The 55,673-nt window shown below is 62.9% G+C and carries 58 protein-coding genes (2 of these 58 only partly in view); 21 read left to right on the top strand and 37 right to left on the bottom strand.

Annotated elements, in window-relative coordinates; translation table 11 throughout:
• The 5 genes from ABT23_RS00580 to modC form a co-directional block, all read left to right on the top strand.
• A protein-coding gene (locus tag ABT23_RS00580; protein WP_296629696.1) for a winged helix-turn-helix domain-containing protein crosses the window boundary here: on the top strand, positions 1–215 show its 3' portion. The gene continues 133 nt to the left of window position 1, outside the view; the window shows 215 of its 348 coding nt (coding positions 134–348); its start codon lies off the left edge, out of view; the stop codon is at positions 213–215.
• A 15-nt stretch (positions 216–230) separates the two neighbouring features.
• A complete protein-coding gene (locus ABT23_RS00575; RefSeq protein ID WP_296629695.1) occupies positions 231–485 on the top strand; it encodes a hypothetical protein in 255 nt (84 codons plus the stop codon).
• 89 nt (positions 486–574) lie between these two features.
• Positions 575–1,327: a molybdate ABC transporter substrate-binding protein gene (gene modA, locus ABT23_RS00570; protein WP_296629692.1), complete on the top strand. Its 753-nt coding sequence runs from the start codon at positions 575–577 to the stop codon at positions 1,325–1,327.
• Between the two features lie 3 nt (positions 1,328–1,330).
• On the top strand, positions 1,331–2,014 hold the full coding sequence (gene modB, locus ABT23_RS00565; RefSeq protein ID WP_296629690.1) for a molybdate ABC transporter permease subunit: 684 nt from the start codon (positions 1,331–1,333) through the stop codon (positions 2,012–2,014).
• Positions 2,011–3,075, top strand: a complete 1,065-nt coding sequence (gene modC / locus ABT23_RS00560; protein WP_296629689.1) for a molybdenum ABC transporter ATP-binding protein — start codon at positions 2,011–2,013, stop codon at positions 3,073–3,075. Before modB ends, modC begins: the two co-directional genes overlap by 4 nt.
• 14 nt (positions 3,076–3,089) lie before the next feature.
• On the opposite strand, the gene ABT23_RS00555 is transcribed toward modC, so the two are convergent.
• From ABT23_RS00555 to ABT23_RS00545, 3 genes are all read right to left on the bottom strand, one after another.
• Positions 3,090–3,452 carry a DUF202 domain-containing protein gene (locus tag ABT23_RS00555; protein ID WP_296629687.1) on the bottom strand — a complete coding sequence of 121 codons (363 nt, stop codon included), beginning with the start codon at positions 3,450–3,452 and terminating at the stop codon, positions 3,090–3,092.
• 2 nt (positions 3,453–3,454) lie between these two features.
• Positions 3,455–4,360, bottom strand: a complete 906-nt coding sequence (locus tag ABT23_RS00550) for a LysR substrate-binding domain-containing protein (RefSeq protein WP_296629686.1) — start codon at positions 4,358–4,360, stop codon at positions 3,455–3,457.
• Positions 4,361–4,495: 135 nt separating this feature from the next.
• The gene (locus tag ABT23_RS00545) at positions 4,496–6,220 is read right to left on the bottom strand and encodes a chloride channel protein (RefSeq protein WP_296629684.1); all 1,725 of its coding nucleotides are present in this window, start codon (positions 6,218–6,220) and stop codon (positions 4,496–4,498) included.
• Between the two features lie 412 nt (positions 6,221–6,632).
• Between ABT23_RS00545 and katG the strand changes: the two genes are divergently transcribed.
• Positions 6,633–8,804 (top strand): catalase/peroxidase HPI, encoded by a 2,172-nt coding sequence (gene katG, locus ABT23_RS00540; RefSeq protein ID WP_296629682.1) that lies wholly within the window; start codon positions 6,633–6,635, stop codon positions 8,802–8,804.
• 138 nt (positions 8,805–8,942) lie between these two features.
• Complete coding sequence (locus tag ABT23_RS00535; protein WP_296629681.1) at positions 8,943–9,509, top strand: ferritin-like domain-containing protein; 567 nt, start codon at positions 8,943–8,945, stop codon at positions 9,507–9,509.
• A gap of 14 nt (positions 9,510–9,523) precedes the next feature.
• On the opposite strand, the gene ABT23_RS00530 is transcribed toward ABT23_RS00535, so the two are convergent.
• Both ABT23_RS00530 and ABT23_RS00525 read right to left on the bottom strand, forming a co-directional pair.
• Positions 9,524–10,324, bottom strand: a complete 801-nt coding sequence (locus ABT23_RS00530; protein WP_296629679.1) for an HPP family protein — start codon at positions 10,322–10,324, stop codon at positions 9,524–9,526.
• A 17-nt stretch (positions 10,325–10,341) separates the two neighbouring features.
• Complete coding sequence (locus ABT23_RS00525; protein ID WP_296629678.1) at positions 10,342–10,689, bottom strand: TusE/DsrC/DsvC family sulfur relay protein; 348 nt, start codon at positions 10,687–10,689, stop codon at positions 10,342–10,344.
• 104 nt (positions 10,690–10,793) lie between these two features.
• On the opposite strand from ABT23_RS00525, the gene ABT23_RS00520 reads away from it, so the two are divergent.
• Together ABT23_RS00520 and ABT23_RS00515 are read left to right on the top strand one after the other, a co-directional pair.
• Positions 10,794–11,648 (top strand): LysR family transcriptional regulator, encoded by an 855-nt coding sequence (locus ABT23_RS00520; RefSeq protein ID WP_296629677.1) that lies wholly within the window; start codon positions 10,794–10,796, stop codon positions 11,646–11,648.
• Positions 11,649–11,667: 19 nt separating this feature from the next.
• Positions 11,668–12,063 carry a hypothetical protein gene (locus ABT23_RS00515; protein WP_296629675.1) on the top strand — a complete coding sequence of 132 codons (396 nt, stop codon included), beginning with the start codon at positions 11,668–11,670 and terminating at the stop codon, positions 12,061–12,063.
• A 20-nt stretch (positions 12,064–12,083) separates the two neighbouring features.
• Here the strand turns inward: ABT23_RS00515 and ABT23_RS00510 are convergent, their stop codons facing one another.
• The 7 genes from ABT23_RS00510 to ABT23_RS00480 form a co-directional block, all read right to left on the bottom strand.
• A complete protein-coding gene (locus ABT23_RS00510) occupies positions 12,084–12,695 on the bottom strand; it encodes a class I SAM-dependent methyltransferase (RefSeq protein ID WP_296629674.1) in 612 nt (203 codons plus the stop codon).
• 10 nt (positions 12,696–12,705) lie between these two features.
• Complete coding sequence (locus ABT23_RS00505; RefSeq protein ID WP_296629672.1) at positions 12,706–13,416, bottom strand: DsbC family protein; 711 nt, start codon at positions 13,414–13,416, stop codon at positions 12,706–12,708.
• Positions 13,417–13,446: 30 nt separating this feature from the next.
• A complete protein-coding gene (locus ABT23_RS00500) occupies positions 13,447–14,607 on the bottom strand; it encodes a UbiH/UbiF family hydroxylase (RefSeq protein ID WP_296629670.1) in 1,161 nt (386 codons plus the stop codon).
• Positions 14,604–15,752: an FAD-dependent monooxygenase gene (locus ABT23_RS00495; protein WP_296629669.1), complete on the bottom strand. Its 1,149-nt coding sequence runs from the start codon at positions 15,750–15,752 to the stop codon at positions 14,604–14,606. Before ABT23_RS00495 ends, ABT23_RS00500 begins: the two co-directional genes overlap by 4 nt.
• Positions 15,737–17,038: an aminopeptidase P N-terminal domain-containing protein gene (locus tag ABT23_RS00490; protein ID WP_296629667.1), complete on the bottom strand. Its 1,302-nt coding sequence runs from the start codon at positions 17,036–17,038 to the stop codon at positions 15,737–15,739. Before ABT23_RS00490 ends, ABT23_RS00495 begins: the two co-directional genes overlap by 16 nt.
• A complete protein-coding gene (murU, locus tag ABT23_RS00485; RefSeq protein ID WP_296629665.1) occupies positions 17,028–17,729 on the bottom strand; it encodes an N-acetylmuramate alpha-1-phosphate uridylyltransferase MurU in 702 nt (233 codons plus the stop codon). The genes ABT23_RS00490 and murU overlap by 11 nt, the downstream gene beginning before the upstream one ends.
• A 311-nt stretch (positions 17,730–18,040) precedes the next feature.
• Positions 18,041–19,048: a phosphotransferase gene (locus ABT23_RS00480; RefSeq protein ID WP_296629664.1), complete on the bottom strand. Its 1,008-nt coding sequence runs from the start codon at positions 19,046–19,048 to the stop codon at positions 18,041–18,043.
• A gap of 58 nt (positions 19,049–19,106) precedes the next feature.
• Between ABT23_RS00480 and ABT23_RS00475 the strand changes: the two genes are divergently transcribed.
• The 6 genes from ABT23_RS00475 to ABT23_RS00450 all read left to right on the top strand — a co-directional run bounded on the left by ABT23_RS00475 (position 19,107) and on the right by ABT23_RS00450 (position 25,868).
• The gene (locus ABT23_RS00475; protein ID WP_296629662.1) at positions 19,107–21,299 is read left to right on the top strand and encodes an LPS-assembly protein LptD; all 2,193 of its coding nucleotides are present in this window, start codon (positions 19,107–19,109) and stop codon (positions 21,297–21,299) included.
• Positions 21,277–22,587 carry a peptidylprolyl isomerase gene (locus tag ABT23_RS00470; RefSeq protein ID WP_296629659.1) on the top strand — a complete coding sequence of 437 codons (1,311 nt, stop codon included), beginning with the start codon at positions 21,277–21,279 and terminating at the stop codon, positions 22,585–22,587. Before ABT23_RS00475 ends, ABT23_RS00470 begins: the two co-directional genes overlap by 23 nt.
• 25 nt (positions 22,588–22,612) lie before the next feature.
• Complete coding sequence (gene pdxA / locus ABT23_RS00465; protein WP_296629658.1) at positions 22,613–23,590, top strand: 4-hydroxythreonine-4-phosphate dehydrogenase PdxA; 978 nt, start codon at positions 22,613–22,615, stop codon at positions 23,588–23,590.
• Between the two features lie 46 nt (positions 23,591–23,636).
• On the top strand, positions 23,637–24,410 hold the full coding sequence (gene rsmA / locus ABT23_RS00460) for a 16S rRNA (adenine(1518)-N(6)/adenine(1519)-N(6))-dimethyltransferase RsmA (RefSeq protein WP_296629656.1): 774 nt from the start codon (positions 23,637–23,639) through the stop codon (positions 24,408–24,410).
• A gap of 154 nt (positions 24,411–24,564) precedes the next feature.
• A complete protein-coding gene (locus tag ABT23_RS00455; RefSeq protein ID WP_296629654.1) occupies positions 24,565–25,242 on the top strand; it encodes an OmpA family protein in 678 nt (225 codons plus the stop codon).
• A gap of 26 nt (positions 25,243–25,268) precedes the next feature.
• Complete coding sequence (locus ABT23_RS00450; RefSeq protein ID WP_296629652.1) at positions 25,269–25,868, top strand: DUF4202 domain-containing protein; 600 nt, start codon at positions 25,269–25,271, stop codon at positions 25,866–25,868.
• A 35-nt stretch (positions 25,869–25,903) separates the two neighbouring features.
• Here ABT23_RS00450 and gloA read toward each other — a convergent pair whose 3' ends face one another.
• From gloA to ABT23_RS00405, 9 genes are all read right to left on the bottom strand, one after another.
• Positions 25,904–26,308, bottom strand: coding sequence for a lactoylglutathione lyase (gloA, locus tag ABT23_RS00445; protein WP_296629650.1), 405 nt, complete (start codon positions 26,306–26,308; stop codon positions 25,904–25,906).
• A gap of 21 nt (positions 26,309–26,329) precedes the next feature.
• Positions 26,330–27,100, bottom strand: a complete 771-nt coding sequence (locus tag ABT23_RS00440; protein WP_296629649.1) for a SprT family zinc-dependent metalloprotease — start codon at positions 27,098–27,100, stop codon at positions 26,330–26,332.
• Entirely contained in the window at positions 27,018–27,740 is a 723-nt protein-coding gene (locus tag ABT23_RS00435; RefSeq protein ID WP_296629646.1) for a lysophospholipid acyltransferase family protein, read from the bottom strand. Before ABT23_RS00435 ends, ABT23_RS00440 begins: the two co-directional genes overlap by 83 nt.
• A complete protein-coding gene (gmhB, locus tag ABT23_RS00430; RefSeq protein ID WP_296629645.1) occupies positions 27,737–28,279 on the bottom strand; it encodes a D-glycero-beta-D-manno-heptose 1,7-bisphosphate 7-phosphatase in 543 nt (180 codons plus the stop codon). Before gmhB ends, ABT23_RS00435 begins: the two co-directional genes overlap by 4 nt.
• Before the next feature lie 10 nt (positions 28,280–28,289).
• The gene (gene glyS / locus ABT23_RS00425) at positions 28,290–30,398 is read right to left on the bottom strand and encodes a glycine--tRNA ligase subunit beta (RefSeq protein ID WP_296629642.1); all 2,109 of its coding nucleotides are present in this window, start codon (positions 30,396–30,398) and stop codon (positions 28,290–28,292) included.
• On the bottom strand, positions 30,395–31,318 hold the full coding sequence (glyQ, locus tag ABT23_RS00420; RefSeq protein ID WP_296629641.1) for a glycine--tRNA ligase subunit alpha: 924 nt from the start codon (positions 31,316–31,318) through the stop codon (positions 30,395–30,397). Before glyQ ends, glyS begins: the two co-directional genes overlap by 4 nt.
• 289 nt (positions 31,319–31,607) lie before the next feature.
• The gene (locus ABT23_RS00415; RefSeq protein ID WP_296629639.1) at positions 31,608–32,264 is read right to left on the bottom strand and encodes a molybdopterin-binding protein; all 657 of its coding nucleotides are present in this window, start codon (positions 32,262–32,264) and stop codon (positions 31,608–31,610) included.
• Positions 32,265–32,370: 106 nt separating this feature from the next.
• Positions 32,371–33,219 (bottom strand): cytochrome b/b6 domain-containing protein, encoded by an 849-nt coding sequence (locus ABT23_RS00410; RefSeq protein ID WP_296629638.1) that lies wholly within the window; start codon positions 33,217–33,219, stop codon positions 32,371–32,373.
• Between the two features lie 86 nt (positions 33,220–33,305).
• Complete coding sequence (locus tag ABT23_RS00405) at positions 33,306–35,264, bottom strand: ATP-binding cassette domain-containing protein (RefSeq protein ID WP_296629636.1); 1,959 nt, start codon at positions 35,262–35,264, stop codon at positions 33,306–33,308.
• Positions 35,265–35,538: 274 nt separating this feature from the next.
• On the opposite strand from ABT23_RS00405, the gene ABT23_RS00400 reads away from it, so the two are divergent.
• Entirely contained in the window at positions 35,539–35,691 is a 153-nt protein-coding gene (locus tag ABT23_RS00400) for a hypothetical protein (RefSeq protein WP_296629633.1), read from the top strand.
• Between the two features lie 23 nt (positions 35,692–35,714).
• A complete protein-coding gene (locus tag ABT23_RS00395) occupies positions 35,715–35,846 on the top strand; it encodes a hypothetical protein (protein ID WP_281166656.1) in 132 nt (43 codons plus the stop codon).
• Between the two features lie 4 nt (positions 35,847–35,850).
• On the opposite strand, the gene ABT23_RS00390 is transcribed toward ABT23_RS00395, so the two are convergent.
• Positions 35,851–37,134 (bottom strand): ATP-binding protein, encoded by a 1,284-nt coding sequence (locus tag ABT23_RS00390; protein WP_296629632.1) that lies wholly within the window; start codon positions 37,132–37,134, stop codon positions 35,851–35,853.
• Positions 37,131–37,844: a response regulator gene (locus ABT23_RS00385; RefSeq protein ID WP_296629630.1), complete on the bottom strand. Its 714-nt coding sequence runs from the start codon at positions 37,842–37,844 to the stop codon at positions 37,131–37,133. The genes ABT23_RS00390 and ABT23_RS00385 overlap by 4 nt, the downstream gene beginning before the upstream one ends.
• A gap of 148 nt (positions 37,845–37,992) precedes the next feature.
• On the opposite strand from ABT23_RS00385, the gene ABT23_RS00380 reads away from it, so the two are divergent.
• Genes ABT23_RS00380 through ABT23_RS00370 form a run of 3 tightly spaced genes read left to right on the top strand, consistent with a single transcriptional unit; the run spans position 37,993 to position 39,334 of the window.
• The gene (locus ABT23_RS00380; RefSeq protein WP_296629629.1) at positions 37,993–38,283 is read left to right on the top strand and encodes a hypothetical protein; all 291 of its coding nucleotides are present in this window, start codon (positions 37,993–37,995) and stop codon (positions 38,281–38,283) included.
• A 45-nt stretch (positions 38,284–38,328) separates the two neighbouring features.
• Positions 38,329–38,916, top strand: coding sequence for a glycine zipper 2TM domain-containing protein (locus ABT23_RS00375; RefSeq protein WP_296629627.1), 588 nt, complete (start codon positions 38,329–38,331; stop codon positions 38,914–38,916).
• A gap of 43 nt (positions 38,917–38,959) precedes the next feature.
• Entirely contained in the window at positions 38,960–39,334 is a 375-nt protein-coding gene (locus tag ABT23_RS00370) for a hypothetical protein (protein ID WP_296629625.1), read from the top strand.
• Positions 39,335–39,392: 58 nt separating this feature from the next.
• Here the strand turns inward: ABT23_RS00370 and ABT23_RS00365 are convergent, their stop codons facing one another.
• The 6 genes from ABT23_RS00365 to ilvA form a co-directional block, all read right to left on the bottom strand.
• Positions 39,393–41,273, bottom strand: coding sequence for a potassium transporter Kup (locus ABT23_RS00365; RefSeq protein WP_296629623.1), 1,881 nt, complete (start codon positions 41,271–41,273; stop codon positions 39,393–39,395).
• A gap of 35 nt (positions 41,274–41,308) precedes the next feature.
• Positions 41,309–42,055, bottom strand: a complete 747-nt coding sequence (locus ABT23_RS00360; protein WP_296629621.1) for a ferredoxin--NADP reductase — start codon at positions 42,053–42,055, stop codon at positions 41,309–41,311.
• 126 nt (positions 42,056–42,181) lie between these two features.
• Positions 42,182–43,414: a multifunctional CCA addition/repair protein gene (locus ABT23_RS00355; RefSeq protein ID WP_296629618.1), complete on the bottom strand. Its 1,233-nt coding sequence runs from the start codon at positions 43,412–43,414 to the stop codon at positions 42,182–42,184.
• Positions 43,415–43,430: 16 nt separating this feature from the next.
• The gene (locus ABT23_RS00350; protein ID WP_296629616.1) at positions 43,431–44,468 is read right to left on the bottom strand and encodes a complex I NDUFA9 subunit family protein; all 1,038 of its coding nucleotides are present in this window, start codon (positions 44,466–44,468) and stop codon (positions 43,431–43,433) included.
• 97 nt (positions 44,469–44,565) lie between these two features.
• Positions 44,566–46,509, bottom strand: coding sequence for a transglycosylase SLT domain-containing protein (locus ABT23_RS00345; RefSeq protein WP_296629614.1), 1,944 nt, complete (start codon positions 46,507–46,509; stop codon positions 44,566–44,568).
• 82 nt (positions 46,510–46,591) lie between these two features.
• Complete coding sequence (ilvA, locus tag ABT23_RS00340) at positions 46,592–48,109, bottom strand: threonine ammonia-lyase, biosynthetic (protein WP_296629612.1); 1,518 nt, start codon at positions 48,107–48,109, stop codon at positions 46,592–46,594.
• Positions 48,110–48,189: 80 nt separating this feature from the next.
• Between ilvA and rpiA the strand changes: the two genes are divergently transcribed.
• On the top strand, positions 48,190–48,846 hold the full coding sequence (rpiA, locus tag ABT23_RS00335; protein ID WP_296629610.1) for a ribose-5-phosphate isomerase RpiA: 657 nt from the start codon (positions 48,190–48,192) through the stop codon (positions 48,844–48,846).
• A gap of 3 nt (positions 48,847–48,849) precedes the next feature.
• On the opposite strand, the gene ABT23_RS00330 is transcribed toward rpiA, so the two are convergent.
• The 8 genes from ABT23_RS00330 to ccsA all read right to left on the bottom strand — a co-directional run.
• Entirely contained in the window at positions 48,850–49,047 is a 198-nt protein-coding gene (locus tag ABT23_RS00330; RefSeq protein ID WP_296629608.1) for a DNA gyrase inhibitor YacG, read from the bottom strand.
• Positions 49,044–49,799 carry a cell division protein ZapD gene (gene zapD / locus ABT23_RS00325; protein ID WP_296629606.1) on the bottom strand — a complete coding sequence of 252 codons (756 nt, stop codon included), beginning with the start codon at positions 49,797–49,799 and terminating at the stop codon, positions 49,044–49,046. Before zapD ends, ABT23_RS00330 begins: the two co-directional genes overlap by 4 nt.
• Before the next feature lie 52 nt (positions 49,800–49,851).
• On the bottom strand, positions 49,852–50,460 hold the full coding sequence (gene coaE / locus ABT23_RS00320; RefSeq protein ID WP_296629605.1) for a dephospho-CoA kinase: 609 nt from the start codon (positions 50,458–50,460) through the stop codon (positions 49,852–49,854).
• Positions 50,460–51,311, bottom strand: coding sequence for an A24 family peptidase (locus ABT23_RS00315; RefSeq protein WP_296629603.1), 852 nt, complete (start codon positions 51,309–51,311; stop codon positions 50,460–50,462). The genes coaE and ABT23_RS00315 overlap by 1 nt, the downstream gene beginning before the upstream one ends.
• On the bottom strand, positions 51,311–52,531 hold the full coding sequence (locus tag ABT23_RS00310; RefSeq protein ID WP_296629601.1) for a type II secretion system F family protein: 1,221 nt from the start codon (positions 52,529–52,531) through the stop codon (positions 51,311–51,313). The genes ABT23_RS00315 and ABT23_RS00310 overlap by 1 nt, the downstream gene beginning before the upstream one ends.
• Positions 52,532–52,543: 12 nt before the next feature.
• Positions 52,544–54,259 (bottom strand): type IV-A pilus assembly ATPase PilB, encoded by a 1,716-nt coding sequence (pilB, locus tag ABT23_RS00305; protein ID WP_296629600.1) that lies wholly within the window; start codon positions 54,257–54,259, stop codon positions 52,544–52,546.
• Between the two features lie 99 nt (positions 54,260–54,358).
• Entirely contained in the window at positions 54,359–55,657 is a 1,299-nt protein-coding gene (locus ABT23_RS00300) for an HlyC/CorC family transporter (RefSeq protein ID WP_296629598.1), read from the bottom strand.
• A gap of 11 nt (positions 55,658–55,668) precedes the next feature.
• A protein-coding gene (gene ccsA / locus ABT23_RS00295) for a cytochrome c biogenesis protein CcsA (protein ID WP_296629596.1) crosses the window boundary here: on the bottom strand, positions 55,669–55,673 show its final stretch. The gene runs 751 nt beyond the window's last position; 5 of the gene's 756 nt are visible here — the last part of the coding sequence; the start codon falls outside the window, past its right edge — the gene reads right to left on this strand; its stop codon occupies positions 55,669–55,671.

Below are 55,673 nucleotides of genomic sequence, written 5' to 3'. Positions count from 1 at the left end.
ACAAACGCGCCTGGCATCTGGTCGACACCATGAACCGCTGTTTCGCCCATCCGCTCGTGGAAGCCAGCAAGGGCGGCGCGCACGGAGGCGGGGCGCAGCTTACGCCGCTGGCCGATGACGTGATCGTCCTGTACCGCCACCTGGAAACCCGCGCCCGCAAGGCCACCGAGGCGGACATGGCCAAACTCGCCCGGCATCTGCGCACGGACGGCTAAGTCGGCGGCACGCCCATGCTGACACTCGACAAACTCAATATCTATCGACGCTTCGATGGCGACCTGGACGGCTGGGTACGAACCGCGAACGGCCACGACGCCTCGGGCATCACGGACGACGACTGGCATCTGATCGAAGCCCTTCGGCAAGCACTTGACCTGATCGCCGCAGGCCAGGCGTCGCAAGTGTTCACGGCCTCGTTCGAATCGCGCCTCCGCGACACGACAGCAGACGAAGCCACGCGACAGGCGCTGCGCGCGTTGCGGTAAGCCTCGCCGGAAATGCATCGCTTGTTCTCTCCCCATTCGATATGACATACTGGATATATCGAAACGTGCATCTTACCCAGGGGACCTTCATGACACGCGTATTCAAGAAACTGGCATCCGTCCTTGTGTTGTCCGCATTCGCCAGCCTGCCCGCCGCAGCAGACACGGCGCATATTGCCGTTGCCGCCAATTTCGCCATGCCGATGAAGGTGCTGGCCGCCCGGTTCGAACAGGCGACCGGCCACACGCTCACCCTGTCGTCCGGTTCGACCGGCAAGTTCTACGCACAAATCAAGAACGGCGCCCCGTTCGACGTATTGCTGGCCGCCGACGACGACACGCCGGCGCGGCTGCAACGCGAAGGCGATGCCGTCGCCACCCGCAACTACGCCATCGGCAAGCTCGCCCTATGGAGCGCCAACGCCAACCTGATCGATGGCACCGATGCCGTGTTGAAGCAGAACCGTTTCGGCAGGCTTGCCGTCGCCAACCCGAAGCTCGCGCCTTACGGCGCCGCCGCAAAGGAGGCCCTGGGCAAACTCGGACTCTTCGATGCGGTCGCAGGCAAACTCGTGGTGGGCGAGAACATCGGCCAAACCTATCAGTTTGCCGCCAGCGGCAATGCCGACCTCGGCTTTGTGGCCCTGTCCCAGATCATGCAGGACGGCAAGCTGACTCAGGGCTCGATGTGGCTCGTCCCCAGCCAGCTGTATTCGCCGATCCGTCAGGATGCTGCCCTGCTGAAGCATGGTGCCGACAATGCGGCTGCGCGTGCGCTGCTTGATTTCCTGGGAACGCCGGGCGCGCAGGCTATCATCCGCAGTTATGGCTACGACCTGTAATTCATGTCCCTGACCGAGGCCGATACGTCAGCCATCCTGCTGACGCTGAAGCTGGCCGCGATCACGACTGCGCTGCTGATGCTGATCGCCACGCCGCTGGCCTGGTGGCTGACCCACACCCACGCGCGCCTGCGCGCGGCCGTCACCGCGCTGGTGTCGCTGCCGCTGGTATTGCCGCCGACCGTGCTGGGGTTTTATCTGCTGGTACTGCTGGGACCGAAAGGCGCAGTCGGACACGTGATGCAGCAACTCGGTTTGTCGACCCTGCCGTTCACGTTTGCCGGGCTGGTAGTCGGATCGGTGGTGTTCTCGCTGCCCTTCGCGGTACAACCGATCGCCAATGCGTTTGCAGCCATCGGCACGCGCCCGCTCGAAGTGGCCGCCACCTTGCGCGCCTCGCCATGGGACCGCTTCGCCAGCGTGGCCATTCCGCTCGCCCGGCCCGGCTTCATCACCGCCGCCGTGCTCGCATTCGCCCACACCGTGGGCGAGTTCGGCGTGGTGCTGATGCTGGGCGGCAATATTCCGGACCAGACGCGAGTCCTGTCAGTAGCGATCTACGACCATGTCGAGGCGCTCGAGTACGCCGACGCGCACCTGCTGTCGGCCGGGCTGGTCGCGTTTTCCTTCCTCGTGCTGCTGATGCTGGGCCGCTACAGCGGGCATTGGCAGCGGACCCCGACATGAGCCGGATCGAGGGGCGGTTCCGCGTCACGCTCGGCGAATTTTCGCTCGATGCGGATTTCAGCGTACCGTCGCACGGCGTCACCGCCCTGTTCGGCCAGTCCGGTTCGGGCAAGACGACGCTGCTACGGCTGATCGCAGGGCTCGCGCGTGCGCCCGGACGGCTCGTCGTCGACGGCGAGGTCTGGCAGGACGACTCGGTCTTCGTTCCCACCCATCGCCGCGCGCTCGGCTATGTCTTCCAGGAGGCCAGCCTGTTTCCGCACCTGTCGGTACGCGCCAACCTGGAATATGGCTGGAAGCGCGTGCCGTCCGGAGAACGCACCATCCAGTGGGATGAAGTGGTTGACTGGCTGGAACTGGCGCCACTGATCGCGTTGCAGCCGCATCAGCTATCGGGCGGCCAGCGCCAGCGCGTGGCGATCGGCCGGGCACTGCTGTCGTGCCCGCGGTTGCTGCTGATGGACGAACCGATGGCCGCGCTCGACACAGGCGCACGCGCCGACATCCTGCCCTACCTGGAACGGCTGCACCATGCACTCGAACTACCCCTGCTCTACGTCAGCCATGCACTCGACGAAGTGACGCGCCTGGCCGATCACCTGCTGCTGATCGAGGCCGGCCGCCTCGTCTACCAAGGCCCCCTGACAGAGGGCCTGACCCGGCTCGACCTGCCGCTGGCACACCGCGACATCGCCGCCACCATCGTCGATGCCATCGTGATCGCACACGACCGGGCGCTCCAGCTCACCCACGTCGCCCGCGGCCCCGTCGTGCTGGAATTACCTGGCCTGCACGGTTCGCCCGGCGCATCGCTCCGGGTACGCGTCGCCGCACGCGACGTCAGCCTGACGCTGGCCATGCCGCAGCAGACCAGCATTCTGAACCTGCTGCCGGCCCGGGTCATCGAGCTGGCCGACGATGCGCCGGGACAGGTCCTGGTGCGGCTGGCGCTGGACGACACAGTGCTGCTCGCGCGCATCACCCGGAAATCGGCACTGCTGCTGGAACTCCGGCCTGGCACGCCAGTGGTGGCCCAGGTGAAAAGCGTGGCCGTGGCCTGAGGAAGACAGCGTCCTTACAGTTCGGAAAACAGGTACGCCAACAGCGCGAAACCGAGCACCACGACCGACAGATTCATCGCGATCCCACCCCAGGTGCAATAGCGCTCGGGAATCTCGATCGGCTTCAGGGTGCGCAGCACACGCTTGAACTGCACGATGGAAAAACCGATCACGACCAATGCCAAACAGATGAAGGCAATGCCGATCCAGAACGACAGGTCCCGTCCCACATGGCCGGTCTGGCGCAACACATGCAGAAACAGGCCGAAGCGTTCGAGCACGAAGCCGAAGGCCATCAGGGTCAGGCCGGTACGGTTCCACGCCATCAGCGTGCGTTCGGCGGCGAAAAAGACGCGCGGGTCGTTGAGATCGGACATGCTCAGACAGGCTCCACTTCAGTTGGCAAAGTCGCTTTCAGCGTCGCCGCGAGGCGTTCGAATGTCTCGGGAAACGGCGCACGTTTGCGCCACACCAGGCCGATGGTTCGGCCAGGCGCGGGCTTCTTGAACGGACGTATTTCGACCGCCTTTTTATTGGCACGCGGCGCGGCGTCCACCGACAGCGCCGGCATCAGCGTCAACCCCAATCCCATGGCCACCATCTGGCGCAGGGTTTCCAGGCTGGTCGCACGCACTTCCTCGCGCCCGCGCGAGCCGGTGCCGCAGACGTCGAGTGCCTGGTCGCGCAGGCAATGACCCTCGTCGAGCAACAGCAGCTTCTCGTTCATGATGTCCGACACCTTGAGGACATTCTGCTTGGCGAGCGCGTGACCGGCAGGCAGCGCGGCGAAAAACGGTTCGTAGAACAGCGGCTCGACACGCAGACTGTCGTCGGTCACAGGCAGGGCCAGCAGACCCGCATCCAGCCTGCCGTCCACCAGATGCTCCAGGATCTGCGGGGTCATCTCCTCGCGCAGCAGGAGGCGCAGCCCGGGATGCTTCCTGTGGACCAGCGTCAACGCGTGCGGCAGGTAATACGGTCCCAGGGTGGGAATGACACCGAGATGAAGCGTACGCGACATCGGATCCTGCGCGTGCTTGGCGAGTTCGCGGATACGTTCGGATTCTTCGACGATATTGCGCGCAGCCGCGAGGATTTCCCGGCCGATGGGAGTAGGCGTGACGCGCTTCAGACTGCGGTCGAACAGCGTCACGCCCAGGAAGTCCTCCAGCTTCTTGATCTGCGTCGACAGCGTCGACTGCGTGATGAAGCAGGCCTCGGCGGCGCGGCCGAAGTGGCCGTGATCGGCAAGGGCTACCAGGTATTTCAGCTCTTGAAGGGTCATGGAGGTTGCGCGCTTCCTCGGCTATCGCGAAAGCCGTATTAGACAACGGAAGCGAACGCGCATGGAACCGGCAGATTCCATTGTGCCTTGCCCGCTAAAACGCCGATCCCCGATGTGCCATCCAGCGGCGACCGTTCAGCGCATTCTCTCGCGCAAGGTTTCCTCTTCGATCAAGCTGCGGTTAGGCCCGAGCAGGTCGCGCAGCGACAAGGTCCCGATGAGATGCATGCTGCCCAGATCCTGGACCACAGGCAGGCATCCCATTTCGAGCTGGGCCATGCGCCCTGCGGCTGTGCGCGCGGTCGCCCCGGGCAGCAGCACATGTTCGGGCTGCAACGGAATGAGCACGTCAACGCAGCGGGCCGCTGAGCAGGCATGTTTGCGCAGCGTCGGATAATCGAGCATTCCCAGTACCCGTCCTTCGCCGATCACGGGATAAGTCCGATGCGGGTCATGTTCGTCGCCATAGTGCGCCAAGGCATCCGCCACCTTCATGGCACCGTCGATCGCGATGACGTCTGAGTTCATCAGATCGCTCACGTGCTGGCGTTCCAGCGGATCGACGCCATATTCGCGGAAGATGTGCAGGCCTCGGCGCGCGATCTTCTCGGTCATGATGGAGCGCTTCAGCGTCAGCGTGGTCAGGCCATAGGCCACGGCAGTCGTCAGCATCAAGGGCAACAATGCCTCGCTGTCGTGCGTCAGGCCGAAAGCAAAGACAATCGCGGTGAGCGGCGCGCCGAGCGTGCTGCCCAGCACACCCGCCATGCACACGAGCGCCCACAGGCTGGGAGAACCGCCCGGCAGATAAGGCGCCAGCAGGGTGCCCAGGCCGGCCCCCAGCATCAGCAACGGCGCGAGCACGCCTCCTGACGTCCCCGAACCGAGTGCGACGACCCAGATGATCGCCTTCACCGTCAACAGCGCGATCGCGGCAGCGACAAGTAGATGGCCATTGAGCAGGTCGCCGATGACATCGTAGCCCATGCCCAATGCACGCGGTTCGAGGTAGCCCCCGATGCCTACAAGCACGCCGCCGATAGCTGGCCACCACATCCAGTGCAGTGGCAGCTTATGGAAACCGTCTTCGACCCGGTAGAGCGCCAACGTCAGCAACGCAGCCAATACGCCACACATCAGTCCTGCGGCAACGCATGAGGCAAACGCAATCGTGGAAACCGGGTCGGTATGCAAGGGGAAAAGCGGCCCCGGCCCGAACACGAGGTTACGCAGAAAGCCGGCCACGGCACAGGCAAGCGCCACCGGCAACAAACTGCGCGGACGCAACTCGAACAGCAACAACTCGACGGCCAGAAGCAGCGCCGCGACAGGCGTGGCGAAGATTGCCGTCATGCCGGCACATGCGCCTGCGACCAGCAAGGTTTTGCGCTCGGCGGCGGTCAGGTGCAGGTACTGCGCCAGCAGCGAGCCCAGCGAACCGCCTGTCATGATGATGGGGCCTTCGGCGCCGAACGGGCCACCGCTGCCGATGGCAATGCCTGACGAGAGGGGTTTGAGCACCGCCACTCTCGCCGACATCCGGCTCTTGCCGAACAGGATGGTCTCCATGGCTTCGGGTATGCCATGACCCCGGATCTTTTCACTGCCGTAACGCGCCATCAATCCCACCAGCAGACCGCCTATCGCCGGCACTAGGATGACGCCCATTCCCAGCGTATGCCGGGCCGGCGAGACGTCGGCCCACGATAGGCGCTGGTAAAAAAACAGATTGGTAAAGAAGTGGATCAACGCGAGCAGTGCAGCGGCCGCAAACGTACTGGCAACGCCTATCAACAAGGCAACGCCGGACACCATCACGAGCCGGCGATCGACCGAATAATCCCGCTTGGCGTGTATCACATCTTTTTCCTGGACTTCATTGACTTCTGCCCTGAAGACGTCGATTGATTCGCGTGGATGCGGCTCCTCGTCAGCAAGCCACCGCAGGTATGCCGACCCGGGACGGGCCGGCAATTTCTAGACCGAATATATCACAACACGATATATATTCCGGTCGCCAGGGGCGGTCGCACGGCCGGCCGCCTATCGAACATGGATGGGTGCTCAATTAGGCATGGCCGGCGAAGTGCGGGCCCCATCCAGCCTCCCCGGAACCCGTGGCCTGAGCCCTTTCGGACCGATGGCCACAGCCCGCCAAGACATTCGTTTTTATCAATGAAACAAATTCAAACTATTCATGGGACAAATTCTCATTCGTGGTCTTAAATGCACTTACTCCGTTGTGGGGTCGTATCGTCGATAGGAGAGAGTCATGTCTGAGAGTAAATGTCCGTTCCACCACAAGGCCGGGAGCGGCACGTCGAACCGGGACTGGTGGCCGAATCAGCTGCGCCTCGAAATCCTGCACCAGCATTCCCCCCGATCCAATCCCATGGGCGAGGAATTCAACTACGCCGAGGCATTCAAGAGCCTCGACCTGGCGGCAGTGAAGAAGGATCTCCATGCCCTGATGACTGACTCGCAGGACTGGTGGCCGGCGGACTACGGACACTACGGGCCTTTCTTCATCCGTATGGCCTGGCATAGCGCCGGCACCTACCGCACCGGCGATGGCCGTGGCGGCGCGGGGCATGGCAACCAGCGTTTTGCGCCCCTCAACAGCTGGCCCGACAACGTCAATCTCGACAAGGCGCGCAGGTTGCTCTGGCCGATCAAGCAGAAGTACGGCAGGAAAATTTCCTGGGCCGACCTCATCATCCTCGCGGGCAACGTCGCCATGGAATCGATGGGGTTCAAGACCTTCGGTTTCGCCGGCGGGCGCGAGGACATCTGGGCACCGGAGATCGACGTCTACTGGGGCAATGAAGAGAAGTGGCTGGACGACAAACAGCGTTATTCCGGCGAACGGGATCTGGAGAATCCCCTTGCGGCCGTGCAGATGGGCCTGATCTACGTCAACCCGGAAGGCCCGGGTGGCAACCCGGACCCGGTTGCCTCGGGCCGCGACGTGCGTGAGACCTTCGCACGCATGGCGATGAACGACGAAGAAACGGTCGCCCTCACCTGCGGGGGGCACACCTTCGGCAAATGCCACGGTGCCGGCGATGCGGCGCTGGTCGGGCCCGAACCCGAGGCCGCCGGACTCGCCGAACAGGGACTGGGGTGGAAGAGTGCTTACCGCAGCGGCAAGGGGGGCGACCAGATCGGCAGCGGCCTGGAAGGCTCGTGGACGCCGACTCCGACCCAATGGGACATGAGCTATCTCGACATGTTGTTCGGCAACGAATGGGAACTGACCAAGAGCCCGGCCGGCGCGCATCAATGGACACCGAAACAGTCGACCGACAGCAACATGGCGCCCGCCGCCGCCGATGCGTCAAAGAAAGTGCCGATCATCATGACCGCAGCCGACATGGCGATGCGGATGGATCCGATCTACGAGCCGATCGCACGACGCTTCCACCAGGACCCGGAAGCCTTCGCCGACGCCTTCGCGCGCGCCTGGTTCAAGCTGACGCATCGTGACATGGGTCCGCGTTCGCGCTATCTCGGCCCCGAGGTACCCAACGAAGAACTGCTCTGGCAAGACCCCATCCCAGCTGTCGATCATCCCCTGATCGATGACCCGGACGCCACCACGCTCAAGATCCAGGTGCTGGCGTCCGGGCTGTCTGTCCCTGAACTGGTCTCGACTGCCTGGGCGTCGGCGTCGACGTTCCGCGGTTCGGACAAGCGCGGCGGCGCGAATGGCGCGCGCATTCGCCTCGCGCCGCAGAAGGACTGGGAAGCCAACCAGCCGGCACAGCTGGCAAAGGTGCTTGGAAAGCTCGAAGGGATCCAGCGTGCATTCCAGAGCGGTGGAAAAAAAGTCTCGATGGCGGATCTGATCGTGTTGGCAGGTTGCGCCGGCATCGAACAGGCCGCCAAGAATGCGGGGCACACGGTGACGGTACCGTTCACGCCGGGCCGCACGGACGCCACACAGGAACAGACCGATATCGAAGCCTTCGCCGTGCTCGAGCCGATCGCGGATGGCTTCCGCAACTACCAGAAGGCCCGGTACACCGTCTCGGCCGAGGAACTGCTGCTCGACAAGGCGCAATTGCTGACGCTCTCGGCGCCCGAGATGACGGTGCTGGTGGGTGGCATGCGCGTCATGAATGCCAACGTCGGACAATCCCCGCATGGCGTCTTCACCACGCGGCCAGGGACGCTCACCAATGACTTCTTCGTCAACCTGCTCGACATGGGCACGGAGTGGAAGGCTGTTTCGGAGGCCGAGGACACGTTCGAAGGGCGCGATCGCAAGACCGGCGAAAAGAAATGGACCGGCACCCGCGTCGATCTGGTGTTCGGCTCGAATTCCCAACTGCGGGCATTGGCCGAGACCTATGGAAGCTCGGACGCGCAGGAGAAGTTCGTCCGCGACTTTGTGGCGGCCTGGACCAAGGTGATGAATCTGGATCGCTTCGATCTCGGTTGATGCGCTGGGAGCGCGCGGTTGCCTGGTGCAACTCGGCCAGGCCCGCAGCAAGCAGGGTGCCCGCGCCGTGCAGTGCCGCGACGGACATCGGGACGCTACACCGGGACAATTTTTCAATCCATTCTCAAGGAGACGACCATGGCTAAAGCCAAAGCTGCATCGACAACCAAACAACATCCCTTTCTCACCGACATCAAGACCTTACGCGCCCGCGCCCGCAAACACATCGAGAACGGCGCCGTCACCGACGGCTACCGGGCCGACCGCGCCACGGTCGTCAAGCTGCTGAACGAGGCACTGGCCACCGAATTGGTGTGCATCCTGCGCTACAAGCGGCATTTCTTCATGGCCAGCGGCATCAACGCCGACGCGGTGGCACAGGAATTCCTGCAGCATGCCACCGAAGAACAGGGCCATGCCGACCTGATCGCCGCACGCATCGTGCAATTGAAAGGCGAGCCCAACTTCAATCCGGACGGGCTGGCGATGCGCTCGCATGCCGAATACGTCGAGGGCGACTCGCTCGTCGACATGATCAAGGAAGACCTGGTGGCCGAGCGTATCGCGATCGAGAGCTACGGCGAGATGATCCGCTACCTGGGCGACAAGGACGTCACCACGCGCCGCATGCTGGAAGACATCCTGGCGATGGAGGAGGAACACGCCGACGATCTGTCGAGCCTGCTGGAAGACCTCGGCCGCTAATCAGGCCCTGCGCGCTATCTCGCCGCTTCGGCGACCGGCTCGGGCGTCAGCCCTGCCGCTTCGGCAGCATGCTGGTGATGTCCCAGCGCCAGCGCGTAGATTTTCTGCAGATCCTCTTCGCTGACGTCGATGAAGGTATCGATCTGGCTCAATGCGTAAACCAGGTCGCTGTGCGGGATCATGCATTTTTCGTCTGCACCGGCAGCGTCCGCCGTAGGCTCGGATACCACCGCCATGCGCCACCACGCCTGCGGATAACGCCGCCAGGAAAACGGGAAATTGTAGGCCGCTGCCGCGAGCAGAATGATCACGGTATTGATCATGATGGGCATCACGACGAATCCGTAACCCAGCGCATGAACCGACCCGCCTCCCACGACGGCTGTGATGGCGGTGGCCCCACCGGGCGGATGGAGGCAGCGCAAGGGGTACATCAAGGCAATGGCCAATCCGACAGCCATCGACGCGGCCAGCATCGGGTCGTGGCCCAGCCACTGCTGGCTGGCGACGCCGGCCAGTGCCGACACAATATGGCCGCCGAATACCGACCAGGGCTGCGACATCCCGCCGTGGGGGGCGGCAAACAGCAGTACCGCGGAGGATCCCATCGAGCTTGCGACCAGAACGGCAACGTGATCGCCCACCAGGAGACTGCTGACCCACCATACCAACAGAATACCGAACAGTCCGCCAACACCCGATATCCAATGCTCGCGCTCCGAAACCGTATAACCGATCTTCAGGGCGTTCCAGCCCAGTACGAGGCCGGCCCATTTCCGGGCGACCCGCTGCGTGAACGTGTAGTCCGCTTTCATCGTTCGGGGTCTCCTGCTCACACGTCGAGCATCAGTTTCAGCGGCTTGCGCATGCCTGCGATACGGCATGCCTGCTGGCCATAGCCATGCGTAAACAGGTCGTACAGGGCCTGCTTGGCGGCACGCTTATCCCGTCCGCCTTCGGCCAGGTGCTGGATCACCCGGCGCGCTTCCGGCACGCTTTCGGTATCGCCGTACCAGGCACGGATGAAATCGATCACCTGCCAATGAGCGGGCGTCAGCACCAGGCCGTCCTCGGCCGCCAGCAATTGGGCAACAGCCCGGCTCCAGTTGGCTGGATCGAGCAAATAACCCTCGTTGTCGCGCTCGGGTATCAGACTGGCCAGTTCGGCTCGGCGGTTCATGGCAGGCTCCTTGTTCTTGAGACGAGCCCAGTTTAGAGAACTCTTATATATCCATCCAACGATAAATTTTGGTGTTTAATATCGGCAAAACCGATACTTGAAATATGGACACCGAACTCGCTCGTACTTTCCTGGCTGTGGCCGCCACCGGCAACTTCGTCGCCGCAGCAAGCCGTCTCCACATCACGCAGTCAACCGTCAGCGCGCGCATTCATACGCTGGAAACCACGCTGGGTGCACGTCTCTTCCATCGCGGACGCAATGGCGCCGAACTGACGCCTTCGGGAAAACGCTTCCTGCGCCACGCCAAGCATCTGGTCCGCACGCTGGAGCAGGCGCTGCACGACGTCGGCCTGCCGCAGGGGTTTCGCGACGTGCTGACCCTGTCCGGGCGCATCGCGCTGTGGGAAGGCTTCCTGCCGCACTGGGTGGACTGGATGCGCAAGGCCGCGCCGGACGTCTCATTGCGCCTGGAAATCGGATTCGAATCCGACATCATGCAAAGCCTGATCGAAGGCACGGTGGACATCGGCGTGATGTATACGCCAACCTCGCGCCCCGGTCTGGTGGTGGAACCGCTGTTCGACGAAACCCTGCTGCTGGTGACCAACGACCTTGCGCGCGGCTGGCCGGACGAAGGCTACATCCACATCGACTGGGGCCCGGAATTTCATGCCCAATTCAGCGACCACTATCCCGATGCGCCTCCGCCCACGCTGGTCGCCAACATCGGCTGGCTGGGCGTGCAGCAGCTCCTGACCTATGGCGGCAGCGGGTATTTTCCGCAGCGCCTGGTGCGCCACTATATTGAAGACGGCCTGCTGTGGCCTGTGCCGGACAGCCCGCAGTTCAAGCTACCCGCCTATATGGTGTTCCCGCGCGACAGCGAGAGCGACAGCGCCACCTTGAAGCGGGCGCTCGATGGCCTGCGGGAACTGGCTCAGGCGGAACAGTCGTGATACGGACAGGGTAGGCCGCATGAACCTGCGCCTTGTGCGCGGCTTGGGCCTGCTGGCCACCGTACTTTTTCTGGCAGGCTGCTTCACCGACGCCGCGACCCGGCTGGCCTATGACATCGAGTCCGGCGTGAACCGCATGAACCGGCAGAACGAAGCGCGCCACAGCATCCGGCACACGCCCGCGGAATCCAGCGAATGCGCAGGCCCTTACACCGTGCAGTTCGACAAGGTCGGGGCCTTGATCGTGTGGTGCAAGGATACGGCCGGAAACATCGTCGCAAGCGGCAGCACGTCATATCACGCGCGCTTCATCGATACGCCGGCAACCTACATTCTGGACAAGCCGGCCGGTTCAATCCTGACGATAGACCTGGAGCGCCGCGCAGGCCGCGTGGTCGTGGCCGACATGCACTAACCCCCTCGACAGGGCGAGACTCAACCGCCCGGCTTCCGCGCCACCAGGTCGATCAGGGCCGACATGCCATGATGATGGCTGCCCTCGCGGATGACGGACTCATGCTCGGCCAGATGCAGGATGTCCCAGTCTCCGAACCAGTCGCGCAACAGCCCGGCGGTATACATATTGGCCGCGTTGGGGGGACCGCCGGTACCGAACTCGATCTGCTTCGGCGTGTAGCCCTGCAGAATCAGCAGCCCGCCGGGCTTCAGACAGCGGCGGATGCCGGCGATGACATGATCGCGCTCTGGTGGCGGCGCGAACTGGATGAAGATGGCGGCCACCAGATCGTAGGCCGCTTCCGGCCAATTCCAGCCGAGAATGTCGACCTGCTCGAAGTCCAGCGACACGCCGCGGACGGCCGCCAGCTTGCGGGCCTTTTCAAGCGCCACCGGCGACACGTCGACCGCATGCACCCTGGCGCCCTGCTCGGCCAGCCATACGCCGTTGCGGCCTTCGCCGTCCGCGATGGACAAGGCCCGCATTCCGGGCTGGATGTGTGCAACCTGGCTTTCGAGGAATCGGTTGGGTGCGGTGCCGAAGATGTAGTCGTCGGTGGCGTACCGCGCGTCCCAGAAACCCGAACTCATCCCGCCATCCTCACTTGGCGTTGGCGGCGAGCAGTTTTTCGAGCTGCGCAGCCGGCACCATGCCGGGTACGCGCTGGCCGTTGGCAAAGAACAGGGTCGGCGTACCGGACACCTTCAGTTTGTTGCCCAGCGCAATGGTCTCCTCTACCGGGTTGCTGCACTTGCCGTCATTCTTGGGCACCGCGCCGTTCGTGATGTAGTTTTCCCACGCCTTGTTGCGGTCGGGCGCGCACCAGATCTGCTTCGAGGTCTGGGTGGCCTGGGGATGCAGGCCTTCGATCGGATAAAGGAAGGTATACACCGTGATGTTGTCGACCTTGGCGAGCTCGGCTTCGAACTTGCGGCAATAGGGGCAATCGACGTCGGAAAACAGGACCAGCTTGCGTGCGCCGTTCCCTTTGACGGTTTTCAGCGCATTGCCGAACGGAAAGCTGTCCCATTTCACGGCCTGCAACTGGTTCAAACGCGCCTGGGTCAGATTGGCACGGTTCTTCAGGTCGATCACGTCGCCGGCGAACACGTATTGCGCCTTGGCATCCACATAAACCAGCTGACCGTCGAGATAGACCTCGAACAGCCCGCTGTAGGGCGTCTTCTGAACCGAGCTGATGGTGGCGCCCGGGAACTGCTGCAGCAGCGCCTTGCGGATGACCGTTTCATTGGCCTGCGCGGTCGTGGCGAACAGCAGGGTTGCGGCCAGCGCCAGGGGGGTGAATTTCATTCGAGACTCCAAAAAAACATCATGAAAAACCTAGGACATCGCCTCGCGAACCAGGGCCGCCTTCATCGGCGGCAGGTGATCCACGATCCGCATCCCGGCATTGCGCAGCCAGCCGGCGCGCGTGTCGGCAAACAGATGATGCAGGCCATGGGTGAGCGCCTGCATCCGCCGCACCGGTTCGGCACGCTCGCGGGCATAGCGTTGTAACACACGGACATCACCGCAATAAGAACGGGCTGGACGCCGGGCCAGCACGTCGACCAGGATTTCGGCATCGCCAAAGCCCAGATTGACGCCCTGTCCCGCCAACGGGTGCACGCCATGGGCCGCGTCGCCGATCAGCGCCACGCCGGGCGCAACGACGGCGTCCACCCGGATCAGCCGCAGCGGGAATGCCGCAGCGGACGTGAGCAGATGCAGGTCGCCCAGCCGATCGTGTCCCGCCGCACGCACCTTATCGGCCAGGGCCACCCCGTCCAGGGCAAGCAGTTCGTCCGCATGCGCTGTCCGGGTTGACCAGACCATCGACATACGGTTCCCCCCCAGCGGCAGCCAGGCCAGGATATCGCTGTCGAAAAACCACTGGAATGCAGTACCGCGATGCGGACGCTCGCATTCGAAATTGGCGACCACCCCGCTCTGGCCATAGGGCGTCAACGTCGAAGTCAGGCCGGCCCATTCGCGGATACGCGAGGCGGCGCCGTCGGCGCCGACCACGAGGTCGGCCTCCAGCGTCGTGCCGTCGGCCAGCGTCAGCCGGGTGGATGCACCATCCCTGTCGAGGGATTCGATCGCCGCAGGGCAATGCAGCGCCACGTTGCCGTCGGCCTCGATCGCCTGCCACAAGGCATGCTGCAAGCGTCCGCTTTCGAGTATGGTCGCCAGATGCGACACGCCCGATTCGTAGGCATCGAGACGGATCGTGCCGTGGGCGTCGCCCGTCACATCCATGCGATACACCGGCTGGATACGATCGGTGTCCAGCCGCTGCCAGGCGCCGATGCGTTCGAGAAAGCGCTGCGGCGCCGGACTGATGGCATAGATGCGCGTGTCCCAGGTATCGGTTGGAGTCGCGGGCGGCTGGCGCTCGACCAGCGCAACCCGCACGCCCTGTCGCCCAAGCGCCAGGGCGGCCGCCGTGCCCACCAGCCCGGCACCGACGATGACGACCTGATAGCGTTCGCCGCTCATCCGCGCGCACCGAACATCATGCGCCGCGCGACGAAGATTTTCAGCGGCGGCAAGGCCTCCAGCGCCAGCAGGCCCAAGCCGCGCGCATGGCGCAGCGGCGCGACGTCATTGGAGAACACCCGCACCAGGAAATCGGTAAAACCGAGGCCGCCCATCACGTCGGCCCGGCGCCCACGGGCATAGGCCGCCAGCATGGCCGAGCCACCTATCTCCGCCTCGGCCGTGTCGCCGCACAGGTTCGCCAGTTCCCAGGCGTCGCGCAGGCCGATGTTGAACCCCTGGCCGGCAACCGGATGCAGCGTCTGCGCGGCATTGCCGATGCGCACCACGCGCCCGACCGCTTCGCTGCCGGTATACGCCAGCCTGAGCGGAAAGGTCTTGCGCGGACTGGCCTGGAGGAACAGCCCCTGGCGGCCGCCGAAGTGGCGCTGCAAGGTGGCGAGAAACTCCGCGTCCGGCAGAGCGGCGATGCGCTGGGCCTCGTCGCTGCGCGCAGTCCACACCAATGCGTACCGATCGTCCTTCGGCAGCAGGGCCGCCGGTCCTTCGGGGGTAAAACGCTCGAAAGCCTGGTTGGCGTGCGGCAATTCGGTCTCGACGTCGCACACCACAGCCATCTGATCGTAGTCGCGTTCGAACCTGGGCGGAGGTGCCTGGTCGCCGCGCCCACCGTCGGCCACCACCACCAGCGGCGCAGCCAGCGTACGTCCATCTGCGGCATGCAGGGTCGCGGCCTCGGTGCCGGACTCGATACGGTCCACCGCCACGCCATACTCGACCGCGATACCCGCATCGCCCAGCATCTGCTTCAAGACGGCGGTGAGTTCGGCGTAGGGCAGCACGTAGCCCAATGCCGGCACGCCGATTTCTTTCGCCGCAAGCCGCGCCACACCGAGCGCACCGCGCTGGGAGATATGGATACGGGTGATCGGCGTGACGCCGCCGAGTTTCTCCCATACGCCTAGGCGCTCGAGGATCAGTCGCGAGCCATGCGAGAGCGCCAGGGTGCGGGCATCGGCGCGCGCGTCGGCCGGCTGCGCCTCGAGCACACGTGCGGCGATTCCCTGCTGCCGCAGCGCCAATGCGCACACGGCACCGACGGGGCCGGCGCCGACTATCAGTACGCTGTTCACGGGTTCATCCATGCCTCGATCTCCGCGACCGTTTTCGGCGGGGTGGTCAGCACCTCGCAGCCCGACCCGGTTACCACCACGTCGTCCTCGATGCGGATACCGATATTCCAGAATGCCTCGGGCACGTCGTCCGCCGGACGGATATAGAGGCCGGGCTCGACCGTCAGCGTCATGCCGGGCACCAGCGGTCGCCATTCGCCCTGCAGCTTGTATTCGCCGGCATCGTGCACGTCCATACCCAGCCAATGACCGGTGCGGTGCATGTAGAAACGGCTGTAGCCGCCCGATTCGATCAGGCCGTCGACCTCGCCCTGGAGCAGGCCGAGGTCGACCATGCCTTGCGTCAGCACGCGCACCGCCGCCTCGTGCGGGCTGTTCCAGTGATTGCCGGGGCGCACCGTATCGATCGCCGCCGCCTGCGCAGCCAGAACCAGCTCGTAGGCATCTTTCTGCGCCGCCGAAAAGCGGCCGTTCACCGGAAAGGTGCGGGTGATGTCGGCCGCATAGCTGCCGAACTCGGCGGCGGCGTCGATCAGTAGTAGGTCGCCGTCGCGCAGTGGCTTGTTGTTGAAGACGTAATGCAGCACGCATGCGTTGGCGCCGCTGGCGACGATGGACGTGTAGGCCGGCGCTTCGGCGCCGCCGCGACGGAAGGCCGAGAGCAGTTCCGCCTCGATCTCGTATTCATGGCCGCCCGGCCGGGTCGCGCGCATGGCAGCACGATGCGCGCCGGTGGAGATCTCGGCGGCACGGCGCATCAGGGCCAGTTCGTGGCCATCCTTGACGAGACGCATCTCGTCCAGCCAGATGCGTGCGTCGACCATGCGGTTGGGCGCATGCACGCCACTGCGCGCCTTGCTGCGCACCGTATTGAGCCAGCCCATCACCTGCGTGTCCCAGGCCATGTCGCGGCCGATGAGGTAGGCCAGCGTCGGCTGATTCTCCAGCAGTCTGGGCAGTTCCGCATCCAGCGTGTCATACGCAAAGGTGTCGTCGAAGGCGAAGACCTCGCGGGCCGCCGCGGGCCCATAACGGAAACCGTCCCAGATTTCACGCTCCTCGTTCTTCTCGCGACAGAACAGGATGTGGCGCGGTGCGGCGCCTCCGACCAGCACCACCACCGCCTCCGGTTCGTTGAAGCCGGTCAGCCAGTAGAAATAGCTGTCGTGCCGGTAGGGATAGTGGGTGTCGCGGTTACGTGCCACCTCCGGCGCGGTCGCGATGACCATCACCCCTTCACCCAGCTGTTCAAGGACTCGCTCGCGGCGGGCACGATAAATGGCGGAATCAGGCTGCATGGTGTTGTCTCAACTCCTCGTCCAGGGCCGTCAGGCGGGCCGGCGTACCGACATCGATCCACCGCCCGGAATAATGCTCGCCGCTCGCCCGTCCGGCATCGATCGCCAGCCGCAGCAGCGGTGCCAGTGGCGCTTTCTCGCCCGCCACCGTGTGGGCGAACAGCGCACGATGGTAGACGCCAATGCCTGAAAAGGTGAGGCGTAAGGGGTGAGGGGTGAAGGGCGAATCGGCATCATGCAACCTGCTGCCGTCGAGCACGAAGTCACCTCTGGGATGATGCGGCGGATTGTCGACCAGCACCAGGTGGGCCTGGTCGTGGCCGGCGGCGAGCCGCACCAGCGGTTCGACAAGCCGGCTGAAATCAAATTCGCAGTAAATGTCGCCATTGACCACGGGGAATACCTCGCTCTCGATCAAGGGAAGCGCGGTGGCGATTCCGCCCGCGGTTTCCAGCGCGCTGACTTCGCGCGAATACTCGATCGACACGCCGAACGCGGCGCCGTTCCCCAGCGCATCCTCGATCTGCTGGCCGAGATGGGCATGGTTGATGACGATATGGGTGAAACCGGCCGCACGCAGGCGCTCGATGTGCCAGACGATGAGCGCCTTGCCGCCCACCGACAGCAGCGGCTTGGGGGTGTGGTCGGTGAGCGGGCGCATGCGTTCGCCGCGGCCGGCGGCGAGGATCATGGCGGTTTTTACGTGAACAGCATTCAACACGAATGGCCCGTTAGAGTTGCCAATCTGATTTGACACACAGGAATGGAAGCCCAAATAGTAATCGCAAATCCCCAGTCATCGCCGCCCTGGTCTCGACTTTCTCCCCTTACAGCTCCGCCGAAAATCGGGGATGTCGGGGTGCTCTTCTTTTGGTTACTTTTCTTGGGCAAGCAAGAAAAGTGACTTGCCGCCGGGCAACCCCCGGCCAACGACCAGTTGGCTTGTGAAGGCCCTTCGACAAGCTCAGGGCGAACGGTGCGAAGGACAACGCGCCGCGCCTCCTAGAACGTATACCCCACCTTCACTTCCCGGTTCTCCAGCCCATCCAGCAAGAACAGCAGTGGCTTCAGTTCGTCATACCGCTCGCACACCTTACGCAAATAATGCATCACCCGCGGCATGTCCTTCAGGTAGCCGTCCTTGCCGTCGCGGTGATACAGCCGCGCAAAGATGCCGAGCACCTTGATCTGGCGCTGCGCGCCCATCCACTCGAAATCGCGCCAGAACTCGCCGAAGTCCTCGCGCACCGGCAGGCGGGCGGCACGGGCCTTTTCCCAGTAGCGGATCACCCAGTCGAGCTGCTGCTCTTCGTCCCACTGGATGTAGGCGTCGCGGTAGATCGAGGCGAGATCGTAGGTGATGGGGCCATAGACCGCGTCCTGGAAGTCGAGGATGCCGGGGTTGGGATCGGACACCATTAGATTGCGCGAATGCCAGTCGCGATGCACGTAGACCTGCGGCTGCGCCAGGTTGTTGGCAAGAAGACGTTCGAACACGGTCTCGAGGACGGCTTTCTGCTCGTCCTTCATGGCGACGCCCAGGTGTTTCGCCACGTACCACTCGGGAAACAGCATCAGTTCGCGGGTCAGCAGCGCGCGATCATAGTCCGGCAGCACACCGGGACGGCTCGCTTGCTGGATGCGGATCAGCGCGTCGTTCGACGCCAGATACAGTTCGCGTGCCACGTCTTGCTTGGAGGCGGCTTCGTCGAGCGCCGACAGATAGGTGGTATTGCCCAGATCAGTCAGCAGCAGAAAGCCCCGGTCGAGGTCTTGTGCCAATACCTGCGGCACATTGACGCCGGCATCGGCAAACAGCCGGGCGACGGCAATGAATGGCCGGCAATCCTCGTGCGCCGGCGGGGCGTCCATCACGATATAATCGCGGCCTTTGGCAGTGACGCGAAAATAGCGGCGAAAGCTGGCGTCCGCCGACGCCGGGGCGATGTCAAGCGACTCGCCTCCCAGTTGTCGGGCGGCCCAGTCCTGTAAAGCTTGCAAACGTTCCACTGCCACACTGCTCCGAATAACGCTGTTTCTGATAACCCTGGCCCGGATTTTACATCGCTTGTCCACCTTGCCCGGCTTTACGCTCGTTGTCCTGTTGCTGACTGCCGGTTCCGCGGCGGCGGACGGGCTCGTTCTAAAGAAGGACGTCGAACTGAAAGGCTCGACGGCGGCGGGCAAGGCGGGGCCGCTCTTCCTCACTGCGGACAAGATCGAATCGACCGCTCCCGATGTCATCGAAGCCAGCGGCAAGGTGGCGGCCCGCCAGGCCGGGCAGAATTTCTTCGCCGACTGGCTGCGCTACAACACCACGCAGAATCGGGTGGAAGCCCGCGGCCGGGTTCGCCTGGAACAGCCCGCGCTGCTGGTGGATGGCGATGCACTCGAACTCGACCTGGACGACTACAGCGGCGAACTCGCCCAGCCGGTCTACCATCTGGTCGCGCAGCATGGCCGGGGCGACGCCAGCCATATCGACTTCATCGACAAGGAGCACTACAAGCTGCAGGAGGCCACCTACACGACCTGCCCGGTGGACAACGACGACTGGTTTCTCGAGGTGGACGACCTCGACATCGACAAGAGCCGCAACGTGGGAACAGCACGCAATGCCTCGCTCCATTTCCTCGGTGTGCCGATCCTGTATACGCCCTGGATGGATTTCCCGCTCAACGACGTACGCAAGAGCGGCGTGCTGGCCCCCACCTTCGGCACCACCCAGCGCAGCGGCGTCGACTTCCTGGTGCCCTACTATCTCAACCTCGCGCCCAACTATGACGCCACGCTGTATCCGCGCCTGCTGTCCAAGCGCGGCGTGCAACTCGGCGGCGAATTCCGCTATCTGTTGAACGACGTCCATGGCGTGAACCGCCTGGAGTATCTCCCCAACGACAATGTCGCAGGCCGCTCTCGCTGGAGCGCCGCGTTGAACAACATCTACCGCCTGAACGACACGACCGAGGCCGGCATGCTGTTCAACCGCGTGTCCGACAACGATTATTTCCGCGACCTGTCCAACCTGCTTGCCGTCACCTCGCTCACCCAGCTCAACCGCGAATTCTGGGTGACCACCCAGCACACCAACTGGAGTGCGGATATTCGCGCACAAAGCTATCAGACCCTGCAGGACTCCACCTCCGCCACGCCCATCCTCGAACCTTACGCACGGCTGCCGCAGGCGCGCCTGGGCATCTCGAAAACGTTCGAGAACGGGCTGGAATTCAAGATGGACAGCGAAGCCACCCATTTCGCCCACCCCACCATGGTCGAAGGCACGCGGGTGCTGGCCTATCCAACGCTGCGCCTGCCGCTCACCAACTCGTTCGGATTCCTCACGCCGCAGATCGGCTGGCACAGCACCTACTATGCGCTGGACGATCGCGCACCGGTGCAACACATCAGCCGCAGCCTGCCCATCTTCAGCCTCGACAGTGGCGTGACCTTCGAACGTCCGTTCCACTTTGCCAGCCAGGATTACACGCAGACACTGGAACCACGCGCCTACTACGTCTACGCGCCCTACCGCGACCAATCGAATATTCCAGTATTCGATACCGCGCTGCTGGATTTCAGCTACGCGCAGATGTTCACCGAGAACCAGTTCATCGGCGGCGACCGCGTCAACGACGCCAACCAGCTGACGGTTGCGGTCACCAGCCGGTTCGTCGAGGCGACCAGCGGGCTGGAACGGCTACAGGTCACCCTCGGCCAGCGCTATTATTTCAGCACGCAACAGGTCACCCTGCCCGGCATCGCGCCGCGCACCAGCAATGCCACCGACCTGCTGGCCGCCATCAGCGGACAGGTCACGCGTAACTGGCGCATCGACACGGCATGGCAGTTCGACACCCAGAACGGCACCACCATCCGCCAGAACCTTGGCGCGTCCTACCGGCCCAGCCCCGGCCGCGTGTTGAACCTGGGTTACCGCTTCATCGACCAGACCACGGAACAGGTCGACCTGTCCGCGCAGTGGCCGCTCGCCCAGCGCTGGTACGGCATGTTCCGCTACAACTATTCCTTCAAGGACAACAAGCTGGTCGAAGGCCTGGCCGGGTTTGAATACAATGGCGGATGCTGGGCGCTGCGCGCGGTGCTGCAACGACTGGCAACCAAGGAAAACCAGTCCACCGATGCGTTGTTCTTCCAGCTGGAGTTGAACGGAATGGGGCGCATCGGCTCCAACCCACTCGACGTTTTGAAACATAGTGTTCCCGGATACAGGTCTAGCAATGAAATTATTCAAACGCCCTGAATGGCGCCGCCCGCACTGGGTCCTGGCGCTGCTGATTGCCGTGTCGGTCCTGTCGCCGGCCCATGCCGCCGTGCAGGAACTCGATCACATCGTCGCCGTCGTCAACGACGAAGTCATCACGCGCCAGGAACTGGCCCGGCGCTACGACGAGGTCGTGCACAACCTGTCGCGGCAGAACACCCCGCTGCCGCCGCGCGAGGTACTGGAGAAACAGCTGCTCGAGCGCATGGTGACCGAACTTGCGCTGCAGCAGCACGCGCGCGCCACCGGCATTCGGGTCGACCCGACGCAGGTCGAGCATGCCCTGCAGCGCATCGCCGCCCAGAACAAGCTCGACATGGCCGGGTTGCAGGCCGCGCTTGAGAAGGACGGCCAGAGCCTCGACAGCATGCGCAACACCATCCGCAACGAGCTCCTGATTGCCCGCGCGCGCGAACGCGACGTCGACAACCGCATCTCCGTCAGCGACGCCGAAATCGAAGGCTATCTGCAGACGCAGGCTCAGCAAGGCGTGGAAACCGAATACAACTTCGCCCACATTCTGGTCACCGTACCGGAAAACGCCTCACCCGAGCAGATCCAGGCACGCCACGCGCGTGCCGAGGACATCGTCGCCCAGCTTGCCAAGGGCGCCGATTTCGCCCAGATGTCGGCCAGCTATTCCGACGCCTCCAACGCGCTGCAGGGCGGTGAATTCGGCTGGCGCGCCAGCGGCAAGATTCCGACCCTGTTCGCCGATGCGCTGAAATCGATGCAGCCGGGCCAGATCAGCCCGATCCTGCGAAGCAGTAACGGTTTCCACATCCTCAAGCTCATCGACAAACGCGGACTCGATGCCACGCTCACCGTGACGCAGACACACGCGCGCCACATCCTCATCAAGACCAACGAACTCACCTCGGAAGCCGACGCCCGCAACCGCCTGCTGCAACTCAAGGAACGTATCGAAAACGGCGCGAAATTCGAGGACATGGCGCGTCTGCAATCCGAGGATGCCAGTGCTTCCAAAGGCGGCGACCTTGGCTGGATCAATCCGGGCGACACCGTCCCCGAATTCGAGAAAGCCATGAACGCGCTGAAGCCCGGCCAGATCAGCGACCCCATTCAGACCCCTTTCGGCTGGCACCTGATCCAGGTCCTTGAGCGACGCAATCAGGACGTCACGCAGGAACGTCAGAAACTGCTGGCGCGCCAGGCCATCCGCGAACGCAAGGGCGATGAGGCCTTCCAGGACTGGGTGCGCCAGATCCGCGACGCGGCCTATGTCGAAATCCGCCCGATCGACTGACCGGCCCGGATTACGCGAAGAAGCCGTGGATTTGCCCCACCTCGCCCTGACGGCAGGCGAACCCGCGGGAATCGGGCCCGACCTGTGCATCGCCCTGTCGCAGCATCCCCTGCCATGCCGGCTGTCGGTCCTCGGCGACGTCGAAGTGCTGCGCGACCGTGCGGCCCGGCTCGGCATCGCGGTCGACTTCAGCTGCGGCGACACTGCGCCGGCGCACCAGCCCGGCTGGCTGCACGTGCGCCACATTCCCGCCGCCGTCCCCGTTACGACGGGCACGCTCGACACCCGCAATAGCGCCCATGTGCTGGCCCTGCTCGACGCTGCCCTCGCAGGCTGCCTCGACGGATCATTTCACGCTGTCGTCACGGCGCCGGTGCACAAGGGCATCATCAACGATGCCGGTTTCGCCTTCACGGGCCATACCGAATACCTGGCCGACCACAGCGGCACGCACCGGGTCGTCATGATGCTCGCCGGCGGCGGCCTGCGTGTCGCACTTGCCACCACCCATCTGCCCTTGCGCGCCGTCGCCGACGCCATCACGCCTGACCTGCTCGTCGAGGTGATCCGCATCCTGCATGCCGACCTGCAACGCAGATTCGGCATCGCCCGGCCGCGTATCGCCGTCGCCGGCCTCAATCCCCACGCGGGCGAATCCGGCCATTTGGGGCGCGAGGAGATCGACGTCATCGAACCCGTGCTCGACCGCCTGCGCAGCGAAGGCCTGGACCTCGTCGGCCCCCAGCCCGCCGACACGCTTTTCTCGCGCATTCGCCACGAGCCCTGCGACGCCGTGCTGGCGATGTATCACGACCAGGGCCTGCCGGTGCTCAAGTACGCGAGCTTCGGCGCCGGCGTCAATGTCACGCTCGGCCTGCCGTTCATCCGCACCTCGGTCGACCACGGCACCGCGCTCGACCTCGCCGGCAGCGGGCGCGCAGAGGTGGGCAGCCTGCTTGCGGCAATCGACATGGCACTTGAGATGGTGGGCAGCAAGCGGTAAGCCGTGAGCGGACAAAAACCACCACTCACTACTTACCGCTTACCCAATGCACACCCCCCGCAAACGCTTCGGCCAGAACTTCCTCATCGACGACGGCATCATCCACGCCATCGTCAACGCCATCCAGCCACGGCCGACCGACATCGTCGTCGAAATCGGCCCCGGCCTGGGCGCGCTCACCCGTCCCCTGCTCGAGCGCCTGCCGCATCTGCATGCCGTCGAACTCGACCGCGATATCGTCGCGCGCCTGCAGAAGACCTGGCCTGCCGAACGCCTCACCGTGCACAGCTGCGACGCGCTGAAATTCGATTTTGCACAGCTGGGTCACGACCTGCGCATCGTCGGCAACCTGCCGTACAACATTTCCACGCCGCTGCTGTTCCACCTGATGGATTTCGCCGCGCACATCCGCGACATGACCTTCATGCTGCAGAAGGAAGTCGTCGAGCGCATGGTTGCCGAACCGTCCACGCCCGATTTCGGACGGCTGTCGATCATGCTGCAGCGCCGCTTCCACCTAGAATGGCTGCTCGACGTCCCGCCCACCGCCTTCGACCCGCCGCCCAAGGTCGATTCCGCTGTGGTCCGCCTGATCCCCAAGGCGCCGGCTGAAATCGTCACGCTCGACGAGGCGCTGTTTTCGCGTGTCGTTGCCGCCGCGTTCTCGCAACGCCGAAAAACGCTCAGAAACACCCTCGGCAGCCTGGTGAAGCCGGAAGATTTCACTATGCTCGGTATCGATGCGGGGCTGCGCGCTGAAGCGCTCGCCGTGGCCGACTATGAGGCCCTCACCTTGCACCTGGCCAAACGATCCGATTAAGCCACCGGTCCATGACGGCATCGAAGCCCGTGAAAGACTTGCGCATTTCGGCAAAGCCCCATGCCTGTGGACGCCGGAACCAACTTGCGCATCGCGCCCCTAACGACGAGGCCACATTGCACCACCTGTTTCAACCTGCCCGAAAGGAATTCCCATGCACAAGCCATACATCGTCTTTCCCCTGCTGTCCGCCTTGCTGCTTTCCGCCTGCGCGACCAACGACCTGGGCGAGCCGCGCGATCTGAACAAGACTCAGACGGGAGCAATCATCGGCACGGTCAGCGGCGCCGCGCTCGGCGCGATCATCAACCACAGGAACCGCGGCAAGGGCGCGTTGATCGGCGCAGTCGGCGGCGGCCTCACGGGCGCAGGCGTCGGCTATTACATGGACCAGCAGGCGAAGGATCTACAGAAGCAGTTGCAGCCGGAAATCCAGCGCGGCGACATCAGCGTGGAGAAACGCCCGGGGGACAACGCCCTGCTGGTCAGCATGACATCCAACACCGGCTTCGATACCAACTCCACCGTCCTGAAACCGGGCTATCTCCCGACGCTGAACAAGATCGCCCATGTGCTGAATCAATATGGCAAGACGACGGTGACCGTGATCGGCCACACCGACAGCGTGGGCACGCACGCATACAACCAGGCCTTGTCCGAACGGCGCGCGCAGTCGGTGCTGGATTACTTCGCCACCCAGAACGTCAATCCGCTGCGCCTGGAGTCCTACGGCAAAGGCGAAACGGAACCGCGCGCGGATAACGCCACCGAAGCCGGCCGCCAGTTGAATCGCCGGGTCGAATTATGGATCCTCCCCGTGGTCGCCAATTGAATCCGCACCCTGTCCAGGCGCCCGCCATGATCAACCACCTCGCACACTTCAATCAGGCCATGGCCTTGTTCGACGCCGCCAATGCGGAAGATCCCAACCTGGACGAAGGCCAGCCGAAAGAGCTGCTGTACGGCCGCCGCATGTCGGAGATGATCGGCCGCTTTGCGCCGGACGCATCAGAGGTGGCGCAGCTGGCGGTACGTGCCCAGCACATCCGTCGCTGGACGGTGCCGCGCAACAGTTACCCAATGACCAAGGAGGGCTACCATGCGTGGCGGACAGGGCTTTACACGTTCCACGCCGACACGGCCGGCGAACTGATGCGCCAGGCCGGCTATGACGACGCCATGATCGAGCGCGTCAAGAAAGCGGTGGGCAAACGGGGCATCAAGGTCAACCCCGATACGCAATTGCTGGAGGACATCGCCAACCTGGTGTTCATCGAACACTACATGCTGGCGTTTGCCCAGAGCAAACCCGATTACGACGAGGCGAAATGGCTGGAGATCATCCGCCGCACCTGGGGCAAGATGTCGAAGAACGCGCAGGCCTTCGCGTTGTCCGGCCAGCTCCGATTGCCGGAGCCGTTGGTGCCGCTGATTACGAAGGCGATTGGCGGGGCGTGAGTGGTGAGTAGAAAATTCTACTTACTACTTGCTACTTACCCCTCGCTCCATCCCGCCGTTCCCTTCTGGATGAACTCGATCGGGTAACCATCCGGATCCTCGATAAAGGCTATGACCGTGGTGCCGTGCGACATCGGGCCGGCCGGGCGCAGCACCTTGCCACCCTTCGCGGCGGCAGCGTCGCATGCGGCGTAGGCATCGTCGACCTCGATGGCGATGTGGCCGTAGCCGCTGCCGACCTCATATTTCTCGACGCCCCAGTTGTAGGTCAGCTCAAGCGCGGCGCCCTTGTCTTCGCTATCGTAGCCGACGAAGGCCAGGGTGAACTTGCCGCCGGGATAATCCTTGCGACGCAGCAGTTTCATGCCGAGGACGTTGGTGTAGAAATCGATCGAGCGGTCGAGATCGCCGACTCGCAACATGGTATGAAGGATTCGCATGATGGTTACACCTGGCTGGCGTTACACAAGAAACAGGGAGTTGCCCATTGTGCGCAACTCGGCGCGCCTTGCCAATGCATCGGGACACAGCTCGGCAACCACCGCCCAGAAGCGCGGCGAATGGTCGAGATGGACGAGATGAGCCAGCTCATGCGCGGCGACATAGTCGATGAGCGCGAGCGGCGCCTGCACCAGCCGCCAGTTGAGGCGGATATGGCCACGCCGGGTGCAACTGCCCCATTGCGTCCGCGCGTCGGACAAGGCAAAACGACTGGGCCCGCGCCCCAACCTGCGTGCGATGCGCGCAAGCCGCCAGGCCAGCAAACGTTCGGCACGGGCAATCAGCCAGTCGCGTACCAGTTCTCCGGCATCCGCATCCAGCGGCGCATAGACCCGCAGGGTGTTGCCGTGCCGGCGTATCTCGTGGAATAGCGAGGACCGGACATCGAGCCTCAACCGGCGTCCCAGATAGCGCAGTTCGTTCGCAGGCGTCGACTCCGCTTGCCGAACGTGTGCATGCATGCGCGCCCAGGTCCGATGCAGCCAGTCATGCTGTTGCCGCACATAGGTCTCGATCTCGGCACGTGGGGTCCAGCTCGGGGCATGGATGCGTACCTCGTGCGCTGTAACCGTCAAGCCCAGCGTGCGGCGGCGGCGCGAACGTCGCAACAGATAGGGAACGGCGGCGTCGCCGATCTGCAGGACGCCGCTATTGGCGTGTGGCAGCAGGGGGCAACCTCGCCATTTCGGTTTCGATCCAGGCTTCGACCATGCGCGTGAGTTCGGCGGCACTTTTGCCCTCCGTCGGAATCGCCGGGCCGATGCGCACGGTCACCGTGCCGGGATGCTTGATGAAGGCATTCTTTGGCCACACTTCGCCGGCATTGTGCGCCACCGGCACGATAGGCGCCCCGGTTTCGGCCGCCAGCCAGCTGCCGCCGATGCCGTACTTGCCCTTTTCGCCCGGCGCCACGCGCGTTCCTTCGGGGAACACCAGCACCCAGAATCCCTGTGCCAGCTTCTCCCTGCCCTGGCTGACGATCTGCTTCAGCGCTTCGCGCCCGGCGCTGCGGTCGATGGCGATGGGCGAGAGCATGCGGAATGCCCAGCCGAAGAACGGCAGCTTGAGCAGTTCCTGTTTGATCACCGGCGAGACCGGCGGAAACAGACACAGGAAGGCCACGGTCTCCCAGGCCGACTGATGCTTGGCGAGGATGACGGCGGGTTGCACGGGCAGGTTCTCACGCCCCTCCACCACATAGCGGATCCCCACGACCCAGCGTGCCAGCCAGATCACGGTATGGTTGTAGCCGGTAATCAAGCGGTAACGCGTGTGCGCCGAAAAAGGGAAGCTGAAGAACGCCACCATACTGAAGAAAATCGTCAGCGCAGTCTGCAGGACCGCGAAAATCACCGACCGGATCAGGCTCATGCCGCAGTCTTGAGCAGGTGATCGACTGCCTCGCCCAGGTCGGCGTAGACCGGCGTATTCTCGGGCAACCCCCCGGCCGCCAGGGTCCGCTCGCCTTTCCCGGTGCGCACCAGCAAGGGGCTTGCCCCCACGCTGGCGGCCGCCAGCAGATCACGCAGCGAATCACCTATCGCCGGAACGTCCCGCAGGTCACGCCCGTAACGTGCCGCGATCTCGTCGAACAAGCCTGGCTTGGGCTTGCGGCAGCCGCAGTTCATGTCGGCCGCATGCGGGCAGTAGAACACCGCCTCGATACGCCCACCCGCCTGCGACACCGCCTTGTGCATCTTGGCGTGGATGGCGTTCAGCGTCGCCATCTCGAACAGCCCGCGCGCCAGCCCGGACTGATTGGTCGCCACCACCACGCGCCAACCCTCGCGTGTCAACCGCGCGATCGCCTCCAGACTGCCGGGAATGGGTTTCCATTCGTCCGGAGACTTGATGAACTGATCGGAGTCGAAGTTGATGACGCCGTCGCGGTCGAGAATGATGAGCTTCATGGACGAAATATTACGCCGCCAGACGCGACAAGTCCGCAACCCGGTTCATGGTCCGGTGGAGCTGGTTCAGCAGCGCCAGACGGTTGGCCTTGAGGGCGGGATCGTCGGTGTTGACCATCACATTGTCGAAGAAGGCGTCGACCGGGGATTTGAGGGCAGCGAGCGCCTGCAGCGAGGCTGTGTAATCGCCCACAGCAAAGGCCTTGTCTGCATCGCGTCCAATGGCTGCAACTTTGGCCACCAAGTCTTTTTCAGCGTCCTCGACGCAGCGTACAGGATCGGGCTCGTCGCCCACTTCGCCCTCGGCTTTCTTCAGGATGTTACCGACACGCTTGTTGGCGGCGGCGAGCGCTGGGGCTTCCGGCAAATCTGCAAAGGCCCGTACCGCAGCGAGTCGCTTGGGAATATCACCCAGGCGTTGAGGTTTGAGGGCGACGACTGCATCGACTTCCTGTGCCGAGTAACCCTGCTCACGCAACATTCCCGAAAGGCGATCGAACATGAAGGTTGCGACTTGGTCCGCGACATCCTCGTGGAGCCCACACATGGTGGCCGCAAGCACCAAGAGATTATCTATTTCCGATGGCAGATCACGCTCAATTAGAATGCGGATGACACCTAACGCATGGCGACGCAATGCAAAGGGATCTTTGTCGCCGGTCGGTTTTTCGCCAATCCCGAACAATCCGACCAAGGTTTCCAACTTGTCGGCTAGCGCCACGCACACACCAACATCGTTACGCGGCAGTTCATCACCAGCAAAACGCGGCTTGTAGTGGTCCTCGATGGCAAAAGCGATATCGTCCGAAAGGCCATCGTGCTGCGCGTAATAACGCCCCATGATGCCCTGCAATTCGGGAAACTCACCGACCATATCGGTGAGCAGGTCAGCCTTGGCCAGAAGCGCAGCCTGATCTGCCTTCAACGCTAGCGCATCCCCACCAATTCTCTGGCCAATGGCGCGAGCTACAGCCTGCACTCGCGTCACACGCTCCCCCTGGGTTCCGAGCTTGTTGTGATACACAACCTTGGCCAGCCCAAGCACACGCGAATCGAGCGCTTTCTTGCGGTCCTGGTCAAAGAAGAACTTGGCATCGGCAAGGCGTGGGCGCACCACGCGCTCGTTGCCCTGGATCACGGCCGACGCATCGGCGGGCGAGATGTTGGAGACGATGAGGAACCGGTTGGTCAGCTTGCCCGCCGTGTCCAGCAACGGGAAGTATTTCTGGTTGGCCTTCATCGTGAGGATCAAACATTCCTGCGGCACCTCGAGGAAGGCTTCCTCGAACTTGCCGACCAGCACGTTGGGACGCTCGACCAGTGCGGTGACCTCGTCCAGCAGGGCATCGTCCTCAATCGGCTTCAGACCCAGCGGCGTGGCGGCGGCCTGCAATTGGCGAACGATCTCGGCACGGCGCTCGGCAAAGCTCGCGATCACGGCGCCCTCGTCCGCCATCTGCAGGGCATAACAGTCAGCATGGGTGATCGCCACCGGGTCCACGCGCGCCTCGAAACGATGCCCCTGCGTCATGCGACCGGCTTCAAGGCCAAGCACCGAGACGGGGACAACGTCAGCGCCGTGCAGCGCAATCAAGCCATGTGCCGGACGCACGAAATTGACCGTTTCCCAGCCTTCGCCCGACGGGTCGGGATAGGTCATCACCTTAGGTATTGGGAGACTTTGAATCACCTCACGCAGGGAGAAGGAAAGATGCAATTGAAGTGAATCGCCACTTATCTCGCGGTTAAGGTAGATGTAATCGGTGCCATTCTCTGCGACATTTACCAGAGAATCGCCAAGGGCACGTTGTAGACCACCTTCCTTTTCTAAGCGTTTTGTCAGGGCAGGTGAAGGCTGACCGGAAGAGTCATAGCCTACAGAGACTGGCATTAACTTTTTATGTTCCTTCCGATTCGGAGCTTTGTCGCGGACATTAGTAATAACAGCTGCCAACCGTCTGGGAGTAGCGTATGCAGTAACTGAGAAGCCTGTATCGAGCAAATTATCCCGCTCTAAATTTTTAGCGAGCGTTTGAGCAAAAGCCTCGCCCAGCTTCTTCAGCGCCTTGGGCGGCAGTTCCTCGACGAATAATTCAACCAGTAAATTTTGTGCGCTCATGCTGCCGCCTTCTTTGCAATTTCCGCAGTAACTTCATCAGCCCACGCACGTGGCGCCATCGGAAAACCGAGCCGCGCCCGGCTATCGAGATAGCTCTTCGCCACGCTGCGCGCGAGGTTGCGGATGCGGCCAATGTAGGCGGCGCGCTCGGTCACCGAGATCGCGCCGCGGGCGTCGAGCAGGTTGAAGGTGTGTGCGGCCTTCAGCACCTGCTCGTAGGCCGGCAGCGCCAGCTGCGCCGCCATCAGTTCCTGCGCCGTCTTCTCGTGCGCGCCGAAGGCGGTCAGCAGGAAGTCGACGTCGCTGTGCTCGAAGTTGTAGGTCGACTGCTCGACCTCATTCTGATGGTAGACGTCGCGGTAGCTTAGGCCTTCGGTCCAGACGAGGTCGTACACGCTTTCCACGCCCTGCAGGTACATGGCAAGCCGCTCCAGTCCGTAGGTGATTTCGCCGGTGATCGGCTTGCAGTCGATGCCGCCGACCTGCTGGAAGTAGGTGAACTGGGTCACTTCCATGCCGTTCAGCCACACCTCCCATCCCAGACCCCAGGCGCCGAGGGTGGGGTTCTCCCAGTCGTCCTCGACGAAGCGCACGTCATTCTTTTTCAGGTCGAAGCCGAGCGCCTCGAGCGAGCCGAGATACAGTTCGAGGATGTCGGCCGGCGCGGGCTTCAGCACCACCTGGAACTGGTAGTAATGCTGCAGACGATTGGGGTTGTCGCCGTAGCGGCCGTCCTTGGGCCGGCGGCTGGGCTGCACGTAGGCCGCCTTCCAGGGCTCGGGGCCGAGCGCGCGCAGGAAGGTTGCGGTGTGCGAGGTGCCGGCGCCGACTTCCATGTCGTAGGGCTGCAGCAACGCGCAGCCGCGCTCGCCCCAGTAGCGTTGCAGGGTGAGGATGATGTCCTGAAAGGTGGGTTTCACGGCGGATTAGCGGCTTTTCGGGAAAGCGGCATTTTAGCGTGGTTAGTGGGGGTTTCGTTGTCAGTTAATAGCCGGGACCGCAATAGACGACTGACCGTTGGCCGGGCAACCCCCGGCCAACGGTCAGCCGTCCTGCGAAATCCTTCACTACTCCGAACAGCGCTTCGACAGGCTCAGCGCGAACGGTGCGGGGTGTAGCGCGCAAAGCAATCGCAACTGAACACGAGCGCTGGCTGGATTGCTTCTCTGCGTTCGCAATGACGGCACGGTGTGCGGCATGCCGCGCAAATCATATCCCGGCATACCATTCGTAGCCTTGATCCTCCCAATAGCCGCCCTTGCCGCCCGCGATATTGTCCAGGTGGTCGACGAGCTCGATCTGCATGATGTACTTGGCCATCTTGTAGCCCAGCTGGCGCTCGACGCGCACGCGTATCGGCGCGCCGTTCTTGATCGGCAATGGCTCATCGTTCAGTTCATAGGCAAGCAGGGTCTGGGCGTGCCAGGCGTCTTCCATGTCGATGCTCTCGTAGTAGCGCGTTCCCATGTCGTCCATCGGGTCCGCACAATAGAACACCACGTATCGTGCCGACGGATACGGCTGGACCTGTTCCAGCACCCGGCTCAACGGCACACCTTTCCATTTTCCGATCGCGCTCCAGCCTTCCACGCAATCGTGGCGGGTGATCTGGGTCCGGCTGGGCAAGGCTTTCAAATCGTCGAGTGAATAGGCGCGCGGCTGTGCCACCAGGCCGCCGACCTTCAGCCGGTAATCGGCAAACCGGTTGGCTGCCAAGGCCTGGTAAAGCGGGTTGGCCGGGTTGTTCGTGCCATTGCTGCGGAAATCCGGAGACAGGTCGGCCTCGGTGAACTCCTGCGCCATGGCCTTGCGCGGCAGCAACAGGCGTTGTGCGCCAAACGTCAGTCTCTCTGCGCTGTCCAGCATCCGTGTAAACCACGCACTATGCGACAACCGATCGCACCCTGACAGCAGCAGCGTACCGCCGGCGGCCAGCGCACGCAGCAAGAATCGCCGGCGGCCGTTCCCCTGACTAGGCATGCTTGTCCTCGTCGGCCGCAATCCGGTAACGGCCGGTCAGCATCGAGCGCAGGTTGTTCCAGAAACCGCTGACGATCACCTCGAACACGTGGATGAACACGAATGCCACCAGTGCCCAAGCCACCAGGAAATGGAGCGTGCGTGCCGACTGGCGACCGCCGAATACGTCGATCCAGCCCGGAACCAGCGAATCCAAGCCCGGCGACATGGCCCACCCCATCAGGATCAACAGGGGAAACAGCACGAATATCACGACGAGATACGCGAGTTTTTGCAGGATGTTGTAGCGTCGGGTGGCCTCACCCCGCGCATGCCGCAGCAACAGGTGGTCCTTGATGGACCGCCCGATCGAACGCCAGTCGGTTCGGGTGGGCGTGAGGTCGCGCACCAGGTGACGGCTGGCCAGCGTATACGCCAGGTAGGCCAGTCCATTGATGACCAGCACCCAGGCAAAAAAGAAATGCCAACGCCGCGCCATCGCCAGCCATTGCCCGCCCGGAAGCGTGATCCACGCGGGGAAACCGCGCGGGACCGATTCGCCGTCCATGCCGGCCGACAATCCCAGCACACCGGTCGTATCGTATTCATGCCCCAGAATGCGCGTAACGCCCTGCGGATTGCCCTGCGCATCCATGCGTGCAAACATGTGCAGAATCGGCGGACGGCCGTTGTAGGAAGACTTTCCCCAGTTCAGCGCCGGGTGCGCATTGAATATCTGCAGGCCGCTCATCAGCAGCAACACAAAGGCGAGCACGTTGACCCAGTGCATGAGGCGAACCGGCCAGGCGTGCCGCCGGTACCAGATGGTCTGAACCCCTGCAGCGGTATCGTGTGGCGGCATGGAGGCCTCAGCCAGGTACGCGGGAACAGTTCAACATAGGCGAGAAGCGCATAAAACCCAAGCCCGGGCCAAGGCGCCCGCCCCGGTCAGGGGTTTTCCACCTCCAGCGCCTCGATCTGCCCGGACAGTTCGAGCCATTTTTCCTCCTCACGCCCCAGTTCGTCATTGACGTGCTGGAGCTGCCGGCCCGTTTCCGTGATGTCCTCGACCGACAGGGTTCCGGCCAGCCTCGCTTCAAGCTCGGCTTTCTCGGCCTGCAGCGCGGCCATGCTCTTGTCGAGCTTTTCCAATGCCTGTTTCAGCGGTTTGAGTTTCCCCGAAGGCGCTGCACGTTTCCCAACGACAGGCGGCGCTTCGACCTTGGGCGGTTCGGCGGCCTTGCCTGCCTCTTTCAAGCTTTCACGCAGCCGCTTGCCCTCGTCCAGCAGATAGCGCTGGTAATCGTCCAGATCGCCGTCGAATGGCTCCACGCCGCCACGCGTCACCAGCCAGAATTCGTCGCACACCGCACGCAGCAGGGCACGGTCGTGGCTGACCAGCATCACCGTGCCCTCGAATTCGTTCAGGGCCATCGCCAACGCCTCACGCGTGGCCAGATCGAGGTGGTTGGTCGGTTCATCCAGCAGCAACAGGTTCGGACGCTGCCACACGATCATGCACAGCACGAGCCGTGCCTTTTCACCGCCGCTCATGGTGCCGACCGCCTGCTTGACCATGTCGCCACTGAAGTTGAAGGTACCGAGGAAATTGCGCAGGTCCTGCTCGCGGCTGCTGAACTGGCCGGCCCCGCCGTTGGCAATCGTGTCGCGGGCGAGGCGGATCATGTGTTCCAGCGGCGTGTCGGCAGGACGCAGGACGTCGAGTTCCTGCTGCGCGAAGTAGCCGATGTTGAGGCCCTTGCCCTCGGTCACCGTGCCGGCGACCACCGGCAGCGTGCGCGCGACGGTCTTCACCAGGGTCGACTTGCCCTGGCCGTTGGCACCGAGGATGCCGATACGCTGGCCGGCGAAGACCGACTTGCTGACGTGCTGCACGATCACCGTCGGCGGCGTGCCGGTCGGCGCGTCCGCAGACGGCGGGTAGCCGAAGCTGGCGTCGTCGATCGTCAGCATGGGGTTGGGCAGGTTGAGCGGTTCCTTGAATTCGAAGGTGAAATCGGCGCTCGCCAGCATCGGCGCCAGTTTTTCCATACGGTCGAGCGCCTTGACCCGGCTTTGCGCCTGCTTGGCCTTGCTGGCCTTGGCCTTGAAGCGGTTGATGAAGGCCTGCAGATGGGCGATCTTGTCCTGCTGGCGGGCGAACGCTGCCTGCTGCAGCGCCATCTGCTCGGCGCGCATGTCCTCGAACGTGCTGTAGTTACCGCCGTAACGGGTGAGTTGGCCGTTTTCGATATGGATGGTGACGTTGGTCACGGCATCGAGAAACTCGCGGTCATGGCTGATCACCAGCAGGGTGCCGGGGTATTTCTTGAGCCAGGCTTCCAGCCATACCAGGGCATCGAGATCCAGGTGGTTGGTGGGTTCGTCGAGCAGCAGCAGGTCGGACGGACACATCAGCGCGCGCGCCAACTGCAATCTCATGCGCCAGCCGCCGGAAAAGCTGTTGACCGGTTGATTCAGTTCGCGCACCTGAAAGCCCAGTCCCAGGATCAGCGCCTGCGCGCGCGATTGCGCATCGTGGGCGCCGGCGTCGTGCAGCGCCATGTAGGCGTGCGCCATGCGCTCGCCGTCGTCGCTGGCCTCGGCGGCAGTCACCTCGGCCTGCGCCTCGGCCAACTGGGTGTCGCCGGCGATGACGAAATCGGTCGCGCTCTCGCTCGTCTCCGGCATGTCCTGCGCCACCTGTGCCATGCGCCACTGCGACGGCATCGAAAAGTCGCCCTTGTCTTCATGCAGGGTGCCGTTCAGCAGCGCGAACAGGCTGGACTTGCCGGCGCCGTTGCGGCCGACCAGGCCGACCTTTTCGCCGGGGTTGATCGACACCGACGCGTTGTCGAGCAGGACCTTGGCGCTACGCCTAAGGCTGAGATTCTTGAGGATGATCATGCAGACGATGCGGTGCGCCGAAACGCCCCGCCCAAACCGAAAGCCGGATTCTACCTTGCCGCCCCGATTCGCCCGGCCGGCATGTCGACTGTTTAACGCTTCGACACGGGATGACGGTTTTCCGTCAATTCACGTCACGGCCTGCGCCTGCGCCATAAACAAGCCACACGCATCCATTTGTTTTATTTACACTTTTTTCGCCACAACCACTACCCCCCAGATGGCACAGGCATTGCAGGTATTCAGGCAAGCAAGTCAACCCAAGGAGCACATCATGAAACTGCAATTCGGCAAAAACCAACTGGTCCTCGAACTCAGCTCCTCACCTTTTGCCTGGTTCCACGGCCAGACCGAACGCATGAGCCTCACCAGCCTGTCGCTGCTGTTCGTGCAATTCTCCCTGTTTGCCCGTCAGCCTGCCGTCTGATGCAAGTCGGTCGAGCCACCAGCGTGAGCATCAATCTGTCTCGCTCGCCGTTGGGATTCTTTAGCGGCAGCACCTGCCGCATGTCGATGTTCAGCCTGACGCTGCTGTTCGTCGAATTCCGGGTGCTGCGACGCACGACCGCGCAGTGCGCGTGACCGCCTAACGGCGGATTTCCAGTATCGCCTCCAGCCCGCCTTGCGGGCGATTGCGCAACACCACCTTCAAACCGTTCGTTTCCGCCAGCTGCCTCACGATCGCCAGCCCGAGGCCTGTTCCCCCGGTTGCCTGCGAACGCGACGTTTCCAGCCGATAGAACGGTCTGAACACTTTCTCCAGCTGATCGTCCGGAATACCGGCACCGGCATCGCGCACGACCACGCGCGCCAGATTCCCGGTGCATTCCAGCACCAGTTCGACCGGCGTGCCGCCGTAACGCTGCGCATTCTGGATGAGGTTCGACACGATCTGCCGCACAGCCAGGCGGCTGGCCTCGATCATGCATGGCGCGGCGCCCGGCCACGGCAGGTTCGCATCGACCGCAGCCTCTTCCAGCAGGCCGGCGAGGTCGAAGCGCACCCGGTTTTCCGCCTGGGTGGTACGCGCCAGTTCCAGATATCCCGCAATCAGCTTGTTCATGTCGGCCAGATCGGCCACCGCACGGTCGATACGCGCCTGGCTGGGAGCATCGCGCAACATTTCCAGGTTGAGCTGCAGCCGTGTCATGGGAGTACGCAGGTCGTGCGAAATGCCTGCCAGCAGGGTGGTACGGTTATCCAGCAGTGCACGCACCTCGGCCGCCATGGTGTTGAAGCGACGAGCGAGTTCGGCGAGTTCGGCAGGGCCGGTTTCAGGCAAGGGTTCGGGCAATTCGCCCGCCCCGACCTGCCTGGCTGCGCCTGCCGCGCGCGCCAGCGGCACGGTGATGCGGCGCACCAGGAACAAGGCTGTCAGCAGACTGAGAAACGTGCCCAGGGCAACAACTGCGATGGCCGCCAGCGGCGGCTTGACGGCGTAACGGCGCGGGAAGAAGCCGGCATGCAGATCATGGCCACCCACTGGAATATCCAGCCAGGCCGCTTCGGTTCCGGGTACGCCGCGCAAGACCACATCGTCGCCCACGCGCCGGCTCAGCGCAGCCTCGATCTGGGTACGGAAGGCGAAATGCGGCGCGTCCGCAGTCGCGCCAATATTCACGGTAGTCAGGCGCAGCCCGTGGCGGCGCGCCAGTTCGCGCTCGAACGCTGCGCGCGTCTGTGGTGGGAGCTCTACCCAGGTTTGCGCCGACAGCACGATCAGGCCAGCCAGATCGTCGGCCGAGCGCTCCGCCACCGGTACGATCAGGGTGCGATACACCACCCAGAATGCGGCTGCCTGAAACACGACGAAAGCCAGCGCCAGCGTCAGTGCGGTGCGGGCGAACAAGGAGCGAGGGAAGTGCTTCACCCCTTGCCCTGCGGCACGAACAGGTAGCCCTGGCCGCGCTGGGTGCGGATATAGGCTGGATTGGCCGGGTCATCCTCGATCTTCTTGCGCAGGCGATTCACCCGGACGTCGATGCTGCGGTCGAACGGATCGCGTTCGAATCCCCGCAGCTGGTCCATCAACCAGTCGCGCGACAGCGCACGGTTGGCATGGGTGACGAAGATTTCCAGCAGTTCGTATTCGCCGCTGGTCAGCGGGATCTCGGCATCGTCGCGACTGAGCGTACGGGCGTCGAGGTTGACGCTGAACGGGCCGAAATGCACCAGCCGGGCGGTTTCGGCCGCGGCCGGTGCTGCCGCGCCATTCTGTCGCCGCAGCACCGCGCGGATACGGGCCAGCAGTTCACGCGGATTGAACGGCTTGGGCAGATAGTCGTCGGCGCCGACCTCAAGGCCGATGATGCGGTCGATGTCTTCACCCCGGGCCGACAGCATGATGATGGGCGGAAAGCCCGGCTGCGCACGCAGTCGCCGCGCGACCGACAGGCCATCTTCGCCCGGCATCATCCAGTCGAGCACCAGCAGATCCGGCAGGCCGGCGGCCAGCAGGCGATCGAGCGCGGGCGCATCTTCCGCCGTTTCGACCTGATAGCCCTGGCTTGCCAGATATTCGGCCACTAGTTCGCGGATACCCGGGTCGTCGTCGGTCACATAAATGATGTCTTTTTCCATGTGGCAAATATATCAGCAGGGACGGCAGGCTATCCGCCGGTTACACACTGTTACAAAATCACCCCTGCGTGAAACAGTGCGCTTACTTTCCTCAACCAAACTGCGAAGCGTGGAAGCGAAACAAGCAACCACAGAAATGGAGACCACGATGAACACACGACGAAACTGGATTATTGGGCTGGCTGGATTGGGACTGGTGATTGCCGTCCCGGTTCAGGCGGCGCCGAACTTCGTGGATGGCGTGATCATCGTGGCCAAGCGCGATCGCGCCGACGAGGCTCGACAGGATGCGCGCGATGACCGCTGGGACGCGCGACGTGACACGCGGCGCGATGCCAGACGCGACCGCGGCGACGAGCCCCAAGGTTACGGCTACGGCTACGAGCGTCGCCAGCAACGCAAATTCGAGGATGAGGGTCACCCCCGCGACCGTCGCTGACCTCGGCGCGCAAGCACTGAATTCACTGTAGCAAGGAGAGTAAGCATGAAAACACGCCTTCTGAACACGACTCTGGTCGCCGCCCTGCTTGTCGCCAGCGGCGGCGCGTACGCCGGCCCCGGCCGTTATGACGCGGATGGTTTCGTCACCCGTGCCCGCGTGCTTTCGAGCACGCCGATCTACGACACGGTCAACGAACCGCGCCGCGAATGCTGGACCGAAACCGTTGGCCACGAAACCCGCAGCTACCGGGAAGGAAATGGCGGCGGCGGTGCGATTCTCGGCGCCATCGCCGGTGGCCTGCTCGGTTCCACCGTCGGCAAGGGCGACGGTCGGGTGGCCGCCGCTGCCGTGGGCGCAGCCACAGGCGCCGTGGTAGGTGACCGCTGGAATGGCGGCGGCACACGCTACGAGGAAACGCGCCCGCGTCAGGTCGAGCGTTGTCGGGTCCAGGATAACTATCGCCAGGTCGTCAGCGGCTACGACGTGCGCTACCGCTTCCAGGGACGCGAATACAGCACCCGCCTGCCGTACGACCCCGGCAAGTGGCTGACGCTGAACGGGAACTTTTCGGTGGCCGATGATCCGCGCGATGCGCGCTGGAACGACGATCGCGGCGACTGGAACGATTGACGCGCATCCGCAGACCCACCCTAATCTGTAAAGGAGAACAACCATGTTACGCACCCTGCTGCTTGCAGCCACCCTGCTCACCGCTTCCAGCGCCAGTTTCGCCCATGGCGGCAGCTACGGTTATGGCCGTGTGGTATCGGTCGAGCCGAACGTTGTCATTTCTTTCGGGACCTATCGGCCTGATGGCTTCCGGGTCCTGTACGAATCAGGCGGCAGCCGTTACTGGACCCGAACGTCATACTATCCCGGCCCCACCATCATGCTGCCGCCGCCCTATCGGGTCGAGCGCGTCTATTACCGCGGTGACTACAGGCCTTGGGATGATCGTGGCTGGAACCACCGCCACGGTGGGCGGGATGGCTGGCGCGAGGAGCGCCGGGAACATCGCCGCGAGCATCGCCGTCATGACTACGACTGAGCCGGCTCGGGACGATGGCCTGCGAACGCATCTGATTCGGATGTGTAAAGAACCCGGTTCAGATTTCCACCCGTGAGCCCAGTTCGATCACCCGGTTCGCAGGCAGGTTGAAATATTCCACCGCACTGCCGGCATTGCGCGACACCCACCGAAACAGCTGTTCGCGCCAGTGGGACATCCCGCTTTCAACTCCCTTGCTGGGGACGATGGTTTCGCGGCTCAGGAAATACGAGGTCTGCATGGGCTCGAACGTCAGGCCGAATTGCGGCCCCAGGCCTTCGAGCGCAGCGGGCACGTCGGGACGGTTCTTGAAACCGAAGGTGAGGATGACGGCATAGGCTTCGTTGCCCAAGGGTTCGACCTGCATGCGGTCTTCGAACGCTACCCACGGTTCGGTCTTGATCCTGACGGTGAGGAACACCAGCCGCTCATGCAGCACCCGGTTGTGGTTGAGGTTGTGCAGCAGCGCATGCGGCACGGTGTGGGCACTGGCATTGAGGAATACTGCGGTTCCCGGGACGCGCGTCGGCGGATGCGCCATGAGACCGGCGAGGAAATCGGTCAGGGGAATATCCGCTGCGCCAACCTGAGCCAACAGACAGCGCCTTCCGCGCACCCAGGTTCGCATGACGATGAACACCAGGCTCCCCAGGATCAGCGGAAACCAGCCGCCCTCGGTGATTTTCAGCAAGCTGGATGAAAAGAATGCGGCATCGATCAGCAGGAACATGGCAGTCACCGCAAGACTGCCGAACAGGCCATACCCCCACCCGTAATGAATGACGAAAAAGGTGAGCAGCGTCGTCACCAGCATGGTGCCGGTTACGGCGAGCCCGTATGCGGCGGCGAGGTGGTCCGACTTGCCGAAGCCGGCGACCACCCCCACGACGAGCACGAACAGCAGCCAGTTGACGACCGGAATGTAGATTTGTCCGAAAGCCTTGGACGACGTCTGCACCACCTGCATGCGTGGCAGGTAGCCCAGCTGGATGGCCTGCCGCGTGAGCGAGAAGGCGCCGGTGAGGGTCGCCTGAGCGGCGATCACTGTCGCAGCGGTAGCCAGCAGCACCATGGGATAGAGTGCCCATGCCGGGTAAAGCAGAAAGAAGGGATTGTGCCCGGCAGCGGGTATCCGCGACAACAGGGCGCCCTGCCCCAGATAATTCAGCACCAGAGCAGGAAACACCAGGCCATACCACGCCAGCCTGATCGGCGCGCGACCGAAATGCCCCATGTCAGCGTAGAGCGCTTCGGCACCGGTAAAGGCCAGCAGCACGGCCCCCAGCACCACGAACGACGCAAAGCCATGCTGGGTGATGAACCACCAGGCATGTTCCGGATACAGTGCGTTCAGTACCTGTGGATAGTGCGCTATCTGGTATACGCCCCCCACCGCCAGCGCGACAAACCAGAGCATTGCGATCGGACCGAACCAGGCACCCACACTGGCCGTGCCATGCTGCTGCATGATGAACAAGCCGGTGAGTACGGCGATTGCCAGCGGCATCACATAGGGTTCGAACACATGGGTGCCGACCGACAAGCCTTCGACCGCCGACAGCACCGAAATCGCAGGGGTCAGCACGGCATCGCCGTAGAACAGTGCAGCGCCCGCCATGCCGGCCAGCGCCACCATACGCAATGCACGCGGCCGCTCCGCGACGGCCTGCCGTGCCAGCGCAAGCAAGGCCATGATGCCGCCTTCGCCGTGGTTGTCGGCACGCAGCACCAGCAGCACGTATTTCAGGGACACCACCAGCATCAACGCCCAGAAAATCGCCGACGCGGCGCCTAGCACGGTCTCGGGCCCGGCGGGGATGCCATGGGCCGGGCTCAGGGTTTCCTTCAGGGCATAGAGCGGACTGGTGCCGATGTCGCCATAGACGACACCGAGCGCGGCAAGGGTCAGCGCCGCGCGGCTGTGAGCGTTTGCTTCCATGAAGCGGGATGCCGGGAAGGGGCGAAGCCGGCAGATTATTCGTGGTGCACGACAAACGCAACTTCAGTGGTGAAATTGCCGATACCTCGATGGTTGGTCAACGTCCAGCCTGTGTCCTTCAAATGATGCGTGAGTTCGCGCGTCATCGCCGGATTGCCGCAGATCATCACGCGGTCATGTTCCGGATCGGGGGCGGGCAGGCCGAGACGTTGCGACAGCGCCCCCGAACGGAACAGATCGCCGCCGCGTTCGGGGGTGGGAAACGGCTCGCGCGTCACGGTCGGCACGTAATACAGCTGCGGGTTGTCCATTGCCTCGATTTCGGCACGGTAGGCCAGTTCGGCCACGGTGCGCACCGAGTGCACCAGCACCACGTTTTCATAGCGTGCATAGAGTTCTGGATCGCGGATCAGGCTCATGAACGGCGCCAGCCCGGTGCCGGTGGCGAGCATGTACAGCACGCGGCCGGGCAATACATGGTTCAGCGTGAGCGAACCTGTAGCCTTGCTGTTGACCCACACGCTGTCACCGGGACGGATATGGACCAACTGGCTGGTCAAGGGGCCATCCGGCACATGGATGCTGAGAAACTCCAGATGGTCGTGGTCGGCAGTGGAAACGATGGAATACGCGCGTGCCACCAGCTTGCCTTCGCGCTTGAGGCCGATGGTGACGAACTCGCCGTTCTCGAATGAAAAATCCTGCGGACGGCTCAGGGTAAAGCTGAATGTTTTGTCCGACCATGGACGCACCGACTGCACCGTTTGCTCGCTGTAAGGCATGCTCCCCTCCGTTTCAGATTTCGATCGATCTTGCCGCACCGTCTCGCGACGTGCAACAAACCCACTCGGGAATTGGACGCCCATGACGGCGCGCAGTTCCAATCCATATACTGCTGTTCTCACGCCCTATTTGCGTTCAATCCCGGCTCCGTGATCGCGCCACGCCGCCACGGCCTGGATACGCGCCTGGAAGATCGCCTCTCGTATTCCTGTCGGCTTTGCGTTGCGCGCCACCTCGGCGGCATCGATGGTCTGCGCCGCCAGCAGTGCCTGGCGGAGATACCCTGGTGCGGGAAACGGTTTTTCCTCGTAGCCGGGCCGGCCGCGGAAATCGCATTCGCACGCCTGCAGGAAGGCGTCGAAGCGCTCGGGACGGCGGAAGGCATCGACCCGTTCCAACAATTCGACAATCGTTCCGGGACGCAACTCAAGCGCGCGATGGACGTTGCCATGATCGCGCGCCACCGCGACCGCGAGGTCGCGGCAATCAACCGGCACGCGAACGCGCTCGCTCAACGCCCGCACCAGATCGACGCTTTTGGCTTCGTGACCATGGTGTGCAGGCCACAACTCGGGAGGCGTCACGCCCTTGCCCAGGTCATGCGTCAAGGCCGCAAAGCGCACCGGCAAGCTCATGCCCTGGCGTGCCGCCCAGTCGACGACGAGCATGACGTGAACACCGGTATCGATTTCGGGATGGTGCGCGGGCGGCTGCGGCACGCCGAACAGGCGATCGATCTCGGGAAACAGCCGTGCCAGCGCGCCGCAGTCGCGCAGCACCTGAAACATGCGCGAGGGCTGCGCCTCCATCAGGCCGCGTGCGATTTCCTGCCACACGCGCTCAGGCACGAGCGCGTCGATTTCGCCGTTGTCGACCATCTGCCGCATCAGCGTGTTGGTTTCCGGCGCCACGACAAAGTCGGTGAAGCGCGCGGCGAAGCGCGCGACCCTCAGAATCCGCACGGGGTCTTCGGCAAAGGCCTCGCTCACATGGCGGAAGATTTTTTCAGCGAGATCGGCCTGCCCGCCGTAAGGATCGACCAGCGTACCATCCTCATCTTCGGCTATCGCATTGATGGTGAGGTCGCGTCGGCGCAGATCCTCTTCCAGCGTAACTTCCGGTGCGGCATAGACGGTAAAACCCTTGTAACCGTGCCCGGATTTGCGCTCGGTGCGCGCGAGCGCATATTCCTCATGGGTTTGCGGGTGCAGGAAGACCGGAAAATCCTTACCGACCGGCTGGTAGCCCAGCGCAACCATGTCGTCGGGCGTCGCGCCGACGACGACATGATCGCGGTCGGCCACCGGCAGTCCCAGTAGCCGGTCACGCACTGCGCCGCCAACGATGTAGGTTTTCATGGCGACGCAGCGGTTCCTAGCGGTGGGCGTTTTCCCGGTAATCCTCGTACCGCGCGCGCGGCGTATCGGCGCGCAGGTATTCGGGGGCGATGGCTTCGAGCGACGCCGGCTGGAAATCGAACACCGACGGCCAGCCGCCGCGGCATACGTTGTCCGTGCACAGGGCATAGTAGTTGTCGCGTGTCATCAGCTTCTTGCCGGGTTTGAATTCCAGCGCCCAGGCCTGGAAATACGACATCCATTTGCCCAGCGGGATGATGCTGCGCTTCTTGCCGATGACGTCGCCCACGTAGCTCACCAGCTCCTGCAGGGTATACGCGTTTGGACCGCACAGATCGTAGGTCTGGCCGTAGGTGGCGGTGTTATCCAGGCTATCGGCAAAGGCGCGGGCGACATCCTCGACATGCACCGGCGCAAAGCGGCTGCCGGACGCGGCGAGCGGCAGGACCGGAAAGCTTTTGAGCAACCGGGCGAACATCGACAGGAAGGAATCGCCGCGGCCGAATATCACCGACGGACGGAAGATGGTGACGTTGAGGTCGTAGCCATGAATGAATTTGGGTCCGTTGAGGTACCAGTTCTCATGCTCGTTGTGGCGCATGGCGGCCTCCCGTACCAGCGCCTCGGCAATGCCCTTGGAGCGCTGATAGGCCGAGCGCGAGTTCGGATCGGCACCGAGCGCGCTCATGTGCAGCAGACGATGCACGCCGGATTCGCCACAGGCATGAATGATCTTGCGCGGCAGTTCGACATGGACCCTCTGGAAATCACCGCGGCGTGCACTGGGCAGATCGACGCGACCGACCTTGTCTTCGTGCAGGATACCGACCAGATTGATGACGGCATCCATGCCGCGGAAATGCTGGATGAGTTCCTGCTGGTCGTGCACGTCGGCCTCGATCACTTCCACCGTGGGGAGCAGAATCAGCTCCTTGGCCATTTCGCGGCGATGGGAAAGCACACGGACCTGGAGACCGCGCGCGGCGAGCTGGCTGACGAGCTGGGTACCGACGAAACCGGAGCCGCCGAGGATGCAGATGCGTTGAATCTTCATATTGATGTTCGTTTAGGTATATAAGGCAATTCTGATTTTAGCCCGGAAGTTTCATAAATTTGCACGGTACCCGCGCTGGCTGTATGAAACGTCCAGACTAGCCGTCCGGCTGTTCGACTTCCGACGAGCTATCCGGATCGGTTGTCGGTGCGACCGGCGTCTCGCGCGGGGGGACCAGTCCCAGCCGCTCTTTCAATAGCACCGAGGGCTGCCCGAAACGCACTGCGTAATACATGGCGTTGCTCATCACTTTCTTCACGTAGTCGCGCGTTTCCGCAAACGGGATCGACTCGATGTAGATCGCGGCTTCCATCGGTTGTGCGCTGCGCCAGCGCTGCGCACGTCCTGGGCCTGCATTGTAGGCGGTGGTGGCCAGTACCGGCGAACCGTCCAGCGTGGACAGCACGTGTTTCAGGTAATACGCGCCAAACTGGATGTTTCTGGCCGGATCGCGCATCTCGTCCACCTGGAAGCGCCGGATGCCGAGGCGTTTCGCAATCCAGCGCGCCGTGGCCGGCATGATCTGCATCAGGCCGGCAGCACCGACGCTCGAGCGCGCGACATTGACGAAACGGCTTTCCTGCCGCATGAGTCCATACACCCACGCCTCGTCGATGCCATTCTCGCGCGCGGCTTGATGCGCCTGCTCGCGGTAGGGCGCCAGAAAACGCAACTCGAAATCGTGCAGTTCGCGGGTGCGTTCGGCCGTGTTGATGGCGCTGTCATACCATTCCATGCGCCGGGCGAGTTCGGCCGCCGCCAATAACTGCGTATCGGAAAACCCCCGGACTGCCCAGTTCCATTCCTGGGTGGCATCGGCGCGCAGGCCGAGTTCGTAGAGGGCCACGGCACGGGCAATTCCCGGCTGGCGGGCGATCTCGGCCACGTCGTTGCCGCCCGTCTTGATGTTGACGGCGGGTGCCGCCTGCATGACTGGCCCGAGTTCTTCCTGGGCAAGCTGGCTGTAGTAATCGTGGTCATGCGACAAGGCCAGAAAAATAGCGTTGGCGGCCACGTGCTGGCCACTTGCCTGCAGCGCGCGCGCGCGCCAGTAGCGCCACACCGGCTGCGCGCGTAGAGCCTCTCCCATGCTGTCGATCGCCTGCTGAACGACTTTCCAATCGCCCACACGAAGCGCTGCGCGTGCCCACCATTCACGCTGGGCATCGTTCACTGCCACGCTCCCGGCCTGCTGGAACCAGTCCAGTGCGAGCAATTCGTGACGACGCGCGGCCCAGGTGGCGAGCCGTGCCCAGGCCGTGCGCAATTCCATCGGGTTGAACTGCGGTGCCCATTTGCGCAATGCCTGTTCCGCCTGGGCGGAGTCGCGCCGGGCCAGTTGGTCGAGCACATAGAGCGCAATTTCACGGTCGCTGCGACGGGCCAGATCGAGGGTGCCCGCATTCAACAGACGGGCTGGATCGCGCGTAGCCTGATCCAGCAAGCTGCCAGACGGACGTTGTGCTTCGGCCAGGGCATTGGCTACCACCTTGGCCACATTGAGATTCCCCGCTTCCAGCGCCAGACGGAAACGCCGCCAGATGTCTTCCTCGCCGATCAGTCCCGCCTCGATCAACTGCGTGAACAGGGGGCTACAGGCCGACGGCATGTCGCGGCCGGTAAACCACAAGGAAACCGCCTCGCGCTCGTGACTGCGATTGCCCTGGGCCCATTCCCCGCGATAGGCGTAGCACTGAAGCGCCGCATCGGGTTTGACGAGCCGCGGATATTCGGCCAGGAACGCCGGCCAGGCTTCGCGCGCACCGAGCGATTTCAACCAGTCGGTGCGCAAAACCTCGGCCAGCCGGCTACCCGGGTAGCGCGCAAGGAAATCAGCGATACGGGCATCCTCGGTTCGGCTGTCCAGGGTCAGACGCCAGTACTCGACATAGGGCGCCAATACATGATCGGAGGGTATCTTGCGCGCGGCACGTTCCAGATCCGCCAGCTTACGTGCGGCATATGCCTGTTGCGCCTGCTTCACGGCAGCATCGCCCGGCGCGGCCCAGGCGGCCGTCACGATGAAGGCCCCCAGCAGCAAAAAAACGATTATCCGAAGCATCGTGCGAGGGTAACACGCACGATGCACACCATCCCGGGTACCGAGGCGCATGAACGTTGCGTCAGGCCAAGAATAGTTTGTAGGCCGGATTGCGGGATTCGTCCCAGTAGCGGTAGCCCAATTCGTCCAGAAACTTCTGGAAACGGGGCTTTTCCTTTTCCGGCACCTGAATGCCGACCAGCACGCGGCCATAGTCGGCGCCATGGTTGCGATAGTGGAACAGGCTGATGTTCCAGCCACGGCTCATGCTCTGCAGAAATTGCATCAACGCGCCGGGGCGCTCCGGGAACTCGAAACGGTACAGCACCTCGTTCACTGCTTCGGGCGCCCGCCCGCCGACCAGATGGCGGATATGCAGCTTGGCCATTTCGTTGTCGGTCAGGTCGAGCGCTTCCAGCCCATGACGTTGCAGCAGTTCGACCACGCGCGCGCTTTCGCCCGCCCCCGGCACCGACAGACCGACGAACACCCGCGCGATCTTGGGGTCGGAATAGCGGTAGTTGAACTCGGTGATGTTGCGCGCACCCAACAGGCCGCAAAAAGTCTTGAAGCTGCCCGGCGTCTCGGGAATGGTCACGGCCAGCACGGCCTCGCGCTTCTCGCCCAGTTCGGCGCGCTCGGCGATATAGCGCAAGCGGTCGAAGTTCATGTTGGCCCCGCTGGCCACCGCGACCAGCGTCTTCCCCTTGAGCCTGTCAGCTGCGATCGCGGCCTTCATCCCGGCAATCGACAGCGCACCGGCCGGCTCCAGAATCGAGCGCGTGTCCTCGAACACGTCCTTGATCGCCGCACAGATGGCGTCGTTGTTGACCCGAATGATCTCGTCGACATACAGCTGCGACAGCCGGAAGGTTTCCTTGCCGACCTTCTTCACTGCCACACCGTCGGCGAATATGCCCACGCGCGGCAAGGTGATGCGGTCGCCCTTGCACAACGAGCGTGCCATCGCGTCGGCATCCTCGGGTTCGACGCCGACAATCTTGATCTCCGGACGCAGACGTTTGATATAGGCCGCCATGCCGGCAATCAGCCCGCCGCCACCGACCGGAATATAGACCGAATGAATCGGCTCGGGATGCTGGCGTAGCAGTTCCATCGCCACGGTGCCCTGACCGGCAATCACATCAGGATCGTCGTAAGGATGAACGAAGGTCGCCTTGGATTCCTTGGCGATCTGGGTTGCATGCGCGCAAGCCTCATCGTAGTTGTCGCCGTGCAGGATCACCTGTGCGCCACGCGCGGCCACCGCATCGACCTTGATCTTTGGCGTGGTGGCCGGCATCACGATGATGGCCGTTGCACCCAATTTCTGCGCCGCCAGCGCTACACCCTGCGCGTGATTGCCCGCTGACGCGGCGACTACGCCCCGCGCCAGCTGCGCCACCGTCAGCTTGGCCATCTTGTTGTAGGCGCCACGGCACTTGAAGGAGAACACCGGCTGCAGGTCTTCGCGCTTCAGCAGAATCTGGTTATTGAGACGGCGCGACAGATTGTGGGCCACATCGAGCGGCGACTCGATCGCCACGTCGTAGACGCGCGAGGTGAGGATGCGTTCGAGGTAATCGTCAGGTTGGCTCATGGCGGCGGCGGATGCGAGGTTTGTAAAAAGAGGGCGATGCCGCTATCTTAGCGGGCTGCATCGAAAACGACGAAAACATCATGACTCAAGACGAAATGAAGCAAGCCGTGGCACGTGCCGCGGTGGATTATGCCAAGGGCGGCATCATCGGGGTAGGCACGGGCTCGACCGCCAACTATTTCATCGACGCGCTGGCCGAAGTGAAAGGCCGCATCGACGGCGCCGTCGCCAGCTCAGAGGCAACCGCCAGCCGCCTGAAAAGCCACGGCATCCAGGTGCTCGATCTCAACAATGTGGGCGAGCTTGAAATCTACGTCGACGGTGCCGACGAAATCACCGAGCACTTCGCCATGGTCAAGGGCGGGGGCGGCGCGCTGACGCGGGAAAAAATTGTCGCGGCGTGCAGCAAGCAGTTCATCTGCATCGCCGATGAAAGCAAGCTGGTCGGCGTGCTCGGCAAGTTTCCGCTGCCGGTCGAAGTCATCCCGATGGCGCGCTCCTACGTGGCGCGCGAGTTGGTGAAGCTGGGCGGACAGCCCCGTCTGCGCGAAGGCTTTACCACCGACAACGGCAACCTCATCCTCGACGTGCACGGCCTGTCGATCGTCGACCCGGTATCGCTGGAAACCGCGATCAATCACATTGTCGGCGTGGTCACCAACGGCCTGTTCGCGCGGCGCGGCGCGGACGTGCTGCTGCTCGGCACGCCCAATGGCGTCAAGACCTACACGAAATAATCCTTACTGCGGCTGCGGGGACTCGTCGTCGGGTTCCTGCTCTTCGGCCGGCACGCGATATTTTTCGGTGGCCCACTGGCCCAGATCGATCAGCTTGCAACGCTCGCTGCAGAACGGCTTCCAGCGGTTTTCCGCCGACCACGTCACGGCCGCCCCGCAGGTCGGGCAACTGACGACCGGGGGTGTGATGGCGGTTTTCACAGCGTGCAGAAGGTCAGGTCGAAATCAATCGACTGGCCGGTACAGGTTCGCTGCGCACCCGATCCCGCATGGACAAAGCGAATGTTGAGCATGTACTTGTTGGCCGAAATTTCGGGCACACAAGGCAGTTCGTCGACCAAAGTGACCCGGATCAGTTGCGGATTGCGCGATTCGAGCATGCGCTGATAGCTGCCATTGTTCGCATGCTGCAGATCGGGCTGGCCGCTGTCGCGCAGCAGGCCGAGTACGATTTCAACGGCGGCGCGAATCGACGAAAACGGCGCCAGCCACTTGTGCAGCTGGTCCACACGCATCTCCGCCGCCTGATGCAACCAGTAATGATAGGAAGGCAGATCGAATTCGCACATGCCGCCCGGGATCGCCGCGCGTTGCTTGATCGCCATCAGCCAATCGTCTTCGCGCAGGTGCTGGCCCACTTTCCCAGGCAACTGGTACATGCCATGGTGGGCTGCCTCGATCGCGGTCAGCACCTGTTCCAGCGTGGCGCCCTGGACATGAGGATTACCGCGTAGCGCAGTCAGCACGGCTTTCTGCCGATCCAGTTCCTGCAGCAGGTCGGATTTCAGGTCGGCGCGCGCCGCGACCTCGGCCATCTCGAACAGGGTCAGCAAGGCTGCATGATGCGCGTGCGAATCGGACGATGCGGCGTAGGCATCGAAACGGTCGAACAGGTCTTCCAGCCGCAAAAGCGTGCGGATGCGTTCGCTCAGGGGATATTCGTAGTGGATCACGCCGCAACGCGTTGGTTTGGTTGGACCGATTGTCGCCTATCCATGTGGAAAATCAAGACAACGGTGTAGTAGAAAACGCCAGGTAACGCCGATGCAGGGCCGCGACCTGGGTGCGCAATGCTTCGGGAGACACCGCATTGGAGATCACATCGTCTGCAATTGCCAAGCGCGCGGCACGTCCGGCCTGTGTCGCGAGGATAGCTCTTACCTCGTCCAGCGTCAGTCCGCTGCGCGTCATCACCCGCGTGATCTGCTGCTCTTCGGGGCAATCGACAAGCAGCACACGATCCAAGATCTCCTGGTACGCACCCGTTTCCACCAACAAGGGGATCACGATCAGGACATAGGGGGCACTCAGGGCAGCAAGCTGCTGTTCCACCACCGACCGAATACGCGGGTGCAGGATGGCCTCAAGCTGATGCCGGGCATCGGCATCGGAGAATACGCGCCGGCGCAGGGCAGCTCGATCCAAGGCACCATCTGCCTGCATCACCTGATCGCCGAATGCTGCCCGGACCGCTTCCAGCGCCATCTCCCCCGGGGCGGTCAAGGCACGCGCGATGACATCCGTATCGATTACAGGCACACCATGTCCGGCAAACAAATCAGCGACGGTCGACTTGCCCGAGCCGATCCCGCCAGTGAGGCCGACCTTGAACATCAGAATTGTGCGAGATAGGCCTGCGTCAAGTCGGCGCCAAAAAACAGCGCCACCAGGCCGCCGCCAGCCAGGTACGGGCCGAAGGGGATCGGCACGCGACGGTCATGCTTGACCAGCACGATCATCGCCACGCCGATCGCCGCACCGACCACCGACGACAGTAGCAACGTGACGGGCAGCATCTGCCAGCCGAGCCACGCGCCGATGGCCGCAAGCAGCTTGAAGTCGCCGAACCCCATACCCTCCTTGCCGGTTGCCAGTTTGAACAGCCAGTACACCGACCACAGCACTCCGTAACCGGCCATGGCGCCGACCACCGCATCCGGCAGGCTGGCGAAAGCCCCGTTCAGGTTGAACAGCAAGCCCAGCCATACAAGCGGCAGGGTAAGGCTGTCCGGCAGCAGAGTGGTATCGAGATCAATGAAGGCTAGCGCGATCAGCGCCCATACCAGAAGCAGCGCACCCAGCGTCTGCATGCTCACGCCCCACTTCCAGGCCACCGCCGCCGACAGCAACGCGGTAAGCAGTTCCACCAGCGGGTAGCGCGCACTGATAGGCGTACTGCAGGCCGAGCACCGCCCGCGCAGCCACAGCCACGAAATCAGGGGAATGTTTTCCAGCGCCGTAATCTGGTGTCCGCACTGGGTACAGGCCGAGCGCGGTAGCCAGAGGTTGTAGCGAGGAACTTCAGGCAAGGGCTCGCCATGCAATTCTGCGCATTGCGTCCGCCACTCGGCCTCCATCATTTTGGGTAGCCGATGGATGATGACATTAAGGAAGCTGCCCACCAGCAACCCAAATAAAAAAACCAGCCCGGTGAAGAGGGCTGGTTCAGCATGCAGCATATCCATCAAACAACCGAACCCATCTTGAAGATCGGCAAGTACATGGCGATCACCATGCCACCGATGAGGGTACCCAGCACCACCATGATGATCGGCTCCATCAGGCTCGACAACGCTTCGACCGCGTCGTCGACCTCGGCTTCGTAAAAATCGGCTACCTTGCCCAGCATGGAATCGAGCGAGCCGGATTCCTCACCGATGGCCGCCATCTGCAGCACCATGTTGGGAAAACGTCCGGAATTCTGCATCGCCACGGTCAATGCCGTGCCGGTCGCCACTTCTCCACGGATTTTATGGGTGGCCTCCACAAATACCTGGTTACCCGACGCGCCACCGACCGATTCCAAGGCTTCGACCAGCGGCACGCCCGCCGCAAACATGGTTGCCAGCGTGCGCGTCCAGCGCGCGATCGTGGCCTTTTCGATGACCGGTCCGAAAATCGGCAGCTTGAGCATGAGGCGATCCATGAACATCTGCACCTTGCGCGAACGTCTCCATGCCTGGAAAAAAGCATACAGCCCGCCGCCGATCACACCGAAAATTGCCCACCACCATTTGACAAAATAGTCCGATATTGTCATGACCACCAGGGTCGGCCCCGGCAGATCTGCACCAAAACTGCTGAACAGTTCCTTGAACGCGGGAATCACAAAAATCATGATGATGGCCGTGATGACAAACGCCACCACGATGATGGATACCGGGTAGAAAAGAGCCGATTTGATCTTGCTCTTGATGGCAAGAATCTTTTCCTTGTAGATCGCGAGACGGTCGAGCACGCCTTCGAGAATACCGGCCGACTCGCCCGCCCCGACCAAGTTGCAGAACAGCGCGTCGAAATACAGGGGGTGGCGTCCGAACGCCTGCGTCAGGCTGCTGCCCTTTTCGATGTCCGCCTTGATTTCCATCAGCAGGCGCTGCATCGAAGGATTGGAGTGCCCGCGCGCCACGATTTCGAAGGATTGCAGCAAGGGCACGCCTGCCTTCATCATGGTGGCCAGTTGACGGGTGAACAGCGTGACATCCTTGTCGGTGATTTTCTTGGCGCCGCTGAACAGGGCACTCTGCTTCTTGACTTTGGTGACGGTAATGCCCTGCTTGCGCAACTGGGAATTGACCACGGCCTCGCCGCCGGCCTGCATCTGGCCCTTGATCTTCTTGCCGCGCTTGTCCATCCCTTCCCACAGGAAGGTGGCGTCCTTGACTGCTTTTGCCGCTGTAGCCATAGAGGGAATTCCTTAGAGATTGGTGACGGCCTCGACCTCTTCCAGCGAGGTGAGACCGGATTTCACTTTCAACAGACCGGCCTGACGTAGGTCGAGCACGCCTTCGCGCCGCGCCTGGTCGGCAATGTCGGATTCGTTGCCACCCTTGAGGATGATACGGGTCATCTCATCAGTGATCGGCATGACCTGATAGATGCCCACTCGTCCCTTGTAGCCGGTACCGCCGCAGATATCGCACCCCACCGGCTTGTAAGGTTTCCAGCTGCCGTCGAGCTGATCCTCGGTAAAGCCCGCAGCCAGCAGGGCTTCCTGCGGAATATCGGCAGGCTGCTTGCAGCTGCACAGCTTCCGCCCCAGCCGTTGTGCGGTGATCAGGATCACCGAAGAGGCCACGTTGAAAGGCGCCACCCCCATGTTCAGCAGACGGGTCAGCGTCCCAGGCGCATCGTTGGTATGCAGGGTGGACATCACCATGTGGCCGGTCTGCGCGGCCTTGATGGCGATGTCGGCGGTTTCCAGATCGCGGATTTCGCCGACCATGATGACGTCGGGATCCTGCCGCAGGAAGGATTTCAGCGCTGCCGAGAATGTCAGCCCGGCCTTGTCGTTGACGTTGACCTGGTTGATCCCCGGCAACTGGATTTCCGCCGGGTCTTCCGCCGTGGAGATATTGACGTCGGGCTTGTTGAGGATATTCAGGCAGGTATAGAGCGACACCGTCTTACCGGAACCGGTCGGACCGGTCACCAGCACCATGCCATAGGGGCGTTGCACCGCATTGAGCAAAAGCTCCTTCTGCCATGGCTCATACCCCAGCGCCTCGATTCCCAGCTGTGCGCTGGTGGGATCGAGAATACGCATAACGATCTTTTCGCCATACAGCGTGGGCAAGGTGCTGACCCGGAAGTCGATGGCGCGGTTCTTCGACAGCACCATTTTCATGCGGCCATCTTGCGGCACGCGCTTTTCGGAAATATCCAGCCGCGACAACACCTTGATGCGCGAGGCCACCTTGTCCTTGATCGCCATTGGCGGCTGGGCGATTTCGGACAGAATGCCGTCACGCCGATAACGGATGCGGTAAAACTTCTCGTACGGCTCGAAGTGAATATCGGATGCGCCGATATTGATGGCGTCGAGCATGATCTTCTGCAGATAGCGCACCACGGGCGCATCGTCGATTTCGATGCCGCCAGTGTCCTGCTGGGCAGCGGTACTTTCCTCATCGGCGAAATCCAGATTGAGGTCTTCGGCATTCAACACAGCCATCGTGTTGTCGTTCGCTTCACCCATCTTCTCGATGAGCTTGCCGAGCTTGTCGTCCTCCACCACCACGGGTTCCACCGCCTGGCCGGTCTGGAATTTCACCTCGTCCAGCGCCTGCAGATGCGTAGGGTCTGACGTCGCCACATACAGCTTGTTGCCCCGCTGATACAAGGCGAGCACCCGCCGTTTCTGCACCAGCTTCGGATCGAGCAGCCCTTGCGGCAGGCTCTCATGATCCATGGCATTCAGGTCCAGATAGGGAAAGCCGAACGAGGCAGCCGCAAACTCGGCAACCTGATCAGACTTGAACCGCCGCCCTTTGATCAATTCGGTCACGAACGAATCGCCCGACTGGCTGGCGCGTTTCCACACTCCCTCGGCGTCGTCCTCGGAGAGCCAGCCATGGTTGACCATGGCACGCGCCAGCCCGGTTAAATTGTTGGTGTTTGTCACAGCAGCCATAGCTCGATTCCAGACAAGTCCAGCGTCAAATTATCGTCCCTTCGCCTGCCCGGAGGGGGCAGACACAGGGAATCACAGGCCTTAACGGCGATTTTTCGACTAAATTGAGGCGTTTCCGGACAAGACATCGTCTGTCACCGGCAGATAGATGCGCGCCATCTTGACTGCGCGGTCCTGCGTCTGCACGATTTCCACCGGCACGTCGCCCAGCTTGAGGCTCACGCCCGCTTCAGGGATGTCCTCGAACTGCTCGAGCAGCAGGCCGTTCAACGTCTTCGGACCGTCCAGCGGGAGCGAAAGGCCCAGCTTGCGATTCAGGTGGCGCAACAGAACACTGCCTTCCACCAGCCAGCTGCCATCCTCTTCGCGCCGCAGATACCCCGCATCCGACGGCGCCTGCGTGGTGAACTCGCCAACCAACTCCTCCAGCAGATCCTCCAGTGTCACCAACCCCTGGAGTTCGCCGTATTCATCGACCACCAGCGCCAGCCGCCGCCGGCTGGATTGGAAATTGCGCAACTGGGTAAACAGCGGCGTGCCTGCCGGAACAAAATAGGGAGTCTCGAGATTGTCTCTCAGTGTGGCCGGATCCAGTTCCTTGCCTGTCAGCGCATGCAATACTCGGCGCACGTGCAATACACCCAGCAGATTGTCGGACGAACCGGCATGCACCACCAGCCGGGTGTGATGGCTGGTGGAAATCTGCTGTCGCATCCGCTCGGGATCGTCCTCGATATCGATCGCCTCGATCTGGCTGCGTGGCGTCATCACATCATCCACGGTGATGTCCTCCAACTCCAGAAGGTTCATCAGGATTCGGTGATGCTCGCGCGGCAGTCTGCCGGACGATTCCAGCACGATGGTCCGCAGCTCTTCCAGACCGAGGCTGTTGCCCTGCCCCGGCTCGGGCTGCCTGATCCGCAACAACCGCAGGATGCCCTGCACGAACAGATTCACGAACCACACTACGGGGTAGGCCAGTTTCAGCAAGGGTGTGAGCAGAAGCGATGCGGGGTAGGCCACCCGTTCGGGGAAAGAGGCGCCCAGCACCTTGGGCGTCACTTCGCTGAATACCAGAATCAGAAAGGTCAGCAGAAGCGTCGCCGTGAACAGCACGATTTCGCCGGCCCCGAACAAGCGTATGGCCAGCACGGCCGACAGCGTACCCGAGGCGGAATTGACCAGATTATTGCCGAGCAGGATGACGCCCAGCAGTTTGTCGGTCTTGTCCAGGAGTGCCTGCGTACGCATCGCCCCCCGCTCGCCTGAGTCCGCTGCGTGCCGCAGGCGGTAGCGATTGATGGCCATCATCGCGGTTTCGGACGCGGAAAAAAATGCCGAAGTCAGCAGCAGGACGGCGAGTGTTATAAAAAGCGTGCTGGTGGAAAAACTATCCAATCAGAATTGCCTCAGC

Origin of the sequence: Thiobacillus sp. SCN 63-57 (assembly GCF_001725555.1) — a bacterium.
GTDB lineage: Bacteria > Pseudomonadota > Gammaproteobacteria > Burkholderiales > Thiobacillaceae > Thiobacillus.
The sequence above is the reverse complement of the archived record's forward strand: the minus strand, read 5'-3'. Positions and strand labels throughout refer to the sequence as shown.

What these genes read in the sequence shown, in the direction of transcription:
- ABT23_RS00575 (WP_296629695.1), top strand. Translation starts at nt 231, where the DNA reads ATGCTGACACTCGACAAACTCAATATCTATCGACGCTTCGATGGCGAC.
- modA (WP_296629692.1), top strand. Translation starts at nt 575, where the DNA reads ATGACACGCGTATTCAAGAAACTGGCATCCGTCCTTGTGTTGTCCGCA.
- modB (WP_296629690.1), top strand. Translation starts at nt 1,331, where the DNA reads ATGTCCCTGACCGAGGCCGATACGTCAGCCATCCTGCTGACGCTGAAG.
- modC (WP_296629689.1), top strand. Translation starts at nt 2,011, where the DNA reads ATGAGCCGGATCGAGGGGCGGTTCCGCGTCACGCTCGGCGAATTTTCG.
- ABT23_RS00555 (WP_296629687.1), bottom strand. Translation starts at nt 3,452, where the DNA reads ATGTCCGATCTCAACGACCCGCGCGTCTTTTTCGCCGCCGAACGCACG.
- ABT23_RS00550 (WP_296629686.1), bottom strand. Translation starts at nt 4,360, where the DNA reads ATGACCCTTCAAGAGCTGAAATACCTGGTAGCCCTTGCCGATCACGGC.
- katG (WP_296629682.1), top strand. Translation starts at nt 6,633, where the DNA reads ATGTCTGAGAGTAAATGTCCGTTCCACCACAAGGCCGGGAGCGGCACG.
- ABT23_RS00535 (WP_296629681.1), top strand. Translation starts at nt 8,943, where the DNA reads ATGGCTAAAGCCAAAGCTGCATCGACAACCAAACAACATCCCTTTCTC.
- ABT23_RS00530 (WP_296629679.1), bottom strand. Translation starts at nt 10,324, where the DNA reads ATGAAAGCGGACTACACGTTCACGCAGCGGGTCGCCCGGAAATGGGCC.
- ABT23_RS00525 (WP_296629678.1), bottom strand. Translation starts at nt 10,689, where the DNA reads ATGAACCGCCGAGCCGAACTGGCCAGTCTGATACCCGAGCGCGACAAC.
- ABT23_RS00520 (WP_296629677.1), top strand. Translation starts at nt 10,794, where the DNA reads ATGGACACCGAACTCGCTCGTACTTTCCTGGCTGTGGCCGCCACCGGC.
- ABT23_RS00515 (WP_296629675.1), top strand. Translation starts at nt 11,668, where the DNA reads ATGAACCTGCGCCTTGTGCGCGGCTTGGGCCTGCTGGCCACCGTACTT.
- ABT23_RS00510 (WP_296629674.1), bottom strand. Translation starts at nt 12,695, where the DNA reads ATGAGTTCGGGTTTCTGGGACGCGCGGTACGCCACCGACGACTACATC.
- ABT23_RS00505 (WP_296629672.1), bottom strand. Translation starts at nt 13,416, where the DNA reads ATGAAATTCACCCCCCTGGCGCTGGCCGCAACCCTGCTGTTCGCCACG.
- ABT23_RS00500 (WP_296629670.1), bottom strand. Translation starts at nt 14,607, where the DNA reads ATGAGCGGCGAACGCTATCAGGTCGTCATCGTCGGTGCCGGGCTGGTG.
- ABT23_RS00495 (WP_296629669.1), bottom strand. Translation starts at nt 15,752, where the DNA reads ATGGATGAACCCGTGAACAGCGTACTGATAGTCGGCGCCGGCCCCGTC.
- ABT23_RS00490 (WP_296629667.1), bottom strand. Translation starts at nt 17,038, where the DNA reads ATGCAGCCTGATTCCGCCATTTATCGTGCCCGCCGCGAGCGAGTCCTT.
- murU (WP_296629665.1), bottom strand. Translation starts at nt 17,729, where the DNA reads ATGATCCTCGCCGCCGGCCGCGGCGAACGCATGCGCCCGCTCACCGAC.
- ABT23_RS00470 (WP_296629659.1), top strand. Translation starts at nt 21,277, where the DNA reads ATGAAATTATTCAAACGCCCTGAATGGCGCCGCCCGCACTGGGTCCTG.
- rsmA (WP_296629656.1), top strand. Translation starts at nt 23,637, where the DNA reads ATGCACACCCCCCGCAAACGCTTCGGCCAGAACTTCCTCATCGACGAC.
- ABT23_RS00455 (WP_296629654.1), top strand. Translation starts at nt 24,565, where the DNA reads ATGCACAAGCCATACATCGTCTTTCCCCTGCTGTCCGCCTTGCTGCTT.
- ABT23_RS00450 (WP_296629652.1), top strand. Translation starts at nt 25,269, where the DNA reads ATGATCAACCACCTCGCACACTTCAATCAGGCCATGGCCTTGTTCGAC.
- gloA (WP_296629650.1), bottom strand. Translation starts at nt 26,308, where the DNA reads ATGCGAATCCTTCATACCATGTTGCGAGTCGGCGATCTCGACCGCTCG.
- ABT23_RS00435 (WP_296629646.1), bottom strand. Translation starts at nt 27,740, where the DNA reads ATGAGCCTGATCCGGTCGGTGATTTTCGCGGTCCTGCAGACTGCGCTG.
- gmhB (WP_296629645.1), bottom strand. Translation starts at nt 28,279, where the DNA reads ATGAAGCTCATCATTCTCGACCGCGACGGCGTCATCAACTTCGACTCC.
- glyS (WP_296629642.1), bottom strand. Translation starts at nt 30,398, where the DNA reads ATGAGCGCACAAAATTTACTGGTTGAATTATTCGTCGAGGAACTGCCG.
- ABT23_RS00415 (WP_296629639.1), bottom strand. Translation starts at nt 32,264, where the DNA reads ATGCTGGACAGCGCAGAGAGACTGACGTTTGGCGCACAACGCCTGTTG.
- ABT23_RS00410 (WP_296629638.1), bottom strand. Translation starts at nt 33,219, where the DNA reads ATGCCGCCACACGATACCGCTGCAGGGGTTCAGACCATCTGGTACCGG.
- ABT23_RS00405 (WP_296629636.1), bottom strand. Translation starts at nt 35,264, where the DNA reads ATGATCATCCTCAAGAATCTCAGCCTTAGGCGTAGCGCCAAGGTCCTG.
- ABT23_RS00400 (WP_296629633.1), top strand. Translation starts at nt 35,539, where the DNA reads ATGAAACTGCAATTCGGCAAAAACCAACTGGTCCTCGAACTCAGCTCC.
- ABT23_RS00385 (WP_296629630.1), bottom strand. Translation starts at nt 37,844, where the DNA reads ATGGAAAAAGACATCATTTATGTGACCGACGACGACCCGGGTATCCGC.
- ABT23_RS00380 (WP_296629629.1), top strand. Translation starts at nt 37,993, where the DNA reads ATGAACACACGACGAAACTGGATTATTGGGCTGGCTGGATTGGGACTG.
- ABT23_RS00375 (WP_296629627.1), top strand. Translation starts at nt 38,329, where the DNA reads ATGAAAACACGCCTTCTGAACACGACTCTGGTCGCCGCCCTGCTTGTC.
- ABT23_RS00370 (WP_296629625.1), top strand. Translation starts at nt 38,960, where the DNA reads ATGTTACGCACCCTGCTGCTTGCAGCCACCCTGCTCACCGCTTCCAGC.
- ABT23_RS00365 (WP_296629623.1), bottom strand. Translation starts at nt 41,273, where the DNA reads ATGGAAGCAAACGCTCACAGCCGCGCGGCGCTGACCCTTGCCGCGCTC.
- ABT23_RS00360 (WP_296629621.1), bottom strand. Translation starts at nt 42,055, where the DNA reads ATGCCTTACAGCGAGCAAACGGTGCAGTCGGTGCGTCCATGGTCGGAC.
- ABT23_RS00355 (WP_296629618.1), bottom strand. Translation starts at nt 43,414, where the DNA reads ATGAAAACCTACATCGTTGGCGGCGCAGTGCGTGACCGGCTACTGGGA.
- ABT23_RS00350 (WP_296629616.1), bottom strand. Translation starts at nt 44,468, where the DNA reads ATGAAGATTCAACGCATCTGCATCCTCGGCGGCTCCGGTTTCGTCGGT.
- ilvA (WP_296629612.1), bottom strand. Translation starts at nt 48,109, where the DNA reads ATGAGCCAACCTGACGATTACCTCGAACGCATCCTCACCTCGCGCGTC.
- rpiA (WP_296629610.1), top strand. Translation starts at nt 48,190, where the DNA reads ATGACTCAAGACGAAATGAAGCAAGCCGTGGCACGTGCCGCGGTGGAT.
- coaE (WP_296629605.1), bottom strand. Translation starts at nt 50,460, where the DNA reads ATGTTCAAGGTCGGCCTCACTGGCGGGATCGGCTCGGGCAAGTCGACC.
- ABT23_RS00315 (WP_296629603.1), bottom strand. Translation starts at nt 51,311, where the DNA reads ATGGATATGCTGCATGCTGAACCAGCCCTCTTCACCGGGCTGGTTTTT.
- ABT23_RS00310 (WP_296629601.1), bottom strand. Translation starts at nt 52,531, where the DNA reads ATGGCTACAGCGGCAAAAGCAGTCAAGGACGCCACCTTCCTGTGGGAA.
- pilB (WP_296629600.1), bottom strand. Translation starts at nt 54,259, where the DNA reads ATGGCTGCTGTGACAAACACCAACAATTTAACCGGGCTGGCGCGTGCC.